General features: G+C 62.3%; 48 protein-coding genes, 1 tRNA gene and 1 pseudogene. 22 read left to right on the top strand and 28 right to left on the bottom strand.

Going from position 1 to position 57,671, the window contains the following annotated elements; translation table 11 throughout:
- Positions 1-195: 195 nt before the first annotated feature.
- Positions 196-474 (top strand): annotated as a pseudogene (locus EOA78_RS06560) (MFS transporter); the annotation flags it as partial.
- A 90-nt stretch (positions 475-564) separates the two neighbouring features.
- Here EOA78_RS06560 and EOA78_RS06555 read toward each other — a convergent pair.
- Together EOA78_RS06555 and EOA78_RS06550 are read right to left on the bottom strand one after the other, a co-directional pair.
- A complete protein-coding gene (locus tag EOA78_RS06555; protein ID WP_065008018.1) occupies positions 565-1,260 on the bottom strand; it encodes an RlmE family RNA methyltransferase in 696 nt (231 codons plus the stop codon).
- Between the two features lie 79 nt (positions 1,261-1,339).
- The gene (locus EOA78_RS06550) at positions 1,340-2,719 is read right to left on the bottom strand and encodes a Ppx/GppA phosphatase family protein (RefSeq protein WP_127314413.1); all 1,380 of its coding nucleotides are present in this window, start codon (positions 2,717-2,719) and stop codon (positions 1,340-1,342) included.
- Positions 2,720-3,009: 290 nt separating this feature from the next.
- On the opposite strand from EOA78_RS06550, the gene EOA78_RS06545 reads away from it, so the two are divergent.
- The gene (locus tag EOA78_RS06545; RefSeq protein WP_127314412.1) at positions 3,010-3,942 is read left to right on the top strand and encodes a lysylphosphatidylglycerol synthase domain-containing protein; all 933 of its coding nucleotides are present in this window, start codon (positions 3,010-3,012) and stop codon (positions 3,940-3,942) included.
- A gap of 338 nt (positions 3,943-4,280) precedes the next feature.
- Positions 4,281-4,354 (top strand) — tRNA-Gln (locus EOA78_RS06540).
- A 776-nt stretch (positions 4,355-5,130) separates the two neighbouring features.
- On the opposite strand, the gene EOA78_RS06535 is transcribed toward EOA78_RS06540, so the two are convergent.
- Positions 5,131-5,802, bottom strand: a complete 672-nt coding sequence (locus EOA78_RS06535; protein WP_127314411.1) for an acyl-homoserine-lactone synthase — start codon at positions 5,800-5,802, stop codon at positions 5,131-5,133.
- 83 nt (positions 5,803-5,885) lie between these two features.
- Positions 5,886-6,608: a LuxR family transcriptional regulator gene (locus EOA78_RS06530; protein WP_127314410.1), complete on the bottom strand. Its 723-nt coding sequence runs from the start codon at positions 6,606-6,608 to the stop codon at positions 5,886-5,888.
- Between the two features lie 501 nt (positions 6,609-7,109).
- Between EOA78_RS06530 and EOA78_RS06525 the strand changes: the two genes are divergently transcribed.
- Positions 7,110-8,000 carry a hypothetical protein gene (locus tag EOA78_RS06525; protein ID WP_127314409.1) on the top strand — a complete coding sequence of 297 codons (891 nt, stop codon included), beginning with the start codon at positions 7,110-7,112 and terminating at the stop codon, positions 7,998-8,000.
- 116 nt (positions 8,001-8,116) lie between these two features.
- Here EOA78_RS06525 and EOA78_RS06520 read toward each other — a convergent pair whose 3' ends face one another.
- The 4 genes from EOA78_RS06520 to EOA78_RS06505 form a co-directional block, all read right to left on the bottom strand.
- Positions 8,117-10,696, bottom strand: coding sequence for an EAL domain-containing protein (locus EOA78_RS06520; RefSeq protein ID WP_127314446.1), 2,580 nt, complete (start codon positions 10,694-10,696; stop codon positions 8,117-8,119).
- Between the two features lie 352 nt (positions 10,697-11,048).
- A complete protein-coding gene (locus EOA78_RS06515) occupies positions 11,049-11,915 on the bottom strand; it encodes a class I SAM-dependent methyltransferase (protein ID WP_127314408.1) in 867 nt (288 codons plus the stop codon).
- 248 nt (positions 11,916-12,163) lie between these two features.
- Positions 12,164-15,973 (bottom strand): methionine synthase, encoded by a 3,810-nt coding sequence (metH, locus tag EOA78_RS06510; RefSeq protein WP_127314407.1) that lies wholly within the window; start codon positions 15,971-15,973, stop codon positions 12,164-12,166.
- Between the two features lie 347 nt (positions 15,974-16,320).
- On the bottom strand, positions 16,321-17,124 hold the full coding sequence (locus tag EOA78_RS06505) for a glycerophosphoryl diester phosphodiesterase membrane domain-containing protein (RefSeq protein WP_127314406.1): 804 nt from the start codon (positions 17,122-17,124) through the stop codon (positions 16,321-16,323).
- Between the two features lie 153 nt (positions 17,125-17,277).
- Here EOA78_RS06505 and EOA78_RS06500 point away from each other — a divergent pair, with 153 nt between their 5' ends.
- From EOA78_RS06500 to EOA78_RS36925, 7 genes are all read left to right on the top strand, one after another.
- Positions 17,278-17,904 carry a DUF4129 domain-containing protein gene (locus EOA78_RS06500; RefSeq protein ID WP_245477414.1) on the top strand — a complete coding sequence of 209 codons (627 nt, stop codon included), beginning with the start codon at positions 17,278-17,280 and terminating at the stop codon, positions 17,902-17,904.
- Positions 17,901-19,106: a DUF4350 domain-containing protein gene (locus tag EOA78_RS06495; RefSeq protein ID WP_127314404.1), complete on the top strand. Its 1,206-nt coding sequence runs from the start codon at positions 17,901-17,903 to the stop codon at positions 19,104-19,106. Before EOA78_RS06500 ends, EOA78_RS06495 begins: the two co-directional genes overlap by 4 nt.
- A complete protein-coding gene (locus tag EOA78_RS06490) occupies positions 19,093-20,049 on the top strand; it encodes a MoxR family ATPase (RefSeq protein ID WP_127314403.1) in 957 nt (318 codons plus the stop codon). Before EOA78_RS06495 ends, EOA78_RS06490 begins: the two co-directional genes overlap by 14 nt.
- Positions 20,046-21,356 carry a DUF58 domain-containing protein gene (locus tag EOA78_RS06485; protein WP_127314402.1) on the top strand — a complete coding sequence of 437 codons (1,311 nt, stop codon included), beginning with the start codon at positions 20,046-20,048 and terminating at the stop codon, positions 21,354-21,356. The genes EOA78_RS06490 and EOA78_RS06485 overlap by 4 nt, the downstream gene beginning before the upstream one ends.
- The gene (locus EOA78_RS06480; protein ID WP_127314401.1) at positions 21,353-22,384 is read left to right on the top strand and encodes a stage II sporulation protein M; all 1,032 of its coding nucleotides are present in this window, start codon (positions 21,353-21,355) and stop codon (positions 22,382-22,384) included. The genes EOA78_RS06485 and EOA78_RS06480 overlap by 4 nt, the downstream gene beginning before the upstream one ends.
- A complete protein-coding gene (locus EOA78_RS06475; RefSeq protein WP_127314400.1) occupies positions 22,371-23,267 on the top strand; it encodes an RDD family protein in 897 nt (298 codons plus the stop codon). Before EOA78_RS06480 ends, EOA78_RS06475 begins: the two co-directional genes overlap by 14 nt.
- Before the next feature lie 157 nt (positions 23,268-23,424).
- On the top strand, positions 23,425-23,562 hold the full coding sequence (locus EOA78_RS36925; RefSeq protein WP_189522578.1) for a hypothetical protein: 138 nt from the start codon (positions 23,425-23,427) through the stop codon (positions 23,560-23,562).
- Here the strand turns inward: EOA78_RS36925 and EOA78_RS06465 are convergent.
- Positions 23,559-24,245 carry a D-lyxose/D-mannose family sugar isomerase gene (locus tag EOA78_RS06465; RefSeq protein WP_127314398.1) on the bottom strand — a complete coding sequence of 229 codons (687 nt, stop codon included), beginning with the start codon at positions 24,243-24,245 and terminating at the stop codon, positions 23,559-23,561. The two genes, EOA78_RS36925 and EOA78_RS06465, sit on opposite strands and share 4 nt — an antisense overlap.
- 151 nt (positions 24,246-24,396) lie before the next feature.
- Here EOA78_RS06465 and EOA78_RS06460 point away from each other — a divergent pair, with 151 nt between their 5' ends.
- Complete coding sequence (locus tag EOA78_RS06460) at positions 24,397-25,455, top strand: D-TA family PLP-dependent enzyme (protein ID WP_127314397.1); 1,059 nt, start codon at positions 24,397-24,399, stop codon at positions 25,453-25,455.
- A 95-nt stretch (positions 25,456-25,550) separates the two neighbouring features.
- Here EOA78_RS06460 and EOA78_RS36920 read toward each other — a convergent pair whose 3' ends face one another.
- The 10 genes from EOA78_RS36920 to hutI all read right to left on the bottom strand — a co-directional run bounded on the left by EOA78_RS36920 (position 25,551) and on the right by hutI (position 43,648).
- Positions 25,551-25,856, bottom strand: a complete 306-nt coding sequence (locus EOA78_RS36920; RefSeq protein WP_348628466.1) for a sulfotransferase — start codon at positions 25,854-25,856, stop codon at positions 25,551-25,553.
- Positions 25,808-25,912 (bottom strand): sulfotransferase, encoded by a 105-nt coding sequence (locus EOA78_RS36915; protein WP_245477412.1) that lies wholly within the window; start codon positions 25,910-25,912, stop codon positions 25,808-25,810. Before EOA78_RS36915 ends, EOA78_RS36920 begins: the two co-directional genes overlap by 49 nt.
- Before the next feature lie 34 nt (positions 25,913-25,946).
- On the bottom strand, positions 25,947-26,708 hold the full coding sequence (locus EOA78_RS06450; RefSeq protein ID WP_127212712.1) for a heme ABC transporter permease: 762 nt from the start codon (positions 26,706-26,708) through the stop codon (positions 25,947-25,949).
- Between the two features lie 105 nt (positions 26,709-26,813).
- Entirely contained in the window at positions 26,814-28,586 is a 1,773-nt protein-coding gene (locus EOA78_RS06445; RefSeq protein WP_127314396.1) for a glucan ABC transporter ATP-binding protein/ permease, read from the bottom strand.
- 358 nt (positions 28,587-28,944) lie between these two features.
- Positions 28,945-37,503, bottom strand: a complete 8,559-nt coding sequence (locus EOA78_RS06440; RefSeq protein WP_127314395.1) for a glucoamylase family protein — start codon at positions 37,501-37,503, stop codon at positions 28,945-28,947.
- 246 nt (positions 37,504-37,749) lie between these two features.
- Entirely contained in the window at positions 37,750-38,337 is a 588-nt protein-coding gene (locus EOA78_RS06435; RefSeq protein WP_127314394.1) for a HutD family protein, read from the bottom strand.
- Positions 38,338-38,345: 8 nt separating this feature from the next.
- Positions 38,346-40,016 (bottom strand): urocanate hydratase, encoded by a 1,671-nt coding sequence (gene hutU, locus EOA78_RS06430; protein WP_127314393.1) that lies wholly within the window; start codon positions 40,014-40,016, stop codon positions 38,346-38,348.
- A gap of 40 nt (positions 40,017-40,056) precedes the next feature.
- Positions 40,057-40,875, bottom strand: a complete 819-nt coding sequence (gene hutG, locus EOA78_RS06425; RefSeq protein ID WP_127314392.1) for an N-formylglutamate deformylase — start codon at positions 40,873-40,875, stop codon at positions 40,057-40,059.
- The gene (gene hutH / locus EOA78_RS06420; RefSeq protein WP_127314391.1) at positions 40,872-42,416 is read right to left on the bottom strand and encodes a histidine ammonia-lyase; all 1,545 of its coding nucleotides are present in this window, start codon (positions 42,414-42,416) and stop codon (positions 40,872-40,874) included. Before hutH ends, hutG begins: the two co-directional genes overlap by 4 nt.
- On the bottom strand, positions 42,413-43,648 hold the full coding sequence (gene hutI / locus EOA78_RS06415) for an imidazolonepropionase (RefSeq protein WP_127314390.1): 1,236 nt from the start codon (positions 43,646-43,648) through the stop codon (positions 42,413-42,415). Before hutI ends, hutH begins: the two co-directional genes overlap by 4 nt.
- Before the next feature lie 100 nt (positions 43,649-43,748).
- On the opposite strand from hutI, the gene EOA78_RS06410 reads away from it, so the two are divergent.
- On the top strand, positions 43,749-45,107 hold the full coding sequence (locus EOA78_RS06410) for a formimidoylglutamate deiminase (RefSeq protein WP_127314389.1): 1,359 nt from the start codon (positions 43,749-43,751) through the stop codon (positions 45,105-45,107).
- A complete protein-coding gene (gene hutC / locus EOA78_RS06405; RefSeq protein ID WP_127314388.1) occupies positions 45,104-45,844 on the top strand; it encodes a histidine utilization repressor in 741 nt (246 codons plus the stop codon). The genes EOA78_RS06410 and hutC overlap by 4 nt, the downstream gene beginning before the upstream one ends.
- A 239-nt stretch (positions 45,845-46,083) precedes the next feature.
- On the opposite strand, the gene EOA78_RS06400 is transcribed toward hutC, so the two are convergent.
- Complete coding sequence (locus EOA78_RS06400; protein WP_127314387.1) at positions 46,084-46,428, bottom strand: RidA family protein; 345 nt, start codon at positions 46,426-46,428, stop codon at positions 46,084-46,086.
- A 215-nt stretch (positions 46,429-46,643) separates the two neighbouring features.
- Here EOA78_RS06400 and aztA point away from each other — a divergent pair, with 215 nt between their 5' ends.
- The 4 genes from aztA to EOA78_RS06380 all read left to right on the top strand — a co-directional run bounded on the left by aztA (position 46,644) and on the right by EOA78_RS06380 (position 49,777).
- Complete coding sequence (aztA, locus tag EOA78_RS06395) at positions 46,644-47,450, top strand: zinc ABC transporter ATP-binding protein AztA (RefSeq protein WP_127314386.1); 807 nt, start codon at positions 46,644-46,646, stop codon at positions 47,448-47,450.
- A complete protein-coding gene (gene aztB, locus EOA78_RS06390; RefSeq protein ID WP_127314445.1) occupies positions 47,450-48,325 on the top strand; it encodes a zinc ABC transporter permease AztB in 876 nt (291 codons plus the stop codon). The genes aztA and aztB overlap by 1 nt, the downstream gene beginning before the upstream one ends.
- A gap of 22 nt (positions 48,326-48,347) precedes the next feature.
- Complete coding sequence (gene aztC, locus EOA78_RS06385; RefSeq protein ID WP_127314385.1) at positions 48,348-49,286, top strand: zinc ABC transporter substrate-binding protein AztC; 939 nt, start codon at positions 48,348-48,350, stop codon at positions 49,284-49,286.
- 152 nt (positions 49,287-49,438) lie between these two features.
- Entirely contained in the window at positions 49,439-49,777 is a 339-nt protein-coding gene (locus EOA78_RS06380; protein WP_127314384.1) for a TIGR01244 family sulfur transferase, read from the top strand.
- Here the strand turns inward: EOA78_RS06380 and EOA78_RS06375 are convergent.
- Positions 49,774-50,241, bottom strand: a complete 468-nt coding sequence (locus EOA78_RS06375) for an Lrp/AsnC family transcriptional regulator (protein ID WP_077372472.1) — start codon at positions 50,239-50,241, stop codon at positions 49,774-49,776. The genes EOA78_RS06380 and EOA78_RS06375 overlap by 4 nt on opposite strands.
- 142 nt (positions 50,242-50,383) lie before the next feature.
- Between EOA78_RS06375 and hppD the strand changes: the two genes are divergently transcribed.
- From hppD to EOA78_RS06360, 3 genes are all read left to right on the top strand, one after another.
- Positions 50,384-51,496, top strand: a complete 1,113-nt coding sequence (gene hppD / locus EOA78_RS06370) for a 4-hydroxyphenylpyruvate dioxygenase (protein WP_127314383.1) — start codon at positions 50,384-50,386, stop codon at positions 51,494-51,496.
- 76 nt (positions 51,497-51,572) lie between these two features.
- Positions 51,573-51,797, top strand: coding sequence for a type II toxin-antitoxin system Phd/YefM family antitoxin (locus EOA78_RS06365; RefSeq protein ID WP_127314382.1), 225 nt, complete (start codon positions 51,573-51,575; stop codon positions 51,795-51,797).
- The gene (locus tag EOA78_RS06360) at positions 51,794-52,171 is read left to right on the top strand and encodes a type II toxin-antitoxin system VapC family toxin (protein ID WP_127314381.1); all 378 of its coding nucleotides are present in this window, start codon (positions 51,794-51,796) and stop codon (positions 52,169-52,171) included. The genes EOA78_RS06365 and EOA78_RS06360 overlap by 4 nt, the downstream gene beginning before the upstream one ends.
- On the opposite strand, the gene EOA78_RS06355 is transcribed toward EOA78_RS06360, so the two are convergent.
- From EOA78_RS06355 to hmgA, 6 genes are read right to left on the bottom strand one after another with little or no spacing between them, the layout of a single operon-like run.
- A complete protein-coding gene (locus EOA78_RS06355) occupies positions 52,150-52,710 on the bottom strand; it encodes a DinB family protein (RefSeq protein ID WP_127314380.1) in 561 nt (186 codons plus the stop codon). The two genes, EOA78_RS06360 and EOA78_RS06355, sit on opposite strands and share 22 nt — an antisense overlap.
- A gap of 4 nt (positions 52,711-52,714) precedes the next feature.
- Positions 52,715-53,008 carry a hypothetical protein gene (locus EOA78_RS06350; protein WP_127314379.1) on the bottom strand — a complete coding sequence of 98 codons (294 nt, stop codon included), beginning with the start codon at positions 53,006-53,008 and terminating at the stop codon, positions 52,715-52,717.
- Between the two features lie 4 nt (positions 53,009-53,012).
- Positions 53,013-54,026 (bottom strand): fumarylacetoacetate hydrolase family protein, encoded by a 1,014-nt coding sequence (locus EOA78_RS06345; RefSeq protein WP_127314378.1) that lies wholly within the window; start codon positions 54,024-54,026, stop codon positions 53,013-53,015.
- An 18-nt stretch (positions 54,027-54,044) separates the two neighbouring features.
- Complete coding sequence (locus EOA78_RS06340) at positions 54,045-54,386, bottom strand: hypothetical protein (RefSeq protein ID WP_127314377.1); 342 nt, start codon at positions 54,384-54,386, stop codon at positions 54,045-54,047.
- A gap of 2 nt (positions 54,387-54,388) precedes the next feature.
- A complete protein-coding gene (locus EOA78_RS06335) occupies positions 54,389-55,261 on the bottom strand; it encodes an MBL fold metallo-hydrolase (RefSeq protein ID WP_127314376.1) in 873 nt (290 codons plus the stop codon).
- On the bottom strand, positions 55,258-56,571 hold the full coding sequence (gene hmgA / locus EOA78_RS06330; RefSeq protein ID WP_127314375.1) for a homogentisate 1,2-dioxygenase: 1,314 nt from the start codon (positions 56,569-56,571) through the stop codon (positions 55,258-55,260). The genes EOA78_RS06335 and hmgA overlap by 4 nt, the downstream gene beginning before the upstream one ends.
- Positions 56,572-56,685: 114 nt before the next feature.
- Here hmgA and EOA78_RS06325 point away from each other — a divergent pair, with 114 nt between their 5' ends.
- Positions 56,686-57,168 carry a MarR family transcriptional regulator gene (locus EOA78_RS06325; RefSeq protein ID WP_245477411.1) on the top strand — a complete coding sequence of 161 codons (483 nt, stop codon included), beginning with the start codon at positions 56,686-56,688 and terminating at the stop codon, positions 57,166-57,168.
- Between the two features lie 4 nt (positions 57,169-57,172).
- On the opposite strand, the gene EOA78_RS06320 is transcribed toward EOA78_RS06325, so the two are convergent.
- Positions 57,173-57,671: zinc-binding dehydrogenase (locus EOA78_RS06320; RefSeq protein WP_164783658.1), on the bottom strand; the 499-nt coding region annotated here is incomplete at its 5' end.

Below are 57,671 nucleotides of genomic sequence, written 5' to 3'. Positions count from 1 at the left end.
AGACGACCTCCGACCCCACCCGTGGTAACCGCCCTGCGTGTCGGCTTGCCCCCTTTGCCCCGAGGACCGGCAAGCAATCGGCGGTGAACATTCAGATCCGGACGCGCTCCATGAACCGTACCATTCCGCTCATCCTGGCGGTCGCTCTCTTCATGGAAAACATGGATTCGACTGTTATCGCGACGTCGCTGCCGGCGCTCGATGTTTTTCACCGGCATGAACGCGCTTGCCTATGCCGAGATTTCGACCGCCGACACCAGCAAGGCAACGCCGATCGCCGCGGTCTTCCAGCAACTGTCGATCGCGCTCGGCGTGGCGCTGGCCGGCGGCATCCTGGAAGTGTCGACGACAATCCATGGCGGGCCGCTGACGCTGAGCGACTTCCACATCGCGTTCTTCATCGTCGCGGCGGTGTCGGCGGCCGCATCGCTGTCATTCATGCGGCTGGCGCCGGACGCCGGCGGGGCAGTGAGTTCTTCACCACCCGGCCCTTCGCAGGCTCAGGGCGTTCGAAGCTCGAAAAGCCAAGCAATTGGCTTTTCGTCCGCTAACGCGGACCGCTTCTCACCCCTTAAAATCTTTCGCCAGCAGATAAAGCTCTACCGACTCATCCCGTGAGGCCGGCGGCTTGACGTGATGGACCGAGCGGAAATTCTGCTTGAGCCTGGCGAGCAATTCGTTCTCGGCGCCGCCCTGAAACGTCTTGGCGAGGAAATGGCCGCCCGGCTTCAGTACCGACAGGGCGAAATCGGCGGCCACCTCGCACAGATACATCGTGCGGATGTGATCGGTCCGGCGGTGGCCGGTCGTCGGCGCCGCCATGTCGGACAAAACGATATCAGGTTGGCCGCCGAGCGTTTCGGCGAGTTTTTCCGGCGCCTGCGGGTCGAGAAAATCCATCAACAGCACCGGCGCGCCGGGCACCGCGTCCATCTCCAGATAGTCGATGCCGACGACATGCGGGTGTTCGGCCGTCGATTTTGTCCGCGCGGCGGCGACCTGGCACCAGCCGCCGGGTGCCGCACCAAGGTCGATGACCTTCATGCCGGGCTTGAGCAGATGGTGCTTGTCGTCGATCTCGATCAGCTTGTAGGCCGCGCGCGAGCGGTAGCCATCGGCTTTGGAGCGCTGGACATAGGGATCGTTGATGTGGCGCTGCAGCCAGCGGCGCGACGATTCCTTCAGGCCGCTTTTCTTCTTGATCCGCGTCTTCAGCACGCGAATGCCGGCAGAGCCTGGTTTTTCCGGTTTCTTGGTCATTGCTTGACTTCTTGTTTGAGCATGATCTCCGGCGAAAACCGATTGCCACTTTTCGCTGACGCGGTCTTTCGGTTCGGGATCATGCTCTGCCACGCCCGTTGTTGCGCCAGACGCCGTCGTCGGCCATCAATTCGCTCAATATGCCCTCGCGCAGGCCGCGGTCGGCGACGCGCAGCCGCTCCGACGGCCACACCGCGCGGATCGCTTCCAGGATGGCGCAGCCGGCCAGCACCAGATCGGCGCGATCGGCGCCGATGCACGGATTGGCGACGCGCTGCTGAAAATCCCAGCCGACCAGCTTGTCGACCATACGGTCGACGCTGTCGCGATCCATCCACAGCCCGTCGACCCGGCGGCGATCGTAGCGTTCCAGGTCAAGGTGGACACCGGCCAGCGTCGTCACCGTGCCCGAGGTGCCGAGCAGGTGGAATTTCGGGCTGGCGAGCACGTGACTCAGCCGGTCGCGCCCATCAAAGGCACGCAGGCGCACAGCCACATCCTCGACCATGGCGGCGAAAACCTCGCGGGTGACGGTGCGGCCGCCGAAGCGCTCGGCCAGCGAGACCACGCCGACCGGCAGCGACGTCCAGGAGACGATGTGGTTGGCGAGCCTCGGCGAGCGGTGGCCGGTGAGGTCGATCAGCGCGATTTCCGAGGAGCCGCCGCCGATGTCGAACAGGACGACGCCTTGCGTGTCGCGGTCGACCAGCGAGCCGCAGCCCGAAACCGCCAGCCGCGCCTCGGTCTGGCGGTCGATGATTTCGAGCTTCAAGCCGGCCTCGCGCTCGACGCGGTCGAGGAACTCGGCGCCGTTCGCGGCCGTGCGGCAGGCTTCAGTGGCGATCAGCCGGGCCTTCCTGATCTTGCGGCTGCGCAATTTGTCGCCGCAGATCTTCAGCGCCTCGACCGCACGGTCCATCGCCGGCTGCCCAAGCCGGCCATTGGCGGTGAGGCCCTCGCCCAGCCTGACGATGCGCGAGAAAGCGTCGATGACGCGGAACTGGCCGTGGCGCGTCGGCACCGCCACCAGCAGCCGGCAATTGTTCGTGCCGAGATCGAGTGCCGCAAACACCGGCAGTTCCTGTGCCGGCGAGCGGCGAACATCCTGCTCCGGCCTGCTTGGCGCAGCTGAGGGCAAAGGCGCGACGATCGCCTCGGGAGGACGGCTGGCTGGAGCGCTGTCGGCGGCCGCCGACAGCGCGGCCGCCGCGAGGTGTGCGTCATCGCGCACGAAAACCCTGCGGCCGCGCCGGCGTTTGCGCCGCTTCCTGGTCTTGGCCTTCTGATTCTGGCCATTCTGATGCTGGGACGCGTCGCCTGCCTGTCCGTGACCGGACCAAGGCTGTACCGGGCGGCCATTCTGCCGACCGGCGGATGGGCTTGCCTGGCCTGAAGGCGGCGGCGAAGCCCTGGACACGCCCACTTCCGGCGCGCCAGCGCCGGTGTCGTGGTCTTCCACTGTCGTTCCTTCCGGCGCCGCGCGAACCGGAGATCGGACGCAGCAGGCGCTTTCATGTGTTCTAAGTTGCCGCCAGACTAGCAGCGCCGGGCCGGATCACCAAGAGCGCAGGGGCCGAATTTTGCCGGCGGCATGAAGCGGCAGCAGGAAGAGCCGCGCGTTGCCGGTTGAATAGCCGGCTTCGATAAGGCATTTCTGAAATGGCGGAATGGAACATTCGGAATCGCGGCCAGTTTCCCTGACGCGAACCGAAAGAGGGCAACGGGGCTGCAACGCATGATCGTCACGCCATGAACTGGAGGCGCTATTTCTGGCCGGTCGTCGGCATTGTGGCGGTCGTATTCTCGCTGTGGCTGCTACTGCACGAACTGCGCGGCATCTCGCTCGACGATGTCTGGGACGGCATCGTCGCCATCCCTGCCCGCGGCTGGATGCTCGCCGCGCTGAGCTCGGTCATCGCTTATGCATCGCTGGCCGGCTACGACCACATCGCGCTCCTGCATATCGGCAAGAAGGTCTCTTGGCTCTTCGTCACCTTCTGCTCATTCACTACCTATGCGCTGTCGCACAACATCGGCGGCTCGGTATTTTCAGGCGCGGTGATCCGCTACCGCGCCTACGGAACCAGGGGCCTCACCGGAAAGGATGTCGGCGTGCTGGTGGCGATCTGCTGGATCACCTTCGTGCTGTCGACGATCCTCGTCTCCGGCCTCGTGCTGGTCTTCGAGCCTGAAATCATCGACCGGTTCTCCGGCGCACCGCATCATGGCCTGACCATGGCCGCGGGCGTCGCCATGCTGCTGCTGGTGGCGGCCTATGTCTTCGGCAGCTGGCTGCATCTCAGACCGCTGAAGATCGGCAGCTTTCAGATCCATTATCCGGCCCTGCCGATCGTCGCGCGGCAATTGCTGATCGGCCCGATCGAACTTCTGGCGGCGGCGGCGATCATCTTCTTCGCCCTGCCCGCGGCTGGTAATCCCGGCTATTTCGTCGTGCTCGGCGTCTTCCTGGTGTCGTTCTCGGTAGCCCAGATTTCGCATGCGCCGGGCGGACTCGGCGTGTTCGAGGTCGTGTTCCTCGCCGGCCTGTCGCATATGAATCCGGTCGGCGTGCTGGCCGCACTTCTGGTGTTCCGGTTGTTCTACCTGATCGTCCCGCTGGTGATAGCGCTCGGCGTCGTGCTGGTGTTCGAGCACTCGCAGCTTGGGCGGAGTGGGAAGTGAGATGCCGGGGTAATCGCATCAGACTAACGATGACGTCATGTCTGAGACAATCAATCGTCGACGTCGGCGCCGCACTCATCTGCCTGCCGGCATCTTCTCCCCGTGAAAAACGGGGAGAATGGACCTAGCCGCAACGCTGGCGACCCCTCCCCGTCCTTCACGGGGAGAAGGGCCGGGGGTGAGGGGCAGCGCAAACGCACACAAGGGCAAGTCAAAACCTGAAGCGATTGCGCTTATTGAAGGGCTGGGCAGGCTTGACTATTTTCCGGCGGCGGCTACAAGGCACGCGCGGCGCCATCGCCGCGCTGCCCGCGCGGTTTTTTTTCAACCGCGCCTGCTGGGGAATAGGTTAACGGTAGACCCACGGACTCTGACTCCGTTAGTCCTGGTTCGAATCCAGGTTCCCCAGCCACTACCTATGAATAAAAACAAGCACTTAGGCGACGTTAAAAAAAATTGCATCCGGAACACTTTTCCGGGGCATGGCGGTCCAAGCAGGCTGCAGAGCCGCCATCCTCTTTCTTCATGGCATTCTCTGACAGATGACTCTCAGACGTGCTACGCATCCAATGCAATATCGAATTTTGGAATCTGCGCCATCCGCTTCCACACCGACCGCGTACTCGCCTGGCTGACAAACGCTTTGGCTCAATCCGGTGCTATTGCCATTTGTCGATGGTCCTGTCGATGGTCCAGACGTGGCAATAACAACTCCCATTCCGGTCACAGCCGTATTGTTCGGCGGAGTCTCTTCCATCTTCTGTTCTTGCGCGAGCGCTGATGAGCACACGATCAAACAAACTAGCGCAGTAACGATTTTCATTTTCATCTTGTCGTTCTATGTTTTAATTTTCATTGCGGTTCCCTGGATACGCCTAGTATGTCTACTAGCGATATCGTAGTGCTGATTCTCGCTGCCAAGCTGCCATTGCTGAGTGCCATTCCATCAGCGGTCTATGGCTACGCAACGACCGCGGCACTTTTTCTGCGTTGAGATTGGCCGCTGTACTGCGCCCAAGTGCATGGCTCATTCCGGCGGATGCTGGCGGATGCTGGCGGATGCTGGCGGATGCTGGCGGATGCTGGGGGATTGTCGGCTATTACTACCGGCCCATCAACGTGTACTTGGTCAACTGAATAAATAAGCGATTGCATAGCCCTCCCTCACATTCGATGAATTCTTGGTAGCTACCCTGTCCCTGACAATAGGGCGCGTTCCGCCATCTGGTTATTGTTTATAAATGGCACGTGCCTACCTCGCCTCGCCAGCAGCGAACGCTCAATCCCAAGTATCTTCCGCACACTCGCCAGCGCCGCTTCATTCACTTCGATATAAGCGACGATGTACCACTCGCCGTTTTCTTCCCTGGCCATCCCCATCGGCTCGGCCCGCCATTTGAGCGCGCCGTGGTGGGGCATGAAATAGGTTTCCTGAACGCCGCCGACGGCGCTGAGACCCTCGTCGAGGGCGTATTCCATCACCGCGCAGCACAGCTGCGTCAGCGTGCCTCGCAACCCGGTCGAGCGTTTGTCCGGAACGACGAAGGTGCGGGTCCATTCGGCCCAATCGGGACGCCTGGGGACGCCCGATTTTTCGCACATGTGAGAAAAGACCTCCGAGACCATGTGCGGCTCGCTCGTTGGGATCAATCGAGCCGAGGTCACGACGCGACCTTCTTCAATACCCAGCAAGTAGGTCGCTGCGTCCGTATCGAATTGGTCTAGTTCGCGACCGTCCGGGCTCGGAGGGCGCCAGTGTTTTTGATGCACGAAGAAATCGTGCCGCCGGCGCAGAAACTCGTCGAATTCGTTTTCATAGAGATGCTTGTTATGCGCATTGACTACGTGGGCCGTTATCATGGCGCGATCCCCCGATCGTTCTCAAAGGGATATTCGCAGTCGCGCTAATATACGTCACCTGTCCGATGGGACAGTTGACGCGTTTAGGGATGGATCAAACGTCGGCGCACTGCCTCGACCACCGCTTGCGTAGTCGATACGACGCCAAAAGCTTCCCTGGCCCGTGTGGAGTGCCATTTGACCGTGCGCTCGGTCAGGCCAAGGATTTGGGATGTCTCCGACGATGTCTTGCCGGCCGCAGCCCACAAGAGCACCTCTTTTTCCCGGTCGGTCAGCAGGCCCTCGCCGCCGTCATCTTCATTCGACAAAGCTTGGATCGACATGCCGGCGTAGACTGCCATCGTAACCAGTTGCACTTGATGGCGCGGCGAGAGCGTGCAGCACTTGGCCGAAGAGGCAAACGACAGCACGGATTGCCAGTGGTGAACGCTGAGCATCGGCACGGCGAAGCCGCTCCAGATGCCAAACTCCGTCGCCTCGCCGGCGACGCGTCGTGAGCCTTCTGTGTCTGACCACTTTGCCGGGACTTCGGACCAAAGGAACGGCTTCAAGGTCTTTGCCGAGTAGATGCAAACACCATCAACTGCGGCATGCTCGGCTTCGACATAGCGTTCGAACCAGCCGGCCGGCCAGCCATTCAGTTCAACCATCGGTGCAAGCTTCTGCCCACCGAGCGGCACGCCGCTAAGGATGAGGTGCTCGAAGCCGAGATTCCTCACGGTCTCGAGCAGGTCACTCAGCAGCGCCCCGGTAGCTGTGTGTTTCCTGCAGCGTTCGACAAAGTCGAACACGTCTGAATCGATCATGCCAGAGGCCCCGTCTCCTCGCCGAAATATTAGCATACCTCAAATTAGAATCTTAAAACATACCGCCGCTACCTTGCCAATCACAACGGTTGCGTTTCCCCACACTCGTGCCAGCGCAACTTCTTCAATCGGCCCGGGGTCGCCGGGAGACTTATGAGAAGGGAATGGACCCGTTTCGACCTCGGCACCTCGGCGACCCATCTCCGGTGCACGCTGCGCGCATCAGTAATTCTGGAAAGCCGCCGCTTAGAACAGCAAACGGACTCTCGATGCTATCTTCGCCATGGCAGGCGCATCGGCCGAACGAATGAAAAAAGGCCCGCGCCTCTGGCGGAGAGCGGGCGCGATCGGATTAGGCCCGACCCGCAGCGGGGAAGCGCAAGCTGGCACCCCACTGCCCAGAAATACATTAGAGATCGCTGATTTTTCCGCTTGACCATCGCTTCGCCGGCACCAAAATCGTGGTCTTAAGCTCAAGCGTTCGAACGGGGGGATTTCGCCATGCCTGACGGCATCGAAATCTACTTCAGTGCGAGCCTGGCGCCCGGTCAGCGCGAAACAGTCGAGCAGTCGATCGCGTCGGCGGCGGAGCGCACGCGTGCGGAGGTCGACGCCGCGCGCGAGCGAGCGGCCGAGGAGGACAAGCTGCATGACGCGATCACGGCGCGCCTTGCGAAGCTGATCCGAGCGGACCCCGGAGTTGCAGAGGCGCCCGAAGGGGTCGGCGTGCGGCCATTCAAGGCTAAGGACCGCCTGCGCCTGCGGGGCCCACCTGGCGGAGGGCGCGATCACGTGATCCCTGCGTCGCCGACTGACAGCAGCGTCGAGCAGCGGCTTCCTCCCTACGACTTCGCCTGGAGATGGCATCACAACGGAGGGGCCCCTCCGTTCAGCCAGAGCGGCGACCAAAGGGGACGCCTCGGCGTGGATGCGCGGGCCGGCGGCGGGGTCGCGGGCGGCGCCAGCCGTTTTGTCCACGCACACATCGGCGTCGGCTGCATCGTGCGGACCGATCGTCCGATCGCCGTCGAGTTGTTCGCGCCGCGCTCATCGCGCCATTCCTTCGCCATTTGGGCACGCGGCATTGGTGCGAGCGCCACCTCGGAGGGTGGCCTGGAGACGACTTTCATGAAGGGCGGCCAGGTCTTGATGGCGGGCACCTTTCCGTTGTGGCGCAGACGCGTGAGCGGCCTCTCAGAGAATGAGAGCGTTCGGACTGGCTTCACGAGCGTATTCCCCGGTGGCATGGGAGGACGAATCGACCCGGGCGAATACACCTTCAACGTGGGCATCTGGGCATTCGCCGATTACGCTTCAGGCATTGGAAGCGCAGGAGTGCAGTCGCTAGTGGAGAGCAGCATCATCGAGATGCGTATCCATCGCCGAGACTGAACCGGTCGAAAGACATATTCACGCACCAAGCCAGTCATACACCGCTGCCGTACAAGCCTCGTCGTGTGTGTGCAGATCGGCTCCCCTGCCGGAGGCCTTGAGGCGGACGTCAACAGTCAGCTGGCCGTGCGCAGACGCCGAGATCGAACAAAGGCCTTTAGTCCGTCGGAATCCAACGCCTGCCCGAAGGCATAACCCTGCAGTATGTCGCAGCCCAAGCTCTTGAGTGTCTGTGCATGCTCCATCGTCTCGACACCCTCCGCTACGACCTCAATACCCAGGGATTTGCCGATTTCAATGATCGACGAGACGACCTGCCTTCGTTGCGGCGATTTGACAATTGGGATGACCAGCTGGCGATCTATCTTCAGCCGGCGAGGCTGCAGCTTGAGCAAGCTGACTATTGAGGCATAGCCCGTACCGAAATCGTCTATTTCTACGTCAATGCCGAGCTCTTTTATCTGCTCAAGATTCCAGGTAACAAAATCATCATTTTCGTCAAGGAAAATTGACTCAACGAGTTCGAACGAAATCGTTCCTTTCTTGATATTCAGCTTCCTAAGACTCTTTATGAGTTCCTCATCTTGAAGGCGGCGCGCCGAAACGTTGACTGACACCCGCGGAATGTGAAGATTCGCAGCAGACCACCCTTCGAAATCCAAAAGCGATTGCTGTAATATGGTTCGATCGATGATCGAGACGACATTCAGTTCTTCCGCAATCCTTAGGAATACATCGGGCGCCAAAATACCCTTCTCCGGATGTCTCCATCGCGCCAGCGCCTCAACCCCAACAATTTCGAGCGTTTTTGCGTCAAATTGCGGCTGGTAGAAGGGAATGAACTCGTTGCGCTCAAGGCCGCCGAGAATTTCGTCGGCAATCCGTTTCGTGTCGACGATTTCGCTTTGCATCGCCTCGGTGAAGAATTCGTATCGATTGCGCCCACGCCTCTTTGCTCGGTAAAGTGCGATGTCAGCGTTGACCAGCAGGTGTTTGGCTTCGACATCTTTTCCGTTGTCGACTGCAATTCCCACGCTCACGCCAAAACGGCATCGATGGCCCTGATAGTAGACGGGTTCGCGCATCTGGCTGATGACCCGGTCAGCGAGCAGCGCCAGTTGCTTGACATCGTCATGCACCACGCACAGGACGATGAATTCGTCTCCTCCGATCCGAGCGACGAATCCCTCACCATCGACCTTGGATCGGAGGACAGTTGACGCGTGAACAAGCATTGCGTCGCCTGCGGCGTGGCCAAGCGTATCGTTGATGTGCTTGAACCGATCCAGATCTATGTGAAGCAGTGCCGCATACCCGCCGTCGCGCCTGGCGTTTGCTGCGTAATCTTCCAGCACTTGGTCGAGGTAACGCCGGTTGGGCAAACCGGTCAACGAATCGTGGAGCGCAATGTGCTCTATGCGCGCCTTGGCCGACTCGAGTTCTGCATTTTTCGACTCGGAAAGCTGTTTTGCGCGAACCAGGTCCTTGTTCAGCAGGACATCGGCTGTCACATCCCATTCGGCACCAATCATTTTTGGGGTGTCGTTTGCGACGCGGTAAATTATCGCTTTGGATCGGACATGGCGAATCTCGCCATCCGGCCGAATGATCCGGTACTCCGACAAATATGGCCCGCCGACGGCCATCGCGCTGTCGAAATCGGCGTGGGCGCCAGCCAAATCATCCGGGTGAATTGCTCCCGCCCAGTCCAGGTAGCCGCGGTGCTCCCCAGTCGGTTTGCCGTATATTTCATTGACGCGGTCGTCCCACGTAAGTTCGTTGGTCGCGAGATCGTGTTCCCAAACGCCAATAGCTGACGCTTCCAGAGCGAGTTCCAGGCGTCTCGACAATCGACTCAGTTCCGCATAGTTGCGCTGTCTCTCGCCAATCAGGCGACCCGCAACCAGGAATGGGATCACAACCAACGCCCCAGCCACCGCCATGATTGCGCGCAAGGACCACGCGTTGTCGGGCGTCGAAGGCCAGCCGTTTTTGGGAATGGCTGCGATCCGCCACGAACCGGACGGGAGCAGAACGTCGGCTGTCACCGGATTGCTTTTGGCGACGCCCTCATGGCCGAAGAATTGATCTCCACTTGGACCGAGAGCGTCCTTACCGATCAGCGCTATGTCAATCCCGAGATCATCGTCAAGCAGGCCGCTCGCCTTATAAAGGAGCTGAACGTCGACAACGGCCGAAATGATGCCCCAGAACCTTTCGGTGTTGCCCGCACTCCGTACAAAAACCGGAATACGACCGACGAAGCCTTGCCCTCCCTGCCTCAAGTCGACGGGCCCGGCAAGAATGAGCTCGCGCTCGTCTCGCGCCCTTAGCGCGGCGACACGCTGCCGCTCGTCCTTGCGGTAATCGAGGCCTATCGCCTTCTCGTTGCCCTCCATCGGGTACATCAGGGAAATGACCAGATCGGGCGCGCCGGCAATATTTTTCAATTGCGAGCCCCCGCGAAACAGGCTGCTCGCGAGCGAGGCGAAGCGTTGCTGTCCCATATAGGGCTCAGTCACGACCGCCGCGACCAGTCCCTGCACCAGTTGAAGGTTTCCGTTGATGTTACCTTCAAGCTTCGCGCGGATAAGATTGACTTTGGCCAGGACATCCGCACGGGCGGCTTGATCCGAGACGATTTTGTTCTGGTGGTCCGCGAACGCTGCGCCAACGGCAATAACTATCACCGCCATTGCCGCCGGGATATTTGCCGACGAAAAAACAGCCTTCTTAATACCGCCGAACCTAGCGCGGAAAAGAGCCAATAGGCGATTCCTCAGCTGCTATTCAGGTTCTCGGACAACCCGACCAAGGAATATTAGCTATCAATATTTAATTTTGACCTTCACGGGTCCTAAAATTTTTGCACTTCCGATCGCCCGGTGCCGCCGGAGTGGTTGGAACAGACCTGCGGCACGCTGGCACCTTAGAATTGCCTGCAGTCGCTGAAGGTGCTTGGGTTGCCCTCGTGGAGGGATAACCGTGCTCACTTTTCCGGCATCAGATCGACGAGAGGACAATGCAAAAACTGGAATAAGAGCAGGATTAGTGGCCCTCAATCGTCTTGGGGGTAACAAGGTATGGTATCTTGCCGACGCTACGCTTGGTCGCGCCAATGGAATAGGCCATCGGGATCTTGGGGGAGTTCTCTGGCAAGCCGTACATATCCTTGCCGGCCCTCACGGCAAATGAAAAGTGCTGCCACGAAACCGTGTCATGCTCATTGAGAAAATCAAGCGTCAGCCCAGCTGAAATCAGCGCGTTCACCACGTCACTGACCGGATGAATCCACTCATAGTAGCGAGGATGCTTCAAGATGCGGTCGTCGCCGGTATAGGTGAGTTCCTCGTTCCATGCGAGTGGTCGAGCTATTGGCGTTCGCCAGTCATGCTTGAACTCCAGCGCCGCAGCCTTGCGGTCACACTGGAACATCAATGGATGGCCCTCGGCCAGATAGAGCCGGCCGCCGGGGCGCAGCAGATCGGCAACCACCCGCGCCCAGCGGAACACGTCGTCCAGCCAGTTTACCGAACCCCAGGTAACGTACGCGATGTCAAAGGTTCGGCCGAGCGCCTCGACTGCCTCGAACAGTGGCGCCTCCACGAAGCGCACATTAGTCCCTGCCTTTGCAGCGAAATCCCGCGCCGCTGCGATCGCTGTCGGTGAAAAGTCGAGGCCGGTCACGCTGCCCGCGCCCAGATTCTTCAAGCTGATTGTGTCGAGCCCGATATGACATTGCAGATGGACGATATCTTTGCCGAGAATGTCACCGACCTCGCGCGTTTCCAACTCATAGAGATTGGATCCGCCTGCCAGCACCTTTTCTATGTGGTAGCTGCCCGTTGTGTCGGTCGAATGCAGTTCGGCCCGATCATCCCAATTAAGGCGGTTCGCACCCAGAAACGGTTCCAAATTGCCCCCCCAGTCCCTGCCGAGACTAATATTTGGTAAACAGAACGTTAATATACTTTGCAGCTTAAGGATCGCGCGTCAATCCAAGGCGGGCCGGTGCACCATTGCCGCTGCAGGCCAGGCTCATTACCGCGCCGGCCAAAGCGGACGTGCCAATCAGGCATCCGTGCAGAACGAACGTGCAATCAGGGCAAGGGCTGCTGTCATTGAGGCGCCGGCTTTTCGCCTATCGGTCTCGCGGCACGATTTCACGCGGCCGCGTCAAGTCCCTTTGCCGGCACATAGTTGAGGATCGGGCCGAGCCAGCGTTCGACCTCGGCGAGCGGCATGCGCTTGCGGCGCGCGTAATCCTCGACCTGGTCGCGTTCGACCTTGGCCACGCCGAAATAATAGCTTTCGGGATGCGACAGGTAGATGCCGGACACCGACGAGCCCGGCCACATCGCAAAACTTTCGGTCAGGCTGACGCCGGCATTGCGCTCGCCGTCGAGCAGGCGAAACAGCGTCGCTTTCTCGGTGTGATCGGGCTGCGCCGGATAGCCGGGCGCCGGGCGGATGCCGCGATAGGGTTCGCCGATCAGCTCGTCCGGCGCCAGATCCTCATCCGGGGCATAGGCCCAGAATTCCTTGCGCACGCGTTCGTGCAGGCGCTCGGCGAAGGCTTCGGCGAAACGGTCGGCCAGCGCCTTGACCATGATCGACGAGTAGTCGTCGTTCGCCCGCTCGAAACGCTCGGCGATTGCCGCTTCCTCGATGCCGGCGGTGACGATGAAGCCGCCGAGATAGTCGGCCTTGCCGCTGTCAAAAGGCGCGACGAAATCCGAGAGTGCGACATTCGCCTTGCCGTCGCGCTTGGTCAGCTGCTGGCGCAGCGTGAAGAAGGTCGCCAGTTCCTGCGATCGCACGTTGTCGGTGAACAGCCTGATGTCGTCGCCGACAGCGTTGGCCGGCCAGAAGCCGATGACGCCCTTCGGCGCGAACCATTTTTCCGCGATGATCTTCGCCAGCATCGCCTGGGCGTCCTCGAAGAGCTGGCGTGCCGCCGGTCCTTGCGCCTCGTCGTCGAGGATTTTCGGGTAACGCCCCTTCAGCTCCCAGGTCTGGAAGAACGGCGTCCAGTCGATATAGCGCGCGAGCTCGGCCAGATCCCAGCCTTCGAAGACTTTCACGCCGAGGAAGGACGGCTTCGGCGGCGCGTAGGCCGACCAGTCGATCCTGTGGGCGTTGGCACGCGCCTTGACGAGCGGCAGGCGCTGCTTGTCGGCTTCGCTGCGCGCGTGCGCATCGGCAACCTTCTTGTATTCGGCACGAACATTGTCGACATAGCCGCCCTTGGTCTCGTTCGACAGCAGTGCCGACACCACGCCGACCGCGCGGCTGGCATCGGTGACGTAGACCGTCTGGCCCCTGATATAGCGCGGATGAATCTTTACCGCCGTATGCACGCGGCTGGTCGTCGCGCCGCCGATCAACAGCGGAATGTCAAAACCTTCGCGCTCCATCTCGGCGGCCATATGCGCCATCTCGTCGAGCGAAGGCGTGATCAGGCCGGATAGGCCGATGATGTCGACCTGCTGCTCGCGCGCCGTCTGCAGGATCTTCGCCGCCGGCACCATGACGCCGAGGTCGATGATCTCGTAATTGTTGCAGGCCAGAACCACTCCGACGATGTTCTTGCCGATATCGTGGACATCGCCCTTCACCGTCGCCATCAGGATTTTTCCGGCGGTCTGGCGCTCGCCGGTGTCGACGCCATTGGCGGCGTTCGCCAGCTTCTCCGCCTCCATGTGCGGAAGCAGGCCGGCAACGGCCTGCTTCATGACGCGGGCGGATTTCACCACTTGCGGCAGGAACATTTTTCCTGCGCCGAACAGGTCGCCGACGACATTCATTCCTGCCATCAAAGGACCTTCGATGACATGCAGCGGCCGCTCGGCGGCACGTCGTGCTTCGTCCGTGTCCTGGTCGATGAATTCGGTGATGCCGTTGACCAGTGCGTGCGAAATGCGCTGCTCGACCGGCCAGTCGCGCCAGGCGAGATCGCGTTCCTGCGCCTCCTTGCCGGCCGTGCCCTTGAAGCGTTCGGCAAGTTCCAGCATGCGTTCGGTCGCCGTGCCGCCGCCCTTCGGCTGACGGTTGTTGACGACATCCTCGCAGGCTTCGCGCAGTTCCGGATCGATCGCGTCGTAAACGGCAAGCTGCCCGGCGTTGACGATGCCCATGTCCATGCCCGCCTGGATGGCATGGTAGAGGAACACGGCGTGCATGGCTTCGCGCACCGGCTCGTTGCCGCGAAACGAGAAGGAGAGGTTCGACACGCCACCCGATATGTGGACACGGGGAAGCGTCGCGGTGATCTGCCTGGCGGCTTCGATGAAGTCGACGCCGTAATTGTTGTGCTCGTCGATGCCGGTGGCGATGGCAAAGATGTTCGGGTCGAAAACGATGTCCTCGGGCGGGAATCCGGCCTGCTCGGTCAGCAGCTTATAGGCGCGGGTGCAGATTTCGACCTTGCGCGCCTGGGTGTCGGCCTGGCCATCCTCGTCGAAGGCCATGACGATCACCGCCGCGCCGTACGCGCGGACGAGCTTCGCATGGTGCAGAAAGGCCGCTTCGCCTTCCTTCATGGAAATGGAGTTCACCAGCGGCTTGCCTTGCACGCATTTCAGGCCGGCTTCGATGATCTCCCATTTGGAGCTGTCGATCATCACGGGAACGCGGGCGATATCCGGCTCGGCGGCGATCAGGTTGAGATATTCGACCATCGCCTTTTTCGAATCGATCAGGCCTTCGTCCATGTTGATGTCGATGATCTGCGCGCCATTGGCGACCTGGTCGCGGGCGACTTCGAGCGCGGCGGCATAGTCGCCCGCCGTAATCAGCTTCCTGAACCTGGCCGAGCCGGTGACATTGGTTCGCTCGCCGACATTGACGAAGGGAATCTCGTCGGTCAGCGTAAATGGCTCGAGCCCGCAAAGGCGCATCTTCGGTTCGATGGCGGGAACGGCGCGCGGCGGATATTTCTTCACCGCCTGTGCGATGGCGCGGATGTGGTCCGGCGTCGAGCCGCAGCAGCCGCCAACGATATTGACCAGGCCGTCGCGCGCGAACTCCTCGATCTGCGCGGCCATGAACTCCGGGCTTTCGTCATAACGGCCGAATTCATTGGGCAGGCCGGCATTCGGATAGGCGCAGGTAAAAGTGTCGGCGACACCGGAAATCTCGTCGAGATGCGCGCGCATGGCTTTGGCGCCCAGCGCGCAATTGAGGCCTATCGTGAATGGGTTGGCGTGACGAACCGAATGCCAGAAAGCCGTCGGCGTCTGGCCGGACAGCGTGCGGCCGGACAGGTCGGTGATCGTGCCAGAGATCATGATCGGCAGACGCACGTCCTTCTCGATGAAGATTTCGTTGCAAGCGAAGATCGCCGCCTTGGCGTTCAGCGTATCGAAGATGGTCTCGATCAGGATGATGTCGGCGCCGCCGTCGATGAGACCGCGCAGCTGCTCGCCATAGGCAAGGCGCAGTTCGTCGAACGTCACGGCCCGGTAGCCGGGATTGTTGACATCCGGCGACATCGAGGCGGTGCGGTTGGTCGGCCCCAGCGCACCGGCAACGAAACGACGCTTGCCGTCCTCCTGCTCAGCCCTCACGGCTGCCCTGCGCACCAGCCGCGCACCGTCGCGGTTCAGCGCATAGACCGCGTCCTCCATGCCGTAATCCGTTTGGGCGATGGAGGTCGAGGAGAAGGTGTTGGTTTCAAGGATGTCTGCCCCGGCGACGGCGTATTGGTAGTGAATCTCCTCGATCGCCTTGGGCTGCGTCAGAATCAGCAGGTCGTTATTGCCCTGCTGATGGCAGGCGCAATCCGCAAATTTTTCGCCACGGAAATGGTTCTCGTCGAAACCCAGGCCCTGGATCTGCGTGCCCATGGCACCGTCGAGGATGAGGATACGTTCGTGCGCCGCCGCCGTCAGCGCCGCAAGCACTTCCGAGCCGTCGGGCTTTGCCGCGACAGGACCGAACAGGTCGTCGAGCGATGAAGGGTTTTGCGACACTTTCAATCCTCAAGGCGACAGTCGCGCTTTAGCGACATAAAGACATCTTTATGTCAGTATACGAGATTTGTCTGCCTCTGTCACCCCTGCCGCCGGGAATGCTACCCGCCGGCGCTACAACGCCGGCTGCGCAGTCTTCGCCGATGCCGCCCTGAGCAGCATCCCGAACAGGTCGCGCGGCTCGTCGGGGTCATTTCCGACAGCAGCACCGGGTAACCATTGTGGACATCCGCGAGAGAGGGCGCGGCCATCGTCGATCAGGCGATCGCCGATGTGATGGCAGGCAAGGTCTCCGACGCGGACGTCGTTTCGTTCATGATGTGGTAGGGCGGGAGCGACCTCTCGCGTCAGGAGAAGATCTCCGCCAGTTCGTCGACGCTGGTGCCTTCCCTAACTTGCCGCAACTCGACATAGCAGACCGCGGTGGCGATCGACATTACCATTGATGTCACACTCGTCACCAATGCATCCACCACAGCACCCATCACCCCCCATCCAAACAGGGCGGTTGCGGTGCCGAGCGCCAACTGGATGGCAATCACGATAATGATCAGGATAACGAAAAGGCCGAACAGCGCCCAGCGGCTTCCCTTGGTCAGATCGCGGCTGCGCGCCATCGAGCCGAACACGCCGAGCCGCTCCTGCACCAGCGCCGGCACCGCGACCGACCAACGCAGCGCCAGCATGATGCCAGGCACAATAAGAAGCATAAGACCGAGGACCACGCCTAAACCAACCAACAGGGCAATGGCGAACGTCGGCAAGAGAAAGGAAACTGCTTTCGCGACGCAGTCACCGAACGACGGCTGCTTGCCATTCAAGTCCTCGATGGTGGCACGCACCAGCGATGCCTGGAGCAACAGCGACAGGATGTAGGAGACCAGCCCGAAGCCTATCGTGATCGCGGAATAGCTCGCCATCAAATTCGGTTCGCCGAGAGTGCTCGGGTCGAAGGAGGCAGCTGGGTCCGCGGCGGTAAAGGGTGCCAGCCGGCTCAACGCCCAAAGTTGAAAAACAAGAGTTGGCAACCCCGAAAACAATGCCGCAAGTCCGACCAACAGACCCGGGTTGCGGCTGATGACGGCAAAGCTGTCGTTGAAAACCCTGCCGATGCGAAACTTGCCCGGCCGTTCCAATGTCGTTGAAACCATGACGCGTCCCCCGCTCAATCACCGCATATCGGCTGGTGATCCCCGCATTAAATGTGCCAACATTGGAGGTCGGCGTCTAGTCCACTTGCAATTGCCGTTGTGCATTGCCAGTGTCGGCTGGGGAACCACAGGTTGCAGGGGAGCGGGTTGGCAGTGGCACAGCCAGGCACAGCGGAAGCCGAATGGCTGGCAAAAGCGCATGAGCAGTTGATCTCGGATAGGTCGATCCAGTTCGACCTGCCGGCCTATGCGCCACCCCAGCCACCTGATTGGCTGAAGCCGCTGCTGGACCTGTTGTCGTCGCTCGGTCCCTACATGATCTATCTGTTCTGGGGGGCGGTGATATCAGGTGCCGCGATCATCCTGCTCCTGGTCTTCCTCGAGATGAAAGGTATCGCCTGGCGTCTGCCCTGGCAGCGCGCGCGGCGCGAAACCGAGGTGGAAGAAGCATGGCGTCCCGACGCCGGCGCCGCGCAGATCCTGCTGTCGGAAGCCGACGCGCTGGCCGCGCGAGGCGACTATGACGAAGCGGTTCATCTCCTGCTTCGCCGCAGCGTCGCCGATATTGCCGGCCGGCTGCCTGATTTCCTGCGCCCGTCGCTCACGGCGCGCGACATCGCCGCTGCTGCTTCGGTTCCCGCCAAGGCCCGTGCGGCGTTTTCCGAGATCGCACGCATCGTCGAAGCCGCATTGTTCGCGCGCAGGCCAGTCGGCGCCGAAGGCTGGCGCCAAGCACGCGGCGCCTATGAGCGGTTCGTCTTCCGGGATGCGTGGATATGAGTGCCGCGACGCTCGAACCAGGGGCGCAGGAGCCGTTCAATCGAAGAACGCTGTTCTGGGGCATTTTCGCCAGCCTGCTTGCGGCAGCGGGTTTCTTCCTGCTGTCCACCTATGCGCCCGACTTCCGGCAACCCGGCAATGGCGGCGCCACGCCGTTGTCGAAAAGCGGCGTCGGCTATGCCGGCCTGGCGGAATGGTTGCGGCTCACCGGCGAGACGCCAGCCATGGCGCGGACCGATCAGGATCTCGGCACCGACATGCTGCTGATCGTCACCATTTCGCCCGAGAGCGATCCCGCGGCGCTCGACCACATTCTCGAACTTCGGCAGGACCAGGATACCCTCTTCGTCCTGCCCAAATGGCAGACCCTGCCGCTGGAGGAGCACGAAGGATGGAACATAAAATTCGGGCGATTGCCCGATGCGGTGGTGAACCAATGGCTCGGCCGCATCGCCAATGCAAAGATCGGCGTCGGCCAAGGCACGGTGCAGGAGCTCGACATCGAAGGCCGACTCGTTACCGCCCCCGATGAATTGCAGTGGGTGGCCGACGAGTATCCAATGATAGCAGCCGGCAACGACAAGGCTGTGCTCACCGAAGTCGATGGCAAGCCGTTTTACATCCTGACCGACCCCGATCTGATCAACAACGCCGCTCTTAAGGACGCGGACCAGGCGGCAGCCGCGCTCGACCTGATTGCATTGCTGCAGCCCGAAAAGGGCAAGGTCATGTTCGATCTCACGCTGCATGGCGCGGGGCGAAAGTACGACCTTGCCAAGCTCCTGGTCGAACCGCCATTTCTGGCGCTGACACTGACGATCCTGGCTGCGGCGGCGCTGGCTTTCCTGCACGGCCTCGGCCGTTTCGGCACACCGCGCGCCGAATTGCGCGCCATTGCCTTTGGCAAGCGCGCGCTGGTGGATACGACGGCGATGCTGTTGCGGCGCGCCGGGCGGCTCGAGGAACTGGGAGGCCGTTACGCGGCCCTGGCGCGTGTGCGCGCCGGCGCTTTGCTGGGAGCACCGCAGGGATTGCAAGGAGAAGCGCTCGACCACTGGCTCGATTCCCGCGACAAGAACGAGACCAGAGGATTCACCACGCGGGCGCAGGCCGTCGGCGAAGCGAAGAATCTGACGCAAATGCACGTGGCAGCGAAACAGCTGCACGATTGGACGGCAAGGAGGCTCGGTGAACGTCGATGATGTGAAGGCCCTGGCGACACGGATCAGGGAAGAAGTGGCCAAAGCGATCACCGGGCAGCACGACACGGTCGACCTGATGCTGACCGCCTTGTTCGCCGGCGGGCATATCCTGCTGGAAGGCCCTCCGGGCACGGCTAAGACAATGACCGCACGCTGCTTCGCGCAGGCTCTGGGTGTCGCATACGGACGCATCCAGTTCACGCCGGACCTGATGCCCGGCGATATCGTCGGATCGAACATCTACAATTTCCAGACCGGACAGTTCACGCTGACGCGCGGTCCGATCTTCTGCGACCTTTTGCTTGCCGACGAGATCAACCGCACGCCGCCCAAGACACAGGCAGCACTTCTGGAGGCGATGCAGGAGCATGCGGTCACCTTCGACGGCACCACGCATTCGCTGGGCCGCAACTTCATGGTGGTCGCGACCCAGAACCCGATCGAGCATCAGGGTGTCTACCCCCTGCCCGAGGCACAGCTCGACCGCTTCCTGTTCAAGCACCGGGTCAGCTATCCCGGCCCCGAGGAGGAACGGGCCATCATCATCCATCACGGCGGCGGCTCAGCCTCGCACGACATCGCGCAATACGGCATCAAGGCCCAGGCGGATCGCAAGACACTGGAGAGCGCACTCGCCACCGTCGGCTCCGTGACCCTTGTCGACGACGTCGTCGGCTACATCGCGGCGTTGGTGCGCGCCACCCGCGACACCGCCGATTTGGAGGTTGGTGCCAGTCCACGCGCGGGCGCCATGCTGGCCAGGGCGGCACGGGCGCGAGCGGCGCTGGACGGGCGCGCATATGTGATCCCCGACGACGTCAAGGCGCTGGCGGTGCCGGCGCTGCGCCATCGCGTCATCCTGTCGCCGGCCGCGCAGATCGATGGCCGGCTGGTCGAGCAGATCGTATCCGACCTAGTCGACCAGACGGAAGCGCCACGTTGATCTATCCGAGCGGCCGAGCGGTTTGGACGGCGGCGGCGGGCGCGGTACCGGCCTTCCTGGTCGCGCTGGCGCTGCCGTCACTGTGGTATCTCGGTTTGCTGTGGATCTGCGTGCTGCTCGCCTTCCTGGCGGTGGACGCCGCGGCAGGACGCGGGCGGGCATCGCTGACCGCCAGCCTCCACGCGCCGCCGCAGGTCGGCGTCGGCGGGGAATTCACCGTCCATGTCGCCGCCCGTTTTTCCAGCCGGACGCCGACCCTGGAGGCGCGCGTCGGCCATGATGAGCGCCTGGCACCGATGGGCGGAACAGGTGGATCCCTGGCTCCGACCAGCGACGGCGGATCGCTCGACCTTGGGTTCCAGGCGCTGCGGCGCGGCATCGCCAGCTTCGATCGTCTGTGGGTGCGCTGGCGCGGGCCGTTCGGACTGGTCTGGAACCAGGTCGTCCTGCAGATGGAAAGCAAGGTGGCTGTGTTGCCCGATGTCCGCAGCGCCCGCGAGCAGGCCATCACGCTGCTGCAACGCGAGGCCTTGCCCGACGGGCACGCCCAGCGCCGGGCCGGCCTGGGCCGGGAATTTGAGGCGCTGAAGGACTATCAGCCCGGCATGGGCCGGCGGATGATTGACTGGAAGCGAAGCGCCCGCCACGGCAGGCTTCTGGCGCGCGAGTTCCGCATCGAGGAGAACAACAACATCGTGCTGGCCATCGACAGCGGACGCTTGATGTGCGAGCCGGTCGACGGTGTGCCGAAGGTGGACCGAGCGGTGGCGGCCGCGCTGCTGTCGGCGTTCATTGCGCTCAAGGGCGGCGACATGGTCAGCCTGTTCAGCTTCGATGCGCGGCCGCGCGTCGCCAGCGGCGCAGTGCGCGGCTCCGCCAGCTTCGCGATGATCCAGAAGCGGGCGGCGGAGATCGACTATTCCAACGAGGAGACCAATTTCACCCTGGCGCTGACCACGCTTGCGGCGCGGCTCGACCGACGCTCGCTGGTGATCATCTTCACGGATTTCGCCGATCCGATCAGCGCGGAATTGATGCTGCGCACAGTCGGCCGGCTCACCGAGCGGCATCTGGTGCTGTTCATGATGATCAGGGATGTTGAGCTGGAGAGCTTGGCCGACATGCCGTCCCGGTCCGGCGAGGATGTCGCCCGCGCCGTCGTTGCCGGCGGGCTGTTACGCGAAAGACAGGTCGTCATAGGCCGGTTGCGGCTGCTTGGTGCACATGTGATCGAAGCCGACCATCAAAAATTGGGGCCGGCACTGGTCGAGCGCTATCTGCAGTTCAAACGGGAGGATCTGTTGTGACTGAGCCGGTATCCGGCGATGCTGGACGCGGCGATGCCGTACGCCAGTCGCTGGCCAGCTTCCGTCGGGAGCGCGAGGCCGACTGGAAGGCGTTTGAGGCGCTTCTCGACCGCGTCGAGAAACGCGCGCCGCGGACGCTATCGGAAGAGGAACTGCTGTCGCTGCCGCTGCTCTACCGGTCGGCATTGTCTTCCCTTTCGGTGGCCAGAGCGACATCCCTCGACAGTGCGCTGATCGCCTATCTCGAATCCCTGTCGCTGCGAGGTTACTTCTATCTCTACGGGGCACGTCGCGGGCTGCGGCAGCGCATCGCCGATTTCTTCCTGCACGACTGGCCCGGTGCCATTCGCGGCTTGTGGCGCGAGACGCTGGTGTCGGTGGCGCTGATGCTTGTTGGCATCGGAGCCGGCGCCTGGCTGGTAGCGTCCGACAAGAGCTGGTTCGACGCGATCATCCCGTCGGGCCTGGCCGCCGGCCGAGGCCCCGACGCTTCGGCCGAGCTGCTGCGCAGGATGCTTTATGATGGCGACAATGGCTTTCTCTCAGGCTTTGCGGCCTATCTTTTCACCCACAACGTCCAGGTCGCAATCCTGGCTTTCGCCCTTGGATTTGCGTTCGCCGCGCCGACGGTACTGCTGATGCTGTTCAACGGCTGCATGCTGGGTGCGCTGTTCCAAGTCTATTGGGTAAAGGGGCTTGGCATGGAACTTGGCGGCTGGCTGGCCATTCACGGCACCACCGAATTGTTCGCCATCGCACTGGCCGGCGCTGCCGGCATGCGCATCGGCACGCGCATCGCCTTTCCCGGCGAGTTGACCCGCATGACGGCAGCGGCCCATGCGGGACGCGTCGCGGCGACAGCGATGGTCGGCGTTTCGGTCATGCTGCTGTTTGCCGGACTGCTCGAGGGCATCGGCAGGCAGACGATCACCAGCGACGTCACGCGCTATGCCATTGGCGGCGGTATGCTCGCACTGTGGATCGGCTATTTCTACCTCTTCCAGGTGGTGCGGAATGGCGACCGCTAGACGCTCCGCCCTGGCGACAATGCGCTCGCTGATCACGCCTGAAGGTGTCGATCTCCAGATAAAGCTGGCCGACGCCGGCACACGGGCTGCCGCTTTCCTGCTCGATGTCGTGTTCATCGCCACGGCTGCAATCGCGGTCACGATTGTCGCGCTGTTCGGGGTGAGAGGCCTTGGCACCGGTCAAATGCAGCCGCTTTTCATCGTCTGGATCATCGTTATCTTCTTTCTGCGAAACGTCTATTTCATCGCCTTCGAGGCGGGCCGGCGCGCGTCGACGCCGGGCAAGCGGATTGTCGGCATCAGGGTGGCGTCCCGCAACGGAGACGGCCTGTCGGTCGATCAGGTTATCGCCCGCAATCTGATGCGCGAGATCGAGGTGTTTCTGCCGTTGTCGATCATCGCGGCGCGCGGCGGGGCCGGCGTCGCTGATACGCTGACGACGGTCTTCGGACTGGTGTGGGCGCTGTTGTTCGCCCTGTTCCCGCTTTTCAATCGCGACCGCATGCGAATTGGCGACCTCCTGGCGGGAACATGGGTCGTCGAGGCGCCGAAGCGCACGCTAATGGAGGATCTGTCGGCAAGGCAGGATCCGGTCGCCAAGGCCTTTCAGTTCAGCCACGCTCAGCTCGATGCCTATGGCATCGCCGAACTGCACAAGTTGGAGGAAGTGCTGCGCCGCGACGACTATTTCGCGCTGCGGGCGGTGGCTGAAACGATCGGACGCAAGATCGGCTCAACGCCGCAGGCGCATGATGCCCGCCCGTTCCTGATGGCGTATTACGGCGAGCTCCGAGCCCATCTCGAGCGGAAGCTGCTGCTCGGCAACCGCAAGGCCGACAAGCACGCGCGCGGTAGCAACGCCGGACCAACGAGGCTGCCATGAACACATCTCTATCCGAACTTGAACTTCAAGAGATGGAAGCCTGAGTTGCCGCGCCCAAGCTGGCCCGTGGAAATCATGGGTCGAGGGCCGGGACTTCCTCGGCGGGTCAAATTTCATCCAGACCGGCCGAGGGGCGGATCGCGGCGAGGACATCGAAATGACCGGTGCGACGGTCGCGGACCAGGATTTCATGGCCGCCGCGCGTCAGGATGTTCCTCGCCTGATCGCCGAAGTGCGCAGACTCCGCGCGCTCCTCAATCGAGCAAATTTAGAAGGCAGCAAGGCTGGCTCCTAACCCACCCACCTCTCGTAGTCGGACACCAGCAGGTGCAGCGGCGCGACATCCTCGTCGATGTCTGCAAAGCGGCCGATCGGCTCGCGGAAGACATTGTCGGTCAGATCGTCATTGACGGTCGAGACCTCCCCGATCAGCACATCCTTGCCCTCGGCCCAGAAGGCGTGCCAGACGCCCGGCAGCAGCGTCACGCTCTCGCCTGGATCGAGCTTCAGCAGCCCGCCCGCCGGCAGCCTGTGGATGGTTCCGTCGACAGGCACCGATACCTCGGCCTTCGGATCGATGCCGCCATCGCGATCGTGCATGAACAGTTCCAGCACCAGCTTGCCCCCACCACGGTTGATGATGTCTTCGGCCTTGATGTTGTGGCGATGCATCGGCGACAGCTGATCCTTGCGCGAGATCATGATCTTCTCGGCATAGAGCATGCCCATGCCCTTCTTCATGTCCTCGTAGCGACCGTTGCGAACGGTGAATAGGAAGAGGCCGAGTTCGCTAAACTTGCCCTGGCCGTAGTCGGTGATGTCCCAGCCGAGCCGGGAGGAGAAGATGGCCGACGAATCCTGCCGGCGCGTCTTCATCTCTTCCGGCGACCAATAGGCGAAGGGCGGCATGATGTAGCCGAACGAACGGATGAAGGCATCGGCGTCGCGGATGATGTCGTTGATGGTGGAGCGTTTCATGGTCGTGGTTTCCTTCCCGTCGGCCTGGGCGATCTCCAAACCGAATAGCCGAACGCCGATCCGGTGTCGACGTAAACTGCAGGAGCTGGCCTCATGACATCCGGTCCGATCGAGGTCATAACGGCAACCAGTTTCCTGATGGTGGCATTCAATGCGCAGCATAGATGACCTCGATACACCGGCGATCCTGATCGACGCCGCCCGCGCTGAAGCCAACATAGCGCGAGCGCAGGCCCATGCCGACCGCCATGGGCTGAAGCTCAGGCCGCACATCAAGACCCACAAACTGCCTTACTGGGCAAAGAAGCAGATCGCAGCGGGTGCGGTCGGCATCACCTGCCAGAAGATCGGTGAAGCCGAGGTGATGGCCGATTCCGGCCTCACCGACATTTTTCTCCCTTATAACATTCTGGGCAAGGCGAAGCTGGAGCGCCTCAAGGCGCTGCACGGTCGTGTGACGCTGTCGGTGACGTCAGACAGCCTGGAAACGCTTAACGGGCTCGCCGCCACCTTCACCGATCCAGGCCAGCCGCTACAGGTGCTGGTGGAATGCGACACCGGCATGGGCCGCTGCGGCGTCCAGTCGGCCAGCGAGGCGGTCGCATTGGCCAGAGAGATCGACAAGGCCAAGGGGCTCGCCTTCGGCGGGCTGATGACCTATCCGGCAGCAGGCGGCGCTGCCGAGGCCGAGACGTGGCTCGCCGATGCGCGCCAGGCGCTCACCGCATCCGGCCTTGCCTGCGAGCGCATCTCCAGCGGCGGCACGCCGGACATGTGGCGCTCGAGCGAGGCTTCCGTCGTCACCGAGTACCGCCCGGGCACCTACATCTATCTCGACCGCTACCAGGTCGCCAAAAGCGTCGGAAGCCTCGATGATTGCGCGTTGACGGTGCTGTCGACGGTGGTCAGCCATCCGACGCCGACACGGGCCATCCTCGATGCCGGCAGCAAGGCCTTGTCCAGCGATACGCTGGGGCTGCCTGATTTCGGCGAATTGCTGGGTATTCCGGGCGCTACCGTCACCGGCCTCAGCGAAGAGCACGGCAACGTCACGCTTTCCGGCGACGCCAGGCTGCGTATCGGCGACCGCGTGCGAATCGTGCCCGACCATTGCTGCGTCGTCACCAATCTGTTCGACGAGGTCCACCTGATCGCCGGAGAACGGGTGCTGGAGACGCTGCCGGTGGTGGCGCGTGGCCGCATGGGGTGAGCTCGACGTCGTTCGGACCGAACGACCGTTTGATCAAAGTTGGACAAGCGGACCCAGTGCAGCCTTCAATGGATCGAGGGCATCGCCGTACAGTTTCAGCGCTCTACAGAGGACGAATAGATCGGCTGGCGCACCTGCCAGCGGCCTGGCGTTCGTACCGTGCGCTCGGTTTCGTGGAAATGCAGACAAGCATCGTACCATTCCACGCCGAGAAATCCGATCGATCCACGAGCGCGGGTTTCGAGATCGGCCACGGTTTCTTCGTAGGGCATGTCGTGGATGGCCAGCGGAACGACCTTGGCCCAATGGCGCATCAAGCGATCGTCTTGCCGGTAGTACTGCCCAAGCTTGGTCAGATCGGCATTGTAGCCGTGGGCATCGAGAAATTGTGCATGAAACAGGACGTGCAATTGTCCATCGGGTCACGCCGGCAGTGGACGATGCGGGCATTTGGCAAAAAATGAGGCCGATGAAGGCCAGCAGGGCGCCACCTAGCCGGGCTTGTCTGCCTGCCTCGCCGCGACTCGGCGCATGGAGATGACGCGGCGGCGGCGAATTTCCGTGCGCATCGCCATCAGATGCAACGCGAAGAACAGCACGGTAAAGCCTAGAGCCATCACCAGCAACGGCCTCAGCATAGAGGGGTCAATGGTCGAGCCACCCATGCGGAACACCGAAGCCGGCTGATGCAGCGTGTTCCACCAGTCGACCGAGAACTTGATGATCGGGATGTTTATGAAGCCGACCAGGGTGATGATTGCGGCGGCCCAGGCGGCGCGCGCCGCATCGTCGAGTGCCCGCGTCAGCGCGATGATGCCGAGATACATCAGAAACAGCACGAACACCGAGGTCAGCCGCGCGTCCCACACCCACCAGGTGCCCCACATCGGCTTGCCCCAGATCGAGCCGGTGATCAGCGCGAGTGCTGTAAAGACGGCGCCGATGGGTGCCGCCGATTTCAGCGCGACATCGGCCAGCGGATGGCGCCATACCAGCGTGCCCAACGCGAAAACCGCCATCAGCGTGAAACACATCATGGCCAGCCAGGCGAAGGGCACATGGATATACATGATGCGCACGGTGATGCCTTGCTGGAAATCCTCCGGCGCAGCAAAGCTCATATAGAGCCCGGCGGCCAAGATGAGTGCGGCGATCGTCGCCAGCCACGGCACCACCTTGTCGGCCAACCAGACAAACCGCGTCGGGTTGGCGAAATCCATCCAGCCGCTGAGGCGTGAAGTCAGGTCACTCATGCGGCTTTACATAAACCGGCGACGCTTTTGGGGCAATCGAGTGGTGGTGTCGCAGGCTGCCTTCCCTTCTCCCACAGGACAGGGAGAAGGGGCGAGCCTGGCCGCTCAGGCGGCCTCGTCCGTGATGGTGCGGCTGAGGCGGCGGACTTCCTCGTCGTTGAGCAGGCCGCCGGCACGCAGCAGGCTGGCGAAGCGGCCATTGCGCATCGACAATTCGGCGAAGCCACCCATTTCGACCACCTTGCCCTTGTCCATGAACACAACCAGATCGGCATCTCGAACGGTGGTCAAGCGGTGGGCGATGATGAAGGTAGTGCGGCCGCGCCGCAATTCGTCAATCGCTTCCTTGACGCGGTCTTCCGTCTCGACATCGAGCGCGCTGGTCGCTTCGTCGAGCACCAGGATGGGCGAATCCTTCAACACGGCGCGCGCGATGGCGATACGCTGGCGCTCGCCGCCCGAAAGCTGTCCCCCGCGTTCGCCGACGACCGTGTCGTAGCCGTTGCTCTTCGACAGGATGAAATCCTGCGCGGCAGCGGCATTGGCGGCAGCGTGGACCTCATCATAGGTCGCCTCGGCGCGCCCGACGCGGATATTGTCCTCGATCGAGCGGTTGAGCAGGCCCGCATCCTGGAACACGGTGGCGATCGAGTGGCGCAGCGACTTGCGGGTCACCGTACGGGTATCGATGCCATCGATCAGGATCCGGCCGTTGGACGGCGCAAATACGCGCTGCAAAAGATTGATGAGCGTGGTCTTGCCCGCGCCCGTCGGACCGACGATGGCGACGGTCTGGCCGGCATGGACCTCGAACGACACGTCGTTCACGCCCTGCCCCGAATTGGCGAATTCGAAGCTGACGTTTTCAAAACGCACATGACCAGTGACGTTGCCGAGGTCACGCAACCCGTCCGGCTCGGCTGCGTCGGCCGCGGAGTCCTCGAGGCGGTAAAATTCCTCGAGCTTGGCCCTGGCTTCCGAAATCTGGTTGGCGAATGCCGACATCTGGTCGAGCCGGGCGATCAGCAGCGTTGCAAAGCCGGTAAAGGCGATGACGTCACCGATACGCAATTGGCCATGCATGACCAGATAGGAGCCGATCAACAGCACGACCATCATCGAAATGGTCGACGACAGGCGGTGCAAGGCGTTGGCCAATGCCCACCAGTCGAGCACCGGATATTGGGCATCAAGCAGATTCTTGACATAACGCTTCAAGGCGTCGGTCTCGTGGCCGATGCGATTGTAGCTCTGCAGTACGGCGACATTGCTGACCGAGTCACTCACATGCGCGAACACCTGGTGAAAATGCCGCTCCACGGACGCCTGGCCTGCCCTGGTACGACGCATCACCAGCCGCCCGATTCCGACATAGAGCGCGCCCAGCGCCAGCAGGACCATCGACATGCGAATATCCATGCTGAGCGCCGTCGGCACCAGCAGAACCAGTGCGACGACAGTGGACAAATGCTGCCTCATGAACTCGAGCCAGAGGCTGAATAGGGTCTCGACCGCGCGCAGAAGCGTATGCAGGGAATTGGAGGTGCCGCGCTGATGATGCCAAGAAAGCGGCATGGTGATTACGCGCTCGAATGACTGGCAAAGCACCTCGCTGCGTCGTGCATGGGCAAAGCGGTCAGCGCCGCGCGCCACCAGAACGAAGGCGACGACGTTGAAGACGCCGATACCGGCCCATACGGCAAGCGTCGAAAAGACCGAGCCGCCGTCCGAAATAGCATCGATCACCCGTCCGAACATGATCGGCTCAAGGATGGCGATAATGGCCAGCGTGACATTCGCCCCGCAGATAAACGCTACGCGTTTTCTGTCGGCAGCGAGATAACCAAGCGCTCTCCAGTAGATATGCAGAAGGGACACTTCAGCTACTCCGGCAAATTGTTATTGTGCACTGCATCATTTTCTACACGTACCCGTTGACGTGTCGCGAAACAATGCTCGTGTACCCCTTCAGTTCCCAATTCGCGAACAAAAGATGGCGACGCTGCGAAATCTGTCGTGATCACCTAACGGTTTGAGAAAAAAGGTAAAATGTCAGCCCTGCGGCAAAATCGTGGCAGGCTGCAAGCACTGCCGCAATTTTAATCAGCAACTGGTCATGTCCGAATCCGTAAAGGCTGCATCGGCTTTTGGGAAAGCTCATGCGCAATAGAATTTCTAGAGCAACCTTAAACAACGCGCATCCCCAAGACGCGCAAAAACGCTAAAACCCTTGGAACTACGCCGGTATCCTGACGACCACCTCAGCCTTGTCGCCGGCTTTCGGTTTGAAAGCCGAAGCCTTCGTCTTTTTACCATCTACCTCTAGCGAGATGGCTTTGACCTTCGCGTCGCGGATAACGCGAACCCTGAGTTCGGCCCCCAGCACCTTGAGCGTTGCTGTATAACCATCCCAATGGCTGGGCAGTTTCGGCCTGAACTGAACGCGCTCGCCCCTGCGCTCAATGCCGAGGATGCCCTCGACCGCCGCGCGATAAAGCCAGCCGGCCGAGCCGGTGTACCAGGTCCAGCCACCGCGGCCGCCCTTGCCTTGCCCGGCGTAGACGTCTGCCGCGACGACATAAGGCTCGACGCGGTAGTGCTCGGCAGCGGCCTCGTCGAGCGCGTGGTTGACCGGGTTGAGCATCGAGAGACAGCGGTAGGCGTCGTCGGTGCGCCCCATTTCGGCGAGCGCAATAACGAACCATGTCGCCGCGTGGGTGTACTGGCCGCCGTTTTCACGGACACCCGGCGGGTAGCTCTTGATGTAGCCTGGATTCTGTTCCGTCCTGGAAAAGGGCGGGGTGAAAAGCTTGACGATCTTGAGCTCGTCGTCGACGAGCATTTTCATCGCCTGCTGCATCGCCGTCGTCGACCGCGCCGGATCGCCCTCGCCCGACAGCACGCTCCACGACTGGGCAATCGAGTCGATCTTGCACTCCTGCGAACCGCGCGACCCCAGCGGCGTGCCGTCGTCGAAGCTGCCGCGACGATACCATTCACCATCCCAGGCCGTGCTTTCCAGCGCCCGCTTCAGCACGTCAGCGTGTTTTGTCCAGGCTTGCGCGCGCTTGGTGTCGCCTTCCGCCTTGGCGACAGGTGCAAAGTCGCCCAGCGTCTTCAGCAGGAACCAGCCCAGCCAGACGCTCTCGCCCTTACCGTGCTCGCCGACACGGTTCATGCCGTCGTTCCAGTCGCCACCGAGGATCAGCGGCAATCCGGCGGAGCTGCTGCGCTTGATGGCAAGGTCAAGTGCGCGTGCGCAATGATCATAGAGTGAAGCGGTCTTCTTCGATATCTCCGGGGTGAAGAAGGCGTCGTGCTCGCCTTCTTCCAGAGGCGGCCCCTCGATGAAGGGCAGTTGTTCCCTGAGGATCGCGGTATCGCCGGTCACCTGCAAGTAGTGTGACGTGGCGTGGGCGAGCCAGACCACGTCGTCGGAAATCATGGTGCGGACGCCTGCCTCGGTGCGCGGCAGCCACCAGTGCTGCACGTCACCTTCGGGGAATTGCCGCCGCGCCGCGTTGAGGATCTGGTCGCGCGCCAATTTCGGATCATGGACAAGCAGAGCCAGCGTGTCCTGCAACTGATCGCGGAAGCCAAAAGCGCCGCTCGCCTGGTAAAACGCGGAGCGGGCGCGGATGCGGCAGGCTAGGCTCTGATAGGGCAGCCAGTGGTTGACCATGGCGTTGAGTGCCTTGTCCGGCGTCTCGACCTGGATGGTGTCGAGAAACCCCCGCCAGGTGCGTTCGTTGTCAGCCAGCCGCTGATCGAAATCCTTGCTTCTATGATGCTGCACCAGTGCGCTGGCTTGCTCGGCAGAGGCTGCATCGCCGAGCAGCCAGAGCAGCGTCACGTCCCCGCCGGCAGGGATGTCGATGTCGCGAGCAATTGCTGCACAAGGATCGTCGCCGGCCTCGACGCGGCCCGACAGGCTGGCGCCGCTGAGCACGGCATGCGGAAGTTCGCTGGTGCCGTACCGGCCGATGAACTCGCCGCGGTCGGCCGTCACAGAATGTGCCGCGCTGTCGGTGGCCAGGAAGGCGACCCGCTCGCTGAAGTCGAGCCCGTACGGATTTTGCGCCAGCAACGCGCCCGTCGCAGCATCCCTGGACGGAACGATGGTCGCCGCCGTGCGCGAACGATGGCTGCCAAGAACCCATTCCGCATAGGCGTAGACGCGCAGGCGCGCCGGCACCGAACCCGAATTCTGGATGCGCAATCGGGAGATTTTCACCGGATCGACAGGATCCACCACATGGGTCAGGTCCATCGACAGCGGTCCGCGCTTCGAACGGAAGGTCGAAAAACCCTGTCCGTGCCATGTTTCGTAGGTCATGGCGGGATCGCGCACGACTGCGGCCAGCGGCGAGAACGCCCGGCCGTTGGCATGATCGTAGATATAGATGCCCTCGCCGGGCCGGTTGGTGACCGGGTCGTTCGCCCACGGCGTCAATTGATAGTCGCGGCTGTTTCGGCTCCAGGTGAAGGCAGCGCCTTCAGCCGAAACGTGGAAACCGAACGAGGCGTTGGAGATGACGTTGATCCAGGGCTGCGGCGTCGTGCGCCGGCCAGCAAGGCGCATGACATAGTGGCGTCCGTCGCCCTCGAAGCCGCCAAAACCGTTCCACTGGTTGAGCCCGCTGCCGTCGGCACTGCCTTCGATCGTGACTTGGGCAGCCCGTGGCTGCGGCACCTGCGGAGGTTCGCGAAGCGCTGCTGCACCTGCCGGCTGCAAAGCGTCCCGTGCTTGCAGCGCAGCGGCCTCGGCGCGCTCGATCTGATCGAAGATGGTGCCGTTTCGCGTGTGCAGGGCGACGCGGGCGACGGCGAGCAGCGTCTTATAGGTCGTTTCGTCCATGAGATCGCGGCGCACGGCGAAGATGTGCTGGCGGGGTCCGAGCTCCTTGCCGCGCAGACGGCTGTTTTCGCACAGCGTCTCGACTGCCCGTTGCAGATCCTGCACGTAGGATGAAGCCTGCTCGTTGACCACGACAAAGTCGATCATCATGCCGCGGGCGCGCATATATTCCTGGAAGCGGAGCGCCTGGGCAACGATTTCGAGATCGGCGACATCGCCGATCCTGACCAGGAAAATCGGAAAGTCTCCGGATATGCTGGTCGGCCACAGACTGGACTGCTTACCGAGCCCGGAGGCGATCGATTCGGCCGGAAGGCGCAGGAACGGATCAGGATAGATCAGATAACGCGCCAGATTCTGCACATTGGCAGCATCGGCAAGGCTGAGGCCGAGATGACGGGTCTGCACCTGCGAGCGGGTCCAGGCGAGCATCGCCTGACGGGCGAAGGCTTCCGGATGATCGAGCCGCGCAATGGCATCTTCGAGTTCGGCACGGTTGGCGCCGACGGCAGTCCAGAAGGTCAGCGATATCTTCTTGTTGGCCGGCACGCGCACCTGTCGGCGAAGTGCTGCGACCGGATCCAGCGTGAAGCCGGAATGGCCGCCAAGCTTGGCGCCGGGATCGAAGGCGGCGGCCTCGGTTATGGTGCGGCCGCGGCCGATGAAGGCGCGCCGGTCGGTTTCGGCCTCGGCGTCGCGCGTCGACCCAGACGGGTCGGTGACGAAGTGCACCATGGTGACATCAGGCTCGTCCGTTTCCCGCTTGCGTCTTGTTGCGAAGATCGCCCCGTTATTCGCAGCGATTTCGGTTTCCACGAACATTTTCGAGAAGGCCGGATGCGCGTTGTCGGATGCGTCGGAGCCCAGCACCAGTTCGGCAAAGGAGGTCACTTCTATATGCCGATCGACCGGGCCGTCATTGTAGAGCGTCACCCGCCGGCCTTCGCCGTTTCCTTCCGAGATGACGATGCATTCGACCTCCGAACGCAGTGATCCCACCGACTTGATGAAGCTCGCCTTGTCGTCGGAGAACAGCGTCTGCACTTCTTCGTCGGTGGCACGCTTCGGCTCGGCGGTGGCCGACCACCAGTCGCCGGTGCCGGCGTCTCGCAGGAAGATATAGGAGCCAAGCCGATCCTCGGTTGGATCCGGCTGCCAGCGCGTGACGGCAAGCTCGCCCCAGCGGCTATAGCCGGAGCCGGTCGCGGTGACCATGACCGAGTAGCGGCCATTGGACATGACGCTGGTCGAACGCAGCGCCTTGAGCGGGTTGAGCACGATGCGCGTATCGGGGCTCTCGACTTCCGTTTCGCCCTTCGACCGTTCGTCGGCCTCGGTCCTGACGGTGGCGGTCGGGATGTCGCGCGGCGCTCTTTCCTGCAGCAGCAACTCGGCCGACTCGATCACCGGATCGCTGTGGAAGCGGTCGCGCAGGCGTCCTTCGAAGATGGCGTCGGCAACGGCGGCGATCGACATCCCGGAATGGTGGGCCATGTAGTTCAGCACGACGACATGGTCGGTGCCCTCCGGCACGCGCTGCGGCGTGAAATCGACCGCATCGTAGAAGCCGTGCCGGCCGAGGGCGCCAAGCTGCCTCAGCCTGGCAAGGTTCTGCACCGATTCACGCGGGGTGAACTGCGCCGCCAGCACGGTCGCATAAGGCGCAATCACCGTGTTCTGGCCAAGACCTCGCTTCAGGCCCAGCCCGGGCACGCCGAAATTGGTGTATTGGTAGGTCAGTTCGCGGTCGCGGGCATTGTAGGCCGCTTCCGAGATCCCCCAGGGCACGTTCTTCGAGCGGCCGTACTGGATCTGACGTTTGATGATGAGCTTGCTGGTCTGGTTGAGGATGCTGCCTTGCGCCTCCTTCATCACCAACGGCGGCATCAGATACTCGAACATCGAGCCGGACCAGGACATCAGTGCGCCCTTGAACCCGATCTCGACGATCGGCCGGCCGAGGTGGAACCAGTGCTCCGTCGGCAGATCGCCCTTGGCGATAGCGAAAAGGCTGGTCAGCCGCGCCTCGGAAGCCAGGAGGTCGTAGCAGCTTTCGTCGAGCTGATGCTCCTCGACCCGGTAGCCGATCGACAGGAGCTTGCGTTCCTTCCGCATGAGAAAGGAGAAATCCATCTCGAAGGCGAAGCGGCGCGTGCGCTCGCGCAGCGAAAGAAGCTTGGCCCGCAAGGCTTCGACGGCATTGTCGTCGCTATGCGCGTCATGGACATGCGCTTCGCAGGTTGCTTCCAGTCTCGCCGCCCAGTCGGCGATGGTATCGCTCTGTGTCGATGCGGCCTCGGTATGGATGGCGATGGCGAGCTTGCGAATCTCGCCGGCCAGAACGGCCAGGTTGATGGTGCGGATCGATGCCATCTCGGGCTGTGCTTTGATCGATTCGACCGCGCGCCGCATGCCGTCGAGGCGGTCGGCGAGCCGCTGACGCAACGGCCGCAACTGGCGACGGTCGTCGGGCAACTCCGCCAGGCTTTCGTCGAGGATCGTCACCGTATCGAGGATACCCTCGAAGTCGCCCTGAAGGTGGACTGCAGGCGCTTCCGCCCATTCGGCGCAGGCGGCCGCCACCGCCACCAGATGGCCGGCAAGATTGCCGCTATCGACGGCTGAAATATAGAGCGGATAGAGCGGCTTCAGCGTCGTCGTGTCATACCAGTTGAAGAGATGGCCGCGCTCACGCGGCATGCTCTCGATGGTCGACATCGTCGCGTCGATGCGGGTGGTCGCGTCGGACAGACTGATCCAGCCGAAATCGCGCGCTGAAATCACCGACAGGAGATAGACGCCGATATTGGTCGGCGAGGTGCGGGGCGCCACGACAGGCGCCGGACTTTCCTGGAAGTTGTCGGGCGGCAGGTTGTGATGCTCGGCCGTCACGAAGGTCTCGAAATAATGCCAAGTGCGCCGCGCAACGGTGCGCAGCGCATGGATGTCAGCCGCCGATATGCGCAAACGGTCCTCGGTTTCCGCCGAGCGGCTGATCCAGAAAGCGAACGCCGGCGAGCCGATCCAGAACAGCGCGAAGAAGAAGGCGACGAAAGCTCCGGTGGAATCGGCCAGAACCGGGATGGCGAGGCCGACGACCCCGACAATCACCGCGCCGTACATCATGCCGTAATAGGAGCCGAGATCGTTGTCGCCATTCTTGTGCGCCTGCGAGGCAGTGCGCCATTCGAGCAGATTCTGCCGACTGACGAACAGACGGTAGAGTGTGCGAATGATGGCGTCGCCCATCATCCAGGCCAGATGCGCCATCAGCACGATCTTCAGCGCCACCAGGGCGGTGCCGAAGACAACGTCGCGCGCCAGCGCCGAGAAATGGCCGCGCGGCGTCTGGTCGCCGCTTTTCGGCAGGATGGCGTGGACGATATCGAATGTCGGCGCCATGAACAGCGTGAGGATCAGCAGCGCCTGCCATTGCGCGGCCTGCGTGAAAGGCAGCAGCGTCCAGCCGGCGATCGCCGCCATCACCCAGAAGATCGGCGTCAGTGAGCGGCGCAGATTGTCTACCATCTTCCAGCGCGACAGCGCCGGTACGCCGGAGCGCGGATCGAGAATGAAGCCCAGAAGCTGCCAGTCGCCGCGTGCCCAGCGATGGTGGCGCGACGCGTCGACCGAATAGCGGGTCGGATAGTCCTCGACCAGTTCGATGTCCGTGACCAGCGCCGCGCGTGCCAAGGCGCCTTCGAGCAGATCGTGGCTGAGGATGGTGTTTTCGTCGATGCGGCCCTTCAGCGCCGCTTCGAAGGCGTCGACATGATAGAGGCCCTTGCCGGTGAAGGAGCCGTCGCCGAAGACGTCCTGGTAGATATCCGAGACGGCAAATACGTAGGGATCAAGGCCGCGATTGGCGGAAAACACCCGCTGGAAGAAGGATGCGTCGTCGCCGCTGGTCAGGGAGGCGGTGATGCGCGGCTGCAGGATAGTGTAGCCGGCGGTGACAACGCGCTTTGCCGCGTCGTAATGCGGGCGGTTGAGCGGGTGGCAAAGCTTGCCAACCAAACTGGCGACGGCATCGCGGGTGGTGCGCGTGTCGGCGTCCAGCGTCATCACATGGATAACGTTTTCCGGCAACGGCACATCCAGCGGCAGGAAGGTGGTGTCGCTGTCACCGCGCAGCAGAAGATTCAGTTCGTGCAGTTTGCCGCGCTTGCGTTCCCAGCCCATCCAGGCGCCCTGGGATTCGTTGTAGAGCCGCCGGCGGTGCAGGACGTAGAAACGCGGCGCGCCTTCGCTGGGATAGCGGGCGTTCAGCCGTGCGATCTCGTCGCGAGCATATTGGAGGATCTCAATATCCGCCGCATCGATTTCGGTTTTGCTGTCCGGCCAATCCGAAAGCAGAGCGAAATGGATTTCGTCCGCCGTGTTGGCCAGGTGATGCACTTCGATATTGCGGATGTTCTCCTCGACGTCGTCGCGCGAGCCGATCAGCGACGGCACTACTACCAGCGTTCGGGCCTCGGGCGGCATGCCGCGTCTGTAGTCGTAGCCGACGAGGCGCGTGGGCTTCAGGAACAACGATACGACAGTGTTGAAGAAGGCAAGCGCGCCTTCGCTGGCTGGCACGGCAAACAGCGCCAGCATCAAGGCGATCGACCATTTGGACAGGCCGAGATTGGCAAGGGCGTTGCCGGAGAGGACCAGAAGCAGGACCGTCAGCGCGAACACCGGCAAGACAATGCCCAGCCATCCGGTCTTGCGGAACGCCCGTTTGATCGTGACGCTGACGGTCGGCCGATAGCCGATCGCCTTTTCCAGTTCCAGCCGGCGCGGCCCAACCAGAAAGAACCCGACGTCGGTGTGAGCGGTCGGACCGCTGCCGGTGGTATCGGCGACAGCGGCATGGCCGGCGAGTTCGATCGCCTTTTCGGCGACGCGGAATTCGGAACGATCGGAGCGGCGCGCCATTTCTTCGATCGCGGTCCGGTACTGGTCGCGCGAGAAGAAATCGAGCGCGGCGAAATCGGTGCGCTCGCGCAGCAACGTATCGATGCGGCTGACACCTTCGAACCAAACCGTCCAGTCGATATCGTTGATAAGCCTGAGGCCGCGGATGATGTTGCCGGTGGTTACATTGCCGCCGGACAGCGTGCGATGCTCGCTGATTATGATTTCCTCGGCATCGGAGCCGGACTTTTCGAGTTCGCCCTCCAGCCATTCCAGCGCCCTGCCGGCATTTTGCGACCCGTCGCGCAGGCGGTAGAGCAATTGGGTGGCAAAGGTGGTGTCTTGTGCATGGGCGACGTAGTTCGACAAGATCGCCTGACGGTCGGCGCTGTCGTCAACCGCCAGCACGCGGTCTGCAACCTCGTTGGCAATCTGGCGCATCTGCCGGGTACGATTGACCCGGACCGCGATCCGGCGAAGATTTTCGATCAGAACGAAGCGCAGCAGCGATGGCAGCGCCCAGAGTTCGCCAATCTTCAGTGGCTCGACGGCCTGAAAGCCTTCGACGATCGCCTTGAACATGGTAGCCGAGACGGAACTGTCCGAATGCGCGACATAGGTCCAGGCCAGCGCAAGCGCGCGCGGCACGCTGGCGCCGTCGCGCAGCTTCAGGGTCGGCAACTCTCGATAGAAACGGTGCGGCAGGTCGCGCTTGACCTGGAAGATGGTTTCCTCGACCAGATAGTTGTTGTCGAGCAGCCATTGCGCCGCCGGCGTAATCGTCTCGCCTCTAGCCTGCGCGGCATTGGTCGAGCGGTAGACTTCGAGGACCTTCCTGGCACTGTCGCGGATGCGTGGCTGGAAATCGAACGGCCCCAGGCCGAACAGATCCTTGACGTCGCCCTTGGCGAGGCTTGTACCCAGCGTGCGCAGGCGCTCTTCCGGCAGGAAATTGGAGCGTATCGGCTCTTCCGTGATGGCCGGGAAGCTCGCGCTCGTCTTTTCCATTTGGGTGGGGTCTGTTTGGATATTCATTGAAAATTCCGCATGGGGGACGCATAGCGGCGTCACCGCCACGGCAATGTCCCTAAAACCGATTCAAATGCAATTGGTTGCATCGAAACACAGGTCGAAAGTTTGTTTTCGCACCACAACTTTCAGACGATCACCCCTTCGCTCCCGCCGAGACTTGATCGAAGGAAGGATTCGGGCTTTTTCGTGATGTCAGCTTGAGCTTACGGCATATTTCGCCGGTGTTGCGATCATGTTTCGAAACAGGCGTTAATCGTTTGCAGCAACCCGTTCGATCCTGATCACGAACAGCGTCGCCGTTCGGGCAGGCTCCAAGCGCCATTTTAGGGCGCCCGGCCCGAGCAACAGCGTGTCGCGGGGCCCGATGCGGACGGGCGTCGCACCGGCCACCGTGATTTCGCCGTCAAAACACAGGATGAGGGTAGTATCGGGCGCCGACTGGATATCGGTCGGGGCCGAAATCACCACGCGCTCGACGGCGTGGGTCATCCGTCCGCGCCGCGTCATGACGTTGAGATCGGTGATCGAACCGGCGATCAGCGCGGCTTGCGTCGGCACATCGGCCGGAAAGGAAAGCGGGGCGGAAGCTTTGGTCACCGTAGCCACCGGGCGGCCGGCGATATCAAGGACGATCCCCTCGCCTTCCAGCACGGCCAAGGTTCGGTCCACTCCGGCAAACCCGGAGAATGGCCCACCGCTTTCGACGCGCGCCATGGAGATGCGCCAGTCGAAATCGTCGAGCGCAGCACCTGCGGGCGAGACGGCGATTTCCGTCGTCACCCCGCCGCCGTTCTTCCACAGCATAGACCGGTATTCGGCTGCCCGAAGAATGCGCAAGGCGCGGTTCAGCCGAGGATGCCTGGCAGGTTGAGCTGGTGCTCCCTGGCGCAGTCGATGGCGAGATCATAGCCGGCATCGGCGTGGCGCATGACGCCGGTTGCGGGGTCGTTCCACAGCACCCGCTCCAGGCGTTTGGCCGCTTCGCGCGTGCCATCGGCGACGATAACCATGCCGGCATGCTGCGAAAAACCCATGCCGACGCCACCGCCATGGTGCAGCGACACCCAGGTTGCGCCGGAGGCGGTGTTGAGCAGCGCATTGAGCAGCGGCCAGTCGGACACGGCGTCCGAGCCGTCCTTCATCGATTCCGTCTCGCGGTTCGGCGAGGCAACCGAGCCGGAATCGAGATGATCGCGGCCGATGACCACCGGCGCCTTGAGCTCGCCCTTCGCCACCATTTCGTTGAAGGCGAGGCCGAGCCGGTGGCGATCGCCGAGACCGACCCAGCAGATGCGCGCCGGCAGGCCCTGGAAGGCAATACGCTCGCGCGCCATGTCGAGCCAGTTGTGCAGGTGGGTGTTGCCGGGGGTCAATTCTCGCACCTTGGCATCGGTCTTGTAGATGTCCTCGGGATCGCCGGAGAGGGCTGCCCAGCGAAACGGGCCGATGCCGCGACAAAACAGCGGTCGGATATAGGCCGGCACGAAGCCCGGGAAGGCAAAGGCGTTCTCGAATCCTTCCTCCTTCGCCACCTGACGGATGTTGTTGCCGTAATCAAGCGTCGGCACGCCGGCATTCCAGAACGCCACCATCGCCTCGACATGTTCGCGCATCGACGCGCGCGCCGCCTTCTCGACCGCCTTCGGGTCGCTGGTGCGCTTCTCGCGCCATTCGCCGAGCGACCAGCCTTTGGGCAGATAGCCATTGAGCGGATCATGCGCCGACGTCTGGTCGGTGACTAAATCGGGGCGCACGCCACGCCGCACCAGTTGCGGCACGATGTCGGCGGTGTTGCCGACCAGACCGACCGATTTCGCCTCGCCGGCCCTGGTCCAGCGCTCGATCTTTTCCAGCGCCTCGTCGAGCGTGTCGGCGCGCTCGTCGACATAGCGGGTGCGCAGCCTGAAATCGATACGGTCGGGATCGCATTCGATCGCCAGGCAGCAGGCGCCGGCCATGACCGCAGCCAGCGGCTGGGCGCCGCCCATGCCGCCGAGGCCGCCGGTCAGGATCCATTTGCCCCTGAGATTGCCGCCGTAATGCTGGCGGCCGGCCTCGACGAAGGTCTCGTAGGTGCCCTGCACGATGCCTTGTGTGCCGATGTATATCCACGAGCCGGCCGTCATCTGGCCGTACATCATCAGGCCTTTCTTATCGAGCTCGTTGAATTTCTCCCATGTCGCCCAGTGCGGCACGAGGTTGGAATTGGCGATCAGCACGCGCGGCGCATCCGTGTGAGTCCGGAACACGCCGACCGGCTTGCCCGACTGCACCAGAAGCGTCTCGTCATCTCCAAGCGTCTTCAGCGAGGCGACGATGCGATCAAAGTCGTTCCAGGTGCGCGCCGCCCGGCCGATGCCGCCATAGACGACCAGTTCGTTCGGGTTTTCGGCGACGTCGGGATCGAGATTGTTCATCAGCATGCGCAACGGCGCTTCCGTCAGCCATGTGCGGGCATTGAGCTCGCTGCCGCGTGGGCTGCGGATTTCGCGGATGTTATGACGAGGATCGGTCATGGCGTCACTTTTCCTTTCGAATGAGCTGCGCGGCGGAGCGTCAGCGCCCGGCCCAGGCGATCGCGCTTTCCAGGATCCGCTTCAGCGTGGCGCGGATCGGCGCGGCGAATGCGGGGTCGTAAGGCACCGGCCAATTGTCGGGCGTCCCCTTGCCCTCGGGCTCGCGCATATAGCCGCGGTTGGACAGTTCCATCTGCAGCGCGTGGACGTTGTTCTGCTGCCGGCCGAAATTGCGCGTAATCCAGCCGCCCTTGAAGCGGCCATTCACAACGTATGTCTCGCCGGTTCCGGCGAGGATCTCTTCGACCATCGCCTGCAAGGCCGGATCGGCGCTTTTGCCGTCATTGGTGCCCAAATTGAACACCGGCAGCGTGCCCTCGAACAGCCGTGGCAGCACCGAGCGGATCGAGTGGCAGTCATAGACCACGGCCCTGCCATGAGCGCCCTTCATCCGCGCAACTTCTCCAGCAATTGCGCTGTGGTACGGATAAAAAAAGCGACGGCTCCGATGCTCTATCTCTTCAGCGCCTGGTTCCAAGCCGGGGCGATAGAGCGGATCGCCGTCAAACGTCTCCGTTGGGCAAAGACCGGTGGTGGTTTGGCCGGGATACAGAGAAACACCTGACGGATCGCGATTGACGTCGATGACGCTGCGCGAGATCGACGTCCGGACAACGCTGGCGCCAAGATCAGCCGCAAAGTCATAGAGTTGTTCGATCCACCAGTCCGTGTCGCGACGTGCAAGCCACGGCGAAACGAACCGATCTTCCAAACCAGCCAGATCGGTGCCGGTATGCGGCAAGCTGACAAGCAGCGGCTCGGTTCCCTCATGGACGGTAAGCCAGTCGCGCTCGTTCATGATGCGGCTCCAGAAACCCCCGGCAGCGCCACCGCGCTCGCCGCCCTCACCGCCGCACCGCTGCGCACCATGGCGATGGCCTTTTCCATGTCGGGGTGGAAATGCCGATCATTCTCGAGATGCGTCACTTCGGCCCTGACCAGCCTGCGCACCGCTTCGAGCGGCGCACTCGATGCCAGCGGCGCATGGAAATCGCAGCCTTGCGCCGCAGCCAGCAATTCAATGCCGATGACGGCCGTCGCATTCTCGACCATGCCGATCAGCCGGCGCGCGCCATGCGCTGCCATCGAGACGTGGTCTTCCTGATTGGCAGAGGTCGGGATCGAATCGACGCTGGCCGGATAGGCCTTCTGCTTGTTTTCCGAGACGAGTGCCGCCGCCGTCACCTGCGGGATCATAAAGCCGGAATTCAAGCCGGGCTTCGGCGTCAGAAAAGCCGGCATGCCCGACAGCGCTGGGTCGACCAGCATGGCGATGCGCCGTTCCGACAGCGAGCCGATCTCGCAGACAGCGAGCGCGATCATGTCGGCGGCAAAAGCCACCGGCTCGGCGTGGAAATTGCCGCCGGAAAGTGCGGTATCGTCATCGGCGAAGATCAGCGGATTGTCGGTGACGCCGTTGGCCTCGGTGCCCAGCGTGTCGGCAGCCTGGCGCAGGACACTGAGCGCCGCGCCCATCACCTGCGGTTGGCAGCGGAGGCAGTACGGATCCTGCACGCGCTCGTCGCCGAGGCGGTGCGATTCACGGATGGCACTGCCGGCCATCAGGTTGCGCAGCGCCTCGGCCGTCTCGATCTGGCCGCGATGTTTCCTGAGCAGATGGATGCGCGAATCGAACGGAGCGTCGGAGCCTTTGGCGGCATCGGTCGACAGCGCGCCGGCGACCAGCGCCGACTGATAAAGCACTTCAGCGTCGAACAGGGCGGCCAATGCATAGGCGGTCGAGAACTGCGTTCCGTTGAGCAGCGCCAACCCTTCCTTGGCGCCAAGCGTGACCGGCTCCAGCCCGTGTGAGACGAAGGCGACCTTGGCCGGGAACTTGCCATGGGGGGTAAAACATTCGCCGACGCCGATCATTACCGCCGTCATGTGCGACAGCGGCGCCAGGTCGCCGGAGGCGCCGACCGAGCCTTGCGCCGGCACCACCGGAATGACGTCATTGGCCAGCATTGCTTCGAGCAACTCAATGGTCTGCGGCCGAACGCCGGAGGCGCCCTGTGCCAGGCTGGCAAGCTTCAGTGCCATCATGAGTCGGCAAACAGCGACCGGCATCGGTTCGCCGACGCCGGCGGCATGCGACAGCACGATGTTGCGTTGAAGGGTCTCGAGGTCGGCGGAGGGGATACGGACGCTGGCCAATTTGCCGAAACCGGTGTTGATGCCATAGACCGGCTCACCATTGGCGACGATCCGCGCAACCGCTTCCGCGCTGGCCTTGATCTTCGGCCAGCAGGCAGCGTCCAGCTTCGGCATCGCGCCACGATAGAATTCGCGCCAGTCGGCCAGCGTTGTGTTGCCCGGCTTGAGTTTGAATTCGCTCATCGTCCTCTCCAGATGCGGGCATGCAGCGGGTTGAAGCCCATGCGGTAGACGAGCTCGGCCGGGCGGTCGATATCCCAGATCGCCAGGTCGGCTGATTTTCCAGCCTCCAGCGTACCGGTTTTTCCGAGCAGTCCCAGCGCGCGGGCGGCCTCGCGGGTGACACCGGCAAGGCATTCGTCAACAGTCAGCCCGAACAAAGTCGCCGCCATGTTCATGGTCAGCAGCAGCGAAGTCAGCGGCGATGTGCCGGGATTGCAGTCGGTGGCGACCGCTATTTTGACGCCGTTCTGGCGAAACAGACCGATCGGCGGCTTCTTGGTCTCGCGGATGAAATAGTAGGCGCCGGGCAGGATCGTCGCCACGGTTCCTGCCCTCGCCATCGCTGCCGCACCCGCCCCGTCAGTGTATTCGAGATGGTCGGCCGACAGGGCGCCATAACGCGCCGCAAGTTCTGCGCCGTGCAGATTGGACAATTGGTCAGCGTGGAGTTTTACCGGCAGACTTAGCGCCTTGGCCGCGTCGAACACGCGAGAAATCTGCTCGGGCGAAAAGGCGATGCCCTCGCAAAAGCCATCGACCGCATCGGTCAGGCCTTCGGCAGCGACGGCCGGCAAAATCTCCTTTGCGACCAGATCGATAAAAGCGTCCTTGTCGCCTTTCGCTTCAGGCGGCAGGGCATGGGCGCCGAGGAAGCTCGTCCTTACTGTTACTGCACGATGTTCGCCCAGGAGCCGCGCGGCGCGCAGCGATTTCTTCTCATTTTCAAGATCGAGCCCGTAGCCCGACTTGATCTCGATGGTGGTGAGGCCTTCCGCGATTAACGCGTTGAGGCGCGGCACCGACTGCACAACCAGTTCGTGCTCGCTGGCAGCGCGCAGCGCCTTGACCGACGAGACGATGCCGCCGCCCGCTCGAGTCACCTCCTCATAAGTCGCTCCGGCCAGCCGCATCTCGAATTCGTTAGCGCGGTTGCCTGCATGGACCAGATGAGTGTGGCAGTCGATCAGGCCCGGCGTTATCCAACGCCCTTCGCAATCGATACTCTCGGCTGCTTGGCCAAGCGCTGCCGGCATATCAGCTTCCGGGCCGGCGTAGACGATCCGGCCATCGCGCGCGGCGATCGCGCCGTCTTCAACGATGCCCAGCCCAGCGGCGCTTTCAGCCATGGTCGCCAGACGCGCATTGCGCCAGAGGCGAACCTCCCCTGACGGGCTTTTGCTCTCTCCAACCATCATCTTTTCCGTTTCAATCGGCGACGATTATGTATATACATATTGGAACGTACTGCAAGTGGTATCATTGCACGGGACACAGGGAATCGGAGAGAAAAACGTGACGGCGATCTTTGCGGAACAGGTGCTTCTGCCCGACGGCTGGCATTCCAATGCCCGGATCGTGGCCAGTGAAGGGCGCATCGCCACGGTCGAGCCGAACACTGCATCCCAGCCCGGCGACGAATGCCATGCCATTCTGCTGCCAGGCATGCCGAACCTGCACAGCCACGCCTTCCAGCGCGGCATGGCCGGCCTTGCCGAGCTTCGCGGCCCTTCGGCCGACAGTTTCTGGAGCTGGCGCGAGGTGATGTACCGCTTCGCACTGTCGATGACACCGGACCAGGTCGAGGCGGTTGCCGCGCAGCTCTATGTCGAGATGCTGGAGGCTGGGTTCTCACGCGTCGGTGAGTTTCACTATCTGCATCACGACCGCGACGGCCGGCCCTACGCCAACATCGCCGAGATGGCCGAGCGCATCACTGCCGCGGCTGCCGATACCGGCATCGGGCTGACGCTGCTGCCGGTCTTCTATGCGAATGCCTCTTTCGGCGGCGCAGCGCCGAACGAAGGCCAGCGGCGATTCATCAACGATGTGAATCGGTTCTCGCGGCTTGTTGAGAAATGCCGCGAATCCGTTCGCACCTTGAATCACGCGGTCGTCGGCATCGCCCCGCACAGTCTGCGCGCCGTGACACCGGAGGAGTTCGAAAACATCGCGGCAATGGTACCGGGCGGACCGATCCACATCCATATCGCCGAGCAAGTGAAGGAGGTCGAGGACTGCGTTGCCTGGTCTGGGGCGCGGCCGGTCGAATGGCTGCTCGCCAATGCCAATGTCGATAAGCGCTGGTGCCTGATCCACGCCACCCACATGACCGAGACCGAGACCGCGGCCATGGCGAAAAGCGGGGCCATCGCCGGCCTCTGCCCGATCACCGAGGCCAATCTCGGCGACGGCACCTTTGCAGCACCTTTGTTCAGACAACATGGCGGCCGCTTCGGCGTCGGCTCCGATTCCAACGTGCAGATCGGCCTGCCGGACGAATTGCGGCAGCTCGAATATTCGCAGCGCCTCGCCCACCGTGCCCGCAACGTGCTGGCGGTCGCCGGCGGTTCAACCGGCCGCGCACTGTTCGATGCCGCGCTCGACGGCGGCAGCGCCGCGCTTGGCACAGGCCTCTCGCAGATCGCCGCCGGTGCCCCGGCCGATTTCGTCTCGCTCGATGGCAATCATCCCTCGCTGGCCGGCAAGACGGGCGATGCGGTGCTCGATGCCTGGATCTTCGCCAACGGCACCAATATCGATTGCGTCTGGGTGCATGGCAAGAAACTGGTCAGCGGCGGCAGGCATGCAAGGCGCGATGCCATTGCCGAGCGTTTTCGCAAGGTGATGACGGCGCTTTCGGCACGAGCATGATCGGAACAATCGATGTAGACGTCGGCGAGCCTCTCTCGCTGCATCAGCGCATCCTGTCCGACATCAGCGAGCGGATTCTGTCCGGCGTCTGGGCGCCCGGCTACCGCATTCCGTTCGAGCACGAACTGACGGCCGAGTACAACTGTTCGCGCATGACGGTGAACAAGGCGCTGTCGCAGCTTGCCAAGGCCGGGCTGATCGAGCGCCGCCGCCGCTCCGGCAGCTTTGTCCGGCGGCCGCAGTCGCAAGCCGCGGTACTGGAAATCCACGACATCAGGATCGAGGTCGAAGCGCTCGGCCTGCCCTATCGCTACGAGCGTGTGGCGCGACACAAAAGGCGCAGCAGCGCGGAGGATCGCGCCTTGCTGGAACTCGCTTCTGCCGGATCTGTGTTGGCGCTGGAATGCCGGCATTTCGCCGGTAACCGGCCGTTCGCCCACGAACAGCGGCTAATCAACCTGGCCGCCGTGGCCGAGGCCGCCGACGAGGAATTTCTTGTCATCGCGCCCGGGCCGTGGCTGATCGCCCGCGTGCCATGGAGCGCCGCCGAGCACCGCATCCGCGCCGTCGCCGCCGACAGGCACATTGCGGCCGCACTCGCTATCGAGGCCGGCGCACCGTGCCTGGTGGTCGAGCGGCGGACATGGAGCGCCGAGCACCCCGTCACCCATGTCCGTTTCACTTACCCGGCGGACAGCCACATGCTGGTGGCACGGTTCACGCCTTCGCAGGGGTGATTTGCAATGGCGCTTGAGGTTGGCGAAAGCCGGCGTGCCCGTCCGATCTCCCCCTCGTGGGGGAGATGTCCGGCAGGACAGAGGGGGGCGTGAAGGATCGCCAAACTTCAATCCTTCGACAGATGCGAAGATGTCCTGGGTGTAGCTGGATTTCACGGAGAATTCGGCGGGACAGCGCCCCCCCTCTGCCCTGCCAGGCATCTCCCCCACAAGGGGGAGATCGGCAGCTTCACCGCATCTCAAATCGCTGCAGTTATAATAATCTCGACCAGATATTCCGGCCCGGCAAGCTTGGCCTCGCCGGTGGCGCGCGCCGGTGTGTGGCCCTGCGGCACCCACTTGTCCCATTCCGCGTTCATCTCGGCAAAGGTGTTCATGTCTGCCAGCCAGATGATCGCCTGCAGGATCTTGGTCTTGTCGGTGCCGGCTTTGGCCAGCAATTCGTCAATGGCAGCCAGTATGTCCCTTGTCTGGGCGCCGACGTTTCCGCCCGGTTCGCCGACCTGACCAGCCAGATAGACGGTGTTGCCGTGGATGACGATCTGGCTCATGCGCGGGCCAACATCGATGCGACGAATGCTCATTGGACGTTTCCTTCTTTGTGGGTCGCGCCTCTTTAGAGTCGCGGTCCGCCCGGGGCAAGGTTGCATGAGCGAATCCTCTTGAGCCAGCAGGGGTGGGCCGAAAAGGCACCCGCCAAATTGCTCCTGTCGCCGCAATTCCGCCGGATTGACTTGCCTAATGTAATAACATCACATATCCGCCGCTGCCGTATCAGTCGTGTCCCACGGATCGTCACATGACCAAAACCTGCCTGACCTTCCGCGACCTGACGCTGGGCTACAACAGCCATCCGGCGATCCATCATCTCGATGGCACGATCCGCCGGGGATCGCTGACGGCGATAGTCGGCGCCAATGGCTCGGGCAAGTCGACCCTGATGAAGGGCATCGTCGGTGTGTTGAAGCCGATGGCCGGCACGGTTGTCCGCGCGCCCGGCGTGCGCGCCGCTTATCTGCCGCAACAGTCGGAGCTCGACCGCTCCTTTCCGGCCAGGGTCGTCGATCTGGTTTCGCTCGGCCTATGGCCACGGCGCGGGCTGCTCGGCCGCTACACCAGGGAAGATCGCGATTCGGTCAGCCAGGCGCTGATGGCCGTCGGCCTCGGCGGCTTCGAAAAGCGCCCGATCGACACATTGTCGGGCGGCCAGTTGCAGCGCACGCTGTTCGCCCGCGTGCTGCTGCAGGACGCCGATCTCATTCTGCTCGACGAACCGTTCAACGCCGTCGATACCAAGACCGTCGGCGACCTGATCGCACTGATCAAGCGCTGGCATGGCGAGGAACGCACCATCATGGTGGTCGTTCACGACCTGGATCTGGTGCGCCAGAATTTCCCCGAGACGCTGCTGCTGGCGCGCCAGCCAATCGCCTGGGGCGAAACCAAGGAAACGCTGCGGCCGGAAAACCTGTTGCGCGCGCGCCGCTTCCATGAAGCCTGGGAGGAGAACGCGCCCTGGTGCGAGCCCGACAACCATGAGCACGGCGGTCACGGTCACGACCATGGGCAAGACCATCATCACGGCTCCGGGCCGAGGGCGGCATGATGGACACGCTCTACGGTCTTTTCATCGCTCCGTTCGCCGATTTCGCCTTCATGCAGCGGGCGCTCCTCGGCTCACTGATGCTGTCGCTCGGCGCCTGCCCCGTCGGCGTCTTCCTGATGCTGCGGCGCATGAGTCTCTCCGGCGACGCCATGGCCCACGCCATCCTGCCGGGTGCTGCCGCCGGTTTCCTGTTCTATGGGTTGGAGATCCTGCCGATGACCATCGGCGGGTTGATTGCCGGCATCATCGTCGCGCTCGGCGCCGGCGCCGTCTCGCGCTTTACCATCCAGCGCGAGGATGCCTCGATGGCGGCCTTTTATCTGATTTCGCTGGCCATCGGTGTCCTGATGGTGTCGATCCGCGGCTCCAGTGTCGATCTCATGCATGTGCTGTTCGGCACCGTGCTGGCGCTCAACAATGAAGCGCTGACGCTGATCGGCGGCATCGTGCTGGTTACGCTGGTCAGCCTCGCCATCTTCTGGCGGGCGCTGGTCGCCGAATGTCTCGACCCGCTGTTCCTGCGTTCGGTCAGCCGGTTGGGCAGTCCGGTGCATTTCATCTTCCTCGGCCTCGTCGTGCTCAACCTGGTCGGCGGCTTTCAGGCGCTCGGCACGCTGCTTTCCGTGGGGCTGATGATGCTGCCTGCGGCCGCCGCCCGCTTTTGGACCATGCGCGTCGAGCCGATGTGCGTGCTGGCGGTGCTGATCGGCTTTGCCTCCTGCGTCGCGGGGCTGCTTCTGTCCTATCACGTGTCGCTGCCTTCCGGCCCGGCCATCATCCTGTCTGCGGGCGTCGTCTATTTTGCCTCGATCCTGTTCGGCACGCGCGGTATCCTGCGCGCCCGTATTATCCATCACCGCCACAGAACCGCCTGATCCCAACAGAGGAGAGCTGTCCATGCTGAAATCGATCCGCGCCGCCTTGGCAATGAGCGTTATAACGTTAACTGCCTTTGGTGCGTCATCGGCCCTCGCGGAGCCGTTGAAAGTGGTCGCCAGCTTCACGATCATTGCCGATTTCGCCAAAAATGTCGGCGGCGAGCGCATCAATCTGACCACCATCGTCGGGCCGGATGGCGATGCCCATGTCTACGAGCCGAGCCCGGCTGACGCAGTGGCGATGGCGAGTGCGGATGTGGTGCTGGTAAACGGCCTGCATTTCGAAGGCTTTCTGCAGCGCCTGGTCGACGCCAGCGCCACCAAGGCGACAATCGCCGTTCTGACCAAGGGCGTCACGCCGATCAACTTCAAACCCGAATTCGCCGATGCCGATGCCGCTGAAGGCGCCCATACCGATGGCGAAACGGCCACCGATCCGCATGCCTTCCAGTCGATTGCCAATGCCAAAATCTATGTGAAGAACATCGCCGACGCCTTCTGCACCGCCGACGCCGCGGGTTGCGACAGCTACAACACCAATGCCGCAGCATACACCGAGAAGCTCGATGCGGTCGAAGGCGAAGTGAAGGCGGCAATCCAGTCGATCCCGGAAGAGAAACGCGTCGTCATCACCTCGCATGACGCCTTCGGCTATTTCGAGAAGGCCTATGGCCTCACCTTCCTGGCCCCCGAAGGGGTGTCGACCGAGTCGGAGCCGTCCGCTGCCGACGTCGCCAAGCTGGTCAGTCAGGTGAAGCAGGACAAGGCGGCGGCTGTCTTCATCGAGAACATCACCAACGCGCGGCTGATCGAGCAGATCGCCAGCGAGACCGGCATCAAGGTGGGCGGCACGCTCTATTCGGATGCGCTGTCGCAGCCCGACGGCCCGGCCTCGACCTATATCGACCTGATGCACAACAACATCGCCCAGATCAAAGGCGCGATCCTCGGAAGCTGACTCGAGCGTGTCTATGCGATCGGGGCATTATCGCCCCGGTTGGATTTTCCGGCCTGCAATATCTATTTGGCAGAGAATTCCCCCGATGCGGATTGCCGCCCATGCCAGGGAGTGGCAAGACTGCCGCTAAATCAGATTGCGAGGACAGTGCCATGGAATACCGTCAGATCAGCGAGGACTATTCGGTCTCCGGCCAGATCCAGCCCGAGGACGTCGCCGCCATCAAGGGCGCCGGCTTCAAGAGCGTGATCTGCAACCGGCCCGACAACGAGCAACCCGGGCAGCCATCGGCCGACACCGTCAAGGCAGCAGTGGAGGGAGCCGGCCTTGCCTTCCGCTACATCCCGGTGATCAGCGGCCAGATCACGGCCGAAAACGTCGAGGACCAGGCCGAGGCGCTCGACGAACTCGAAGGTCCGGTCTTCGCCTATTGCCGTTCGGGCGCACGCTGCACCAATCTTTACGGACTGATCCAGCAGTCAAAGGGCTAAATCGGCAGCGCGCCGGTTTCCTTCAGCGTTTCGAGCACGATCGCCGTCTTCACATGCTGCACGGATTCGTGCGGCAGCAGCACGCCGTTGACGAATTCCGACAGTGACTTCAGGTCCGGCGTCACCACCTTCAGGATGTAGTCCATCTCGCCGGTTAGCGCGTGTGCCTCCTGCACTTCCGGCAGCCGCGCCACCAATTCGCCGAAGCGTTGTGCATTGTCGCGGTTGTGGGTGGCGAGCGTCACCGAGATGACATTGACCAGCGAGAAGCCGAGCTTGTCGCGATCGAGCACCGCCCGATAGCCCCTGATGTAGCCGTCCTCTTCCAGCCTCTGGCGCCGGCGCGAACATTGCGACGCCGACAGGTTCACCCGTTCTGACAAATCGTTGTTGGTCAGCCGCGCGTCGCCCTGCAACAGAGCCATTATCTTGCGGTCAAACTGATCGACACGCGCGTCATCCATGGATTCTTCTCCATACGTGCACAATTCGCGCATCACCTGATCATTTCAAGCGCTTGAATGCAAGCACCGTGCACCTGCTCCGCGCTATAATCACGTCGAAATGGCCTTTTCCGGCCACGCCAGCTTTTTGGAGGACATTGTTATGGGTCCATTCCCGCACGACGCACCGCCCGCAAAGATCAGCAAGGCCAATCCCGCCGGAACCGACGGCTTCGAATTCGTCGAGTTCGCGCATCCCGAACCGGAAAAGCTCGCCGAGCTTTTCACCCGCATGGGTTATATGCCGGTGGCCAAGCATCGCACTAAGAACATCACCGTCTGGCGGCAGGGCGACATCAATTATGTCGTCAATGCCGAACCCGGCTCGCATGCGATGAAGTTCGTTGACAAGCATGGGCCGTGCGCTGCCTCGATGGCCTGGCGGGTGGTTGACGCCAAGCATGCCTTCGACCATGCCGTCGCCAAGGGCGCCACACCCTATGAAGGCAAGGACAAGGCACTCGATGTGCCGGCGATATCAGGCATCGGCGGTTCGCTGCTCTATTTCATCGAAGCCTACGGCGAGAAAGGCTCGGCCTACGAGGCCGTTTTCGACTGGCTGGGCGCGCGCGACCCGAAGCCGGAAGGCGTCGGCTTCTATTATCTCGACCACCTCACCCATAATGTCTATCGCGGCAACATGGACAAATGGTGGGATTTCTATCGCGACCTGTTCGGCTTCAAGCAGATCCATTTCTTCGACATCGACGGCAAGATCACCGGCCTGGTCAGCCGCGCCATCACTTCGCCCTGCGGCAAGATCCGTATCCCGCTCAACGAGTCCAAGGACGACACCAGCCAGATCGCCGAATATTTGAAGAAATATAATGGCGAAGGCATCCAGCACATCGCCGTCGGCACGGACGAGATCTACGGCGCCACCGACAGACTGGCAGCTAACGGGCTGAAGTTCATGCCGGGCCCGCCGGAAACCTATTATGAGATGTCCCATGCCCGCGTGCACGGCCATGACGAGCCGATCGAGCGGATGAAAAAGCACGGCATCCTGATTGACGGCGAAGGCGTGGTTGACGGCGGCACGACCAAGATCCTGCTGCAGATCTTTTCAAAAACCGTAATCGGCCCGATCTTCTTCGAATTCATCCAGAGGAAGGGCGACGAAGGTTTTGGCGAGGGCAATTTCCGCGCGCTGTTCGAATCGATCGAGCAGGACCAGATCAAGCGCGGCGTGCTGAAGGTGCAAGCGGCGGAGTGAGGGAGGCGACCGCGCCTCCAAATTCCTTGCGGTTCGATCGATTATGACCTAAATTCTGGTCATAAAGGATCAACCCATGAATATATCGATCGCCGAAGCCAAGGCGAAATTGTCGGAACTTGTCAGCCGGGCGGAAGCGGGCGAAGAGATCGTGCTCACCCGGCATGGCAAAGTCGTTGCTCGCCTCGTACCGCCAGCATCGCCCGACCTCCTGCCTCGCATCGGCGCTTTGAAGGGTAAGATCCGGATCGCAGACGATTTTGACGAACTCGGTCCCGAATGGGACGAGTACGTTAAATGACGATCGGCCCGTTTCTCGCCGACACGCAAATCATCCTTTGGTCGATTGCGGACAATCCTCGTCTTCGCGATCCGCATCGTGCCATTCTAACGTCAGATGCGGTCGTCTTTGCCAGTGCCGCCAGCGTTTGGGAGATCGCCATCAAGCGCGCGATCGGAAAGCTCGAAGCTCCCGATGATCTGGCAACGCTGCTTCCGAAGATGCGCTTTCTTCCCCTCACCATTACTTTTCAACATGCGCAAAGGGCTGGCGGCCTGCCTCATCACCACGGTGATCCATTCGACAGGCTTCTCATCGCGCAGGCGCAGGTGGAGAACCTAACCATTCTGACGGCTGACCCGCATTTCGCCCGTTACGATGTCGCCTTGGCCTGACTGCCTAGTTCCAACCTCTCGACCTCGGCTTTCCTCAGCTTCAGATCGTAGTCGAGGAAGAACTCGTCGAGTTGCGGCGGCTTCACCGAGGTGCCGGAAAGCATCGCATGCACCTGGCCGCGATGATGGATATCGTGGATGAATAGATGGGCGAGGATGTCGCCGATCTTTTCCGGGATCATACCGTCCTCGCGCCGGTCGGTGATGACGCGACGGTCGAGATCGGCATCAGAAAGCCGGTCACAGAAAGCGATGAGCCTGCGGTCGAAAATGGCCTGTGCCGCCGCCAGTTCCATCGGATCACCGAACGGCACGAAATCGTCATGGGCGGCAGCACCGACGCCGCCTTCCTCAAGAAAGTCGAGATAGAGATGATCGACCGCCAGGATGTGGTTGAGCGTTTCCTTGATCGACGGAAAAAAGCTGGTGCGCTCGGCCTCGAACTCCCCGGGCTTGAGCACGAGCACGGCGCGATAGAGGCGGTCGTTCGACCAGAGATTGTTGCGCGCCATGCGGCGGAAATGGTCCAGCAAGTCCATGACTTCACTCCGCTGACTGGACCAAAGACACGCCCGCCCACAGAAGCGCAAATCCGGCGAGAACGATCAGCAGAAGCCGATTCATGCGCCGCCGGATGGCTTGCGTTTCCTGATCCCGCGCGACATTCATGTTGGTAACGGTGTGGAACATCATTGCGTTGCGCGGAAAGCCGCTGCGGTTGGTCAGGTCGGGAGAGCGCGCCTCGATGCGATAGCTCAGCCGGATCGCCTGGATGAAGATCGCCAGCATGACAAGAGCCCAGACACCGCAAAGAAGATAGAATGTCTCGCCTGTCATTCTCTCACCCCCCGTATTTCTCGACCTTCTGCTCGATGGCGCCGAAGATCGTATGTCCGGTCCTGTCCTTCATCTCGATGCGTATCGTGTCGCCAAAGCGCAGGAACGAGGTTATCGGTTCGCCGGCCTCGATGGTCTCGATCATACGCAACTCGGCAATGCAGGAATAGCCGGCGCCGCCCGCCGAGACGGGCTTGCCGGGGCCGCCGTCGAGCTTGTTGGAGACCGTGCCCGAGCCGATGATCGTGCCGGCGGCCAGCGGCCGGGTTTTCGCGGCATGTGCAATCAGCGCCGGAAAATCGAAGGTCATATCCACGCCTGCGTTCGCCCGGCCAAACGGCTTGCCATTGAGATCGACCAGCAGCGGCAGGCTGACCTTGCCGCCATCCCAGGCTTCGCCCAGTTCGTCCGGTGTCACCGCGACGGGCGAGAAAGCCGAGGACGGCTTTGATTGGAAGAAGCCGAAGCCCTTTGCAAGCTCTGGCGCAGTGAGGGAGCGCAGCGTGACGTCATTGACCAGCATGATCAGCCGGATCGCGGCCCTTGCCTCATCGAGGCTTGCGCCGATCGGCACATCGTCGACGATGACGGCGACCTCCGCCTCCATGTCGACGCCAAAAGCCTCGTCGACTATCCGGATCGGGTCGCGCGGCGCGATGAAACTGTCCGAACCACCTTGGTAGATCAGCGGATCGGTCCAGAAGCTTGCCGGCATCTCGGCGCCGCGCGCCTTCCGCACCAGTTCGACATGGTTCACATAGGCCGAGCCATCCGCCCATTGATAGGCGCGCGGCAGCGGCGAATGAGCGTCATGCTCGTGAAAGCGCGCTGACGGCACCGCATTGTTCTCCAGCGATTCCGCTATTGTCGCGAGATGCGGGGCGATCCGGCTCCAGTCGTCGAGCGCGGCCTGAAGCGTGCGCACCAGAAACGAGGCATCGGTGAACCGCGTCAGGTCGCGCGAGACGACGACCAACTTTCCGTCACGCGTCTCGTCCTTCAATGTGGCAAGCTTCATGTGTCCTCCCCAGGGCGTTTACTCGTAGTATTTGCCGGCATAGATAACTCTGGCTGCGGCTTTCCAGGGATTGTCACGCGCCAAAAATGCCGGGTCGCCCCGCCCATTGTCTTCGAACCAAGCGACCGCTGATTCAAGAAATGTGCTGAGCGAGCCATTTTTCCATCCGTTCCAGCCGGTATCAAGTCCTGCTGGCGTCGTTGCCTCCTTGCGGTCCGCGTCCTTACGGTCCTTGCTCAGCGCGTCGATGAACCGGACGAAAGATGGCAGATCCTGCACCTTCTCAAGAAGCATCGAGAGTTGCGTCGCGGATCTCTCCTCGGATTCGCGCACCTCTTCCCAAAGCTTGTCGTTGGCCATCCTCACTCCCTAAGCCCCACAACAAGGCCGTCGCGGGCGATCGTCAAGTCTCCGGCCCATGTTTTCCTGACGGCGGCGATCCAGTCGGCTTCGCCGATCTCGGGATCGTCGGCTGGAATGAGGTGGTTGAGCACCAGTCGCCCGACCCGGGCATCGGTGGCGATGCGACCCGCCTCCCCGGCAAAACTGTGGCTGGCGAGCAGATGCTCTCTGAGCCGCGCGCCGTTGCCGGTTTTCGCGACAAGCCGCTCGATGCCCTCCTCCAGCATCGCTTCATGGACCAGGATGTCGGCGCCTTTGGCAAAATCGGCCAATGGCGAAAAGAGTGCCGTATCGCCGGAGAACACCACGCTTTGTCCGGCATGCTCGAAGCGCACCGCGAAGCAGTCGGTCACCGGCGGATGGTCGACGCGCAGCGCGGAAACCTTCAGGCCACATTCCTCCATCACCCGGCCTTCGCCGAACTCGACAATCGAAACCATATCTTCGATATCAGGCCGGCCTTCGTCGACGATGCGTATCTCGATGTCGAATTCCATCGCCTGGCAAAAACGCTGCCAGTAATGGCCGGTGCCGGGCGGGCCAAATACGGTGACCGGTGTCGCCAGACCCGCCGTCCAGGCAGTGTGGACCAGCGGACCGAGTTCCAGCACATGGTCGGAATGCAGATGCGTGATGAAGATCAGGTCGAGCGCCTTCAGGCTGATGCCGGCATCGGCCAGCCCGCGCGTGACGCCAAGCCCGCAATCGATGACGATGGTGCGGCCGCCGATCTCTAACAGCGAGGAACTCGGCCACGGTCCGCCCGGCCGAAGTGCCGGGCCGCCCTTCGAGCCCAGCAGCACCAGCCGATCCCGCGTTGGATCAGCGCTCAAGACCAGTCGCCCTCCGGCGTACCGTTGAAGCGCTTCTTCAGATCGGCCCAGCAGTCGATGTAATTGTCCTGCCGGGTTTCGAGCTCGGCGGCGTAGCGGGTCAGCATCTGCGGGAATCGCGTCTCGAACATGAAGGCCATGGTGTTGTCCAGCTTGACCGGTTTCAGCTCAGCGCGCGAGGCCTTTTCGAAGCCAGACGCGTCAGGCCCGTGGGCCAGCATCAGATTGTGCAGGCTGATGCCGCCCGGAACGAAGCCCTCCTCCTTGGCGTCGTACTGGCCGTGGATCAGGCCCATGAACTCGCTCATGATGTTGCGGTGGTACCAAGGCGGGCGGAAGGTGTTTTCGGCCACCAGCCAGCGCGGCGGGAAGATGACGAAGTCGATGTTGGCGGTGCCCTCCTCGCCGCTCGGCGCGGTCAGCACCGTGAAGATCGATGGATCGGGATGGTCGAATAGAATCGCGCCGACAGGCGAAAAGGTCGCAAGATCATATTTATAGGGCGCGTAATTGCCGTGCCACGCCACCACGTCGAGCGGCGAATGGCCGATCTCGGTGACATGGAATTGGCCGCACCATTTCACGGTCAGCCGGCACGGCGTCTCCTTGTCCTCGAACCAGGCGCAAGGCGTCTTGAAATCGCGCGGATTGGCCAGGCAATTGGCCCCGATCGGGCCACGATCCGGCAGCGTCAGCTTGGCGCCGTAATTCTCGCAGACATAGCCGCGCACTGTTTCATCGGCCAGTTCGACCTTGAACACGAGGCCGCGCGGCAGCACGGCGATCTCGCCGGGTCGCAATTCGATGACGCCCATTTCGGTAACGAAGCGCAGGCTGCCGACCTGCGGGACGACCAGCAGCTCCCCGTCGGCGTTGAAGAAATGGTCGTCGACCATCGAACGGTTGGCCACATAGACATGAGCCGCCATGCCGGTCTGGCCGAGCACGTCGCCAGCGGTGGTGATGCTGCGGATGCCGGCAATGAAGTCGGTCGGCTCCTTCGGCATCGGCATCGCGCTCCAGCGATATTGGCCGAGCGCCAGTTCGTGATCGCCGACATTCGGCGCGCTCTTCCACAGCGGATAGTTCGCTGGTTTGAAGCGGCCGGTGTGCCTGACGCTCGGCCTGATGCGATAGAGCCAGGAGCGCTCATTGGTGCCGCGTGGCGCGGTGAAGGGTGAGCCGGAAAGCTGCTCGGCGTAGAGGCCGTAGGCCGGCCGCTGTGGCGAATTCCGCCCTTGCGGCAGCGAACCGGGCAAAGTTTCGGTTTCGAAGTCGTTGCCGAACCCCGGCATGTAGGAAAAGGCCATGGTTTCCTCCCGAATTCACACTGCCAGAGCGTCTTTTGCGCGTCCGCGAGGACGCGCGGCGCTCTGGATTGACCAAACTGGTTTCATTTGTAACCATTGAAAATGTAACCATCAATGGCGACTGCGAAAATGACAGCCAAGCGCGAGACCTCTGGCGAACCGGAAATCCTCGAACTCGAAAGCTTCCTGCCCTATCGGCTCTACCGGCTCGCCGATGCCGTCAGCCGCGAATTCTCAAGGATTTACAAGGATCGCCACGGCCTGACGCGGCCTGAATGGCGCACGCTGGCCGGCCTCGGACAGCACGGGACCATGACCGCGACAGCGCTCGGCGAACAGTCGGCGATGCACAAGACCAAGGTTTCACGCGCCGTGGCGGAGCTCGAACGGCGCCGCTGGCTGACGCGAATGCCGGACGAAAATGACCGCCGAATCGAGCACCTGATGCTGACTGGAGCGGGCCTTGCCGCCTATCGCGAGATGGTGCCGCTAGCAAAGGCGTTCGAGCAGGAATTGCTGGCAAAGCTCAGCGCTGGCGAGCGCACCGCGATCACAAATGGATTGGGTGCGCTCCAGGAGGCTCTGGGCAAGGATTAGGCGCTCACCAGTCCATCACCACTTTGCCCGAACTGCCGCTACGCATGGCGTCGAAACCCGTCTGGAAATCGTCGATCCCGATGCGGTGGGTGATCAGCCCTGAAACATCGAGCGGGCCTTGCACCAGGGCGATCATCTTGTACCAGGTCTCGAACATCTCGCGGCCGTAGATGCCCTTGAGATGCAGCATCTTGAAGATGACCTTGTTCCAGTCGATCTCGAAGCCGGTCGGCGCGATGCCTAGAATGGCGATCTTGCCGCCATTGTTCATGGCGTCGATCATGTCGCGGAAGGCGGGTGCGGCGCCAGACATTTCGAGGCCGACGTCAAAACCTTCGGTCATGCCGAGCGCCGGCATGAGATCGCGCAGCTTTTCCTTAGACGCGTCGACCACATGCTGGACGCCGAGCTTTTTCGCCAGTGCCAGCCGCACCGGGTTGATGTCGGTGATGACCACTTTTCGCGCGCCGACGCACTGCGCCACCAGCGCACCCATGATCTGT

It is taken from the genome of Mesorhizobium sp. M5C.F.Cr.IN.023.01.1.1, assembly GCF_003997585.1.
GTDB lineage: Bacteria > Pseudomonadota > Alphaproteobacteria > Rhizobiales > Rhizobiaceae > Mesorhizobium > Mesorhizobium wenxiniae.
Note: the sequence above shows the minus strand (reverse complement) of the source record. Positions and strands in the feature narration are given on the sequence as shown.

Bases quoted from the DNA above. Each gene is read 5' to 3' on its own strand.
- EOA78_RS06555 (WP_065008018.1), bottom strand. From the start codon at position 1,260: ATGACCAAGAAACCGGAAAAACCAGGCTCTGCCGGCATTCGCGTGCTG.
- EOA78_RS06545 (WP_127314412.1), top strand. From the start codon at position 3,010: ATGAACTGGAGGCGCTATTTCTGGCCGGTCGTCGGCATTGTGGCGGTC.
- EOA78_RS06535 (WP_127314411.1), bottom strand. From the start codon at position 5,802: ATGATAACGGCCCACGTAGTCAATGCGCATAACAAGCATCTCTATGAA.
- EOA78_RS06530 (WP_127314410.1), bottom strand. From the start codon at position 6,608: ATGATCGATTCAGACGTGTTCGACTTTGTCGAACGCTGCAGGAAACAC.
- EOA78_RS06525 (WP_127314409.1), top strand. From the start codon at position 7,110: ATGCCTGACGGCATCGAAATCTACTTCAGTGCGAGCCTGGCGCCCGGT.
- EOA78_RS06520 (WP_127314446.1), bottom strand. From the start codon at position 10,696: ATGGCGGTGATAGTTATTGCCGTTGGCGCAGCGTTCGCGGACCACCAG.
- EOA78_RS06505 (WP_127314406.1), bottom strand. From the start codon at position 17,124: ATGGTTTCAACGACATTGGAACGGCCGGGCAAGTTTCGCATCGGCAGG.
- EOA78_RS06495 (WP_127314404.1), top strand. From the start codon at position 17,901: ATGAGTGCCGCGACGCTCGAACCAGGGGCGCAGGAGCCGTTCAATCGA.
- EOA78_RS06475 (WP_127314400.1), top strand. From the start codon at position 22,371: ATGGCGACCGCTAGACGCTCCGCCCTGGCGACAATGCGCTCGCTGATC.
- EOA78_RS36925 (WP_189522578.1), top strand. From the start codon at position 23,425: ATGACCGGTGCGACGGTCGCGGACCAGGATTTCATGGCCGCCGCGCGT.
- EOA78_RS06465 (WP_127314398.1), bottom strand. From the start codon at position 24,245: ATGAAACGCTCCACCATCAACGACATCATCCGCGACGCCGATGCCTTC.
- EOA78_RS06460 (WP_127314397.1), top strand. From the start codon at position 24,397: ATGCGCAGCATAGATGACCTCGATACACCGGCGATCCTGATCGACGCC.
- EOA78_RS06450 (WP_127212712.1), bottom strand. From the start codon at position 26,708: ATGAGTGACCTGACTTCACGCCTCAGCGGCTGGATGGATTTCGCCAAC.
- EOA78_RS06440 (WP_127314395.1), bottom strand. From the start codon at position 37,503: ATGAATATCCAAACAGACCCCACCCAAATGGAAAAGACGAGCGCGAGC.
- hutU (WP_127314393.1), bottom strand. From the start codon at position 40,016: ATGACCGATCCTCGTCATAACATCCGCGAAATCCGCAGCCCACGCGGC.
- hutG (WP_127314392.1), bottom strand. From the start codon at position 40,875: ATGAACGAGCGCGACTGGCTTACCGTCCATGAGGGAACCGAGCCGCTG.
- hutH (WP_127314391.1), bottom strand. From the start codon at position 42,416: ATGAGCGAATTCAAACTCAAGCCGGGCAACACAACGCTGGCCGACTGG.
- hutI (WP_127314390.1), bottom strand. From the start codon at position 43,648: ATGGTTGGAGAGAGCAAAAGCCCGTCAGGGGAGGTTCGCCTCTGGCGC.
- hutC (WP_127314388.1), top strand. From the start codon at position 45,104: ATGATCGGAACAATCGATGTAGACGTCGGCGAGCCTCTCTCGCTGCAT.
- EOA78_RS06400 (WP_127314387.1), bottom strand. From the start codon at position 46,428: ATGAGCATTCGTCGCATCGATGTTGGCCCGCGCATGAGCCAGATCGTC.
- aztA (WP_127314386.1), top strand. From the start codon at position 46,644: ATGACCAAAACCTGCCTGACCTTCCGCGACCTGACGCTGGGCTACAAC.
- aztB (WP_127314445.1), top strand. From the start codon at position 47,450: ATGGACACGCTCTACGGTCTTTTCATCGCTCCGTTCGCCGATTTCGCC.
- aztC (WP_127314385.1), top strand. From the start codon at position 48,348: ATGCTGAAATCGATCCGCGCCGCCTTGGCAATGAGCGTTATAACGTTA.
- EOA78_RS06380 (WP_127314384.1), top strand. From the start codon at position 49,439: ATGGAATACCGTCAGATCAGCGAGGACTATTCGGTCTCCGGCCAGATC.
- EOA78_RS06375 (WP_077372472.1), bottom strand. From the start codon at position 50,241: ATGGATGACGCGCGTGTCGATCAGTTTGACCGCAAGATAATGGCTCTG.
- hppD (WP_127314383.1), top strand. From the start codon at position 50,384: ATGGGTCCATTCCCGCACGACGCACCGCCCGCAAAGATCAGCAAGGCC.
- EOA78_RS06365 (WP_127314382.1), top strand. From the start codon at position 51,573: ATGAATATATCGATCGCCGAAGCCAAGGCGAAATTGTCGGAACTTGTC.
- EOA78_RS06360 (WP_127314381.1), top strand. From the start codon at position 51,794: ATGACGATCGGCCCGTTTCTCGCCGACACGCAAATCATCCTTTGGTCG.
- EOA78_RS06355 (WP_127314380.1), bottom strand. From the start codon at position 52,710: ATGGACTTGCTGGACCATTTCCGCCGCATGGCGCGCAACAATCTCTGG.
- EOA78_RS06350 (WP_127314379.1), bottom strand. From the start codon at position 53,008: ATGACAGGCGAGACATTCTATCTTCTTTGCGGTGTCTGGGCTCTTGTC.
- EOA78_RS06345 (WP_127314378.1), bottom strand. From the start codon at position 54,026: ATGAAGCTTGCCACATTGAAGGACGAGACGCGTGACGGAAAGTTGGTC.
- EOA78_RS06340 (WP_127314377.1), bottom strand. From the start codon at position 54,386: ATGGCCAACGACAAGCTTTGGGAAGAGGTGCGCGAATCCGAGGAGAGA.
- hmgA (WP_127314375.1), bottom strand. From the start codon at position 56,571: ATGGCCTTTTCCTACATGCCGGGGTTCGGCAACGACTTCGAAACCGAA.
- EOA78_RS06325 (WP_245477411.1), top strand. From the start codon at position 56,686: ATGGCGACTGCGAAAATGACAGCCAAGCGCGAGACCTCTGGCGAACCG.